Origin of the sequence: Clostridium sp. CF012, assembly GCF_018861755.1 — a bacterium.
Classification (GTDB): Bacteria; Bacillota; Clostridia; order Clostridiales; family Clostridiaceae; genus Clostridium_AD.
In genome coordinates this window covers 1-57,671 of the sequence record NZ_JAHLEF010000025.1, presented here as the reverse complement: position 1 = coordinate 57,671, position 57,671 = coordinate 1, and the positions used below count along the sequence as shown (strand labels likewise).

The following is a 57,671-nucleotide window of genomic DNA, read 5'->3' as shown; positions in this document are numbered from 1 at the left end:
TTATATTTGAAACCATTTCAGCGGATATATCAACATCATATAGATTTTTTACTTGTTCTGATATATCTCTTGTAGTCATTCCAGCCGCATATAGAGCCATTATTTTATCTTCAATTCCAGTTATATTTCTCTGATGCTTAGGCAAAATTTTAGGCTCAAATTCTCCATTTCTATCACGTGGTATATTAAGCTCTACTGTTCCGAGCTCTGATTTAACAGTTTTTTTAGAGTAACCATTTCTACTATTTAGAGTTTGTTTTTCTGAAATATCATATTTGTCATACCCAAGTTCTAAATCCATCTCAGCTTCTAATGCTTCCTGAAGAACATCTCTGAACATGCTCTTCATAGCAGTTAAAACCTCATTTGGGTTTGCAAACTTTTGCTCATTAATATAATCTCTTAAAATCTCCTTAGAAATATCTGACATAAAAATACTCCTCCTTACAATATTGGATAATTAGCTTATCTCAATTATTGCCAAGAAAGAGTACTTTTTAATCTGTTTACACAAAATTATTTACAGGCTCCTCATTTATGATTTTAAACTATCTGATATTCCTTTGAAAAAATTTCCAATAGAATCACACACGCTTGCGAACCAACCTTTAGCCTTATCACTATCTAATGTATTTTTCATTGTACTAGCTACACCCTCAAGCTGTCCTTTTACTTTGCTGTAATCCAAGTTTAATTTATTTACATTTGTCATTAATCCAACAATACCACTTACATCATCTTTAGACAGATTGTAATTGTAATTATTTGTTACATTATTTACTATTTTCGTTATACCTTCCTCATTCTTAGGTTTATCTTTTATAACTTCACTCTTTACTTCATTGATTAATCCCGCAGCTTTATCTTGTCCAATTTTTTCACCTAGTTTGCCTGTAACTGCGACCTCTTCATTAGCTGTTTTCTTTGTACTTTCATCTAATTTTTTACCGTCTTTACTATTTTCGAATCCCTTTAATATGCCAGTCATAGCTGCCGTACCTGATACAGTGAATGGTGCAGAAACTTTAACATTAGCATTCTCAATTCCTGCTGTAATTAGGGCATTCTTTATCATACTATCATTTACCCATGTTACATTACTTGTATTCACTACTAAACCACCAGTAGTTGTTGGCTCAATATAGGAACATGATATCGACTTATTACCTAATTGATCTCTAGATACTGTACCTCCTAGATATTTCTTCTCCTCACTAGCTGTAACTTCAACAACACTCGCACTATTCCTATCTACACCAAAATACTTTAGCATGTCCTCTTTCTGTTGATTCGTCAAATCATACCCTATAGTAACACTCTTATATGAATCAGCGTATACATTGTTTATAGGTGTTGCAAACAAACTTGCTGTTAACATTACACCTAAGACTAATTTCTTATTCATTTAACAAGACCTCCTTATTATATTGATTTTTAGATTATATTACTTTTATACCAACATAGCTATTTTACGATATTAATCTTTTTATATGAAAAAGTAAGTATGGGATTTATTAGTCATTTATTATACGGATTTTTACATTTCTTCGTCCCCAATTAAGTACTTCAGCTTCTGTATTAAAAAATACATCGATGATGTTACCTTTAATAGCTGAACCAGTATCTGATGCAATAGCATATCCGTAGCCTTCTATATGAACTTTAGAGCCCATTGGTATAACCCTAGGGTCCACAGCTATAGTGCTGTATCCATTTGGATCTCTGTTTGTTCTAGCACCTGATGATGTAAAACCATCCATTGAATATGCGGTTGATTCCATAATGAAGTAGTTAGTTGAGTTTGATACATCAATAGGGATAGCATCAGATTTAGACGTTGAACTTTTACTAGAAGCTAAGTGTCTAGACATAGTAAATCTCTTGATTGCTGCTTGTTCTTTTTTTATTTTTGCAGCGGCTAATTCTTTTGCATTTTTGTTAGCAATTAATTTAGTTTCTTTTTTAGTTACGTTGCTAAGAAGCACCTTGTGTTCTTTTATATCTTTACTTAATTTTGTTAGAATAATTTCATTATTTGCTTTTAGCGCTGATAATTTATCATTCTCATTATTTAAAGTGTCTTTATGTTTTATTATAGAATTTCTTTGTTTTTCTATTTTAGCAATGAGATTTTTATCATACTCTATTATCCTTCCAAGCGTATCTACTCTCGATATAAGATCACTAAAACTAGTTGAATCTAGAAGTACCTCAAGATAACTATCTAGACTATTTATATACATAGCTCTTGCCCTTTTTTCAAACAAGTCTTCTTGATCGATAGCGTTTTTTTCTACAATTTCTAATTTAGTTTGTGTTTTTCTTACATCTTGAGTGATGTCATTCATTTTAGATTTGTTAATGTCAATTTTATTTAATACTTCATCAATTTCATTGTTGAAATTCTGTACTTTTATCTGTAAAGCTTTTTTGCTGCTTTGAGCTTGTTCTAATTCAGATGTTTCATTAGTATTTGGTGCAGCAAAAGTATTGACATTGATAGTTATTGTTAATGTTAGCATCATAAGAACAGATATTATTTTTTTATTCATTTATGAACCTCCTTAAAATGGCTATCAATACTAATAATATTTTTTATTATATTATAAATAAAGAATTATGTTAAAAAATATATATTTTCTTAAAAAAGACTAATTATGTTGCTAAACTTCATTATACAATTGTTTCTAACCTGGATGCAAGTAGGAAAATATTGTAAGGCAAAGGTTGGTTGCTTTCAATATTTACTGTTATGTTATATAATGGTGAAAATAATTCAAAATCCTTACAAAATGGGTAATGATAAAAAAACAAAAGGTTTCTTACCTCGTTCATTATAATGAATTGTAATTAATTATAGCCGTTATGCACTAAAATAGACATAGGATAAAGTCAGTATTCATAAAGTCTTAAGATTTTGATAAGGAGAAGGTTACCAAATGTTTTTTGCTTCGAAGTATAATAAATATGGGGATATATGGTTAAAAAAAGGAGGGTGATGATTGTGTTAACGAATATATTAATAGTTGATGATGAACAAGCTATTGCGGATTTAGTAGAAGTTTATCTGAAAAATGAGGATTACAATGTTTTCAAATTTTATAATGGTCAGGATGCTCTAAAATGTATTGAAAATGAAAAATTAGATCTCGCTATTTTGGATGTAATGCTTCCCGATGTAGATGGGTTTTCAATCTGTCAGTGTATCCGGGAAAATCATAATTTTCCAGTAATTATGCTGACTGCCAAGGAGGAAGAAATCGATAAGATAACTGGTCTTACATTAGGTGCGGATGACTATATTACAAAGCCTTTTCGTCCACTAGAACTGATTGCTCGTGTAAAGGCGCAACTTCGCAGATCTACTAAGTACAATTCTATGGAGTCAGCCGAAGAAGAACGGCTGATTGCATTTTCCGGTCTGGTTTTGGACATAGATAATCATGAATGTATGTTGAATGAGGAGAAACTCTCACTTACTCCTATAGAGTTTTCAATTCTGTGTGTGCTGGGTTCCAATCGGGGGCGTGTAGTTAGTTCTGAAGAGTTGTTTCACCAGGTATGGGGAGACAAATATTTCAAGAACAGCAATAATACGGTAATGGTACACATCCGGCATTTGAGGGAAAAGATGCACGATTCCGCAGAGCATCCCAAATACATCAAAACGGTATGGGGAGTTGGTTACAAAATTGAAAAATAAAAAAAAGAGCATTTTAAAAGCTAGTCTTATTATCTTTGTAATTATCCTGTTATGTTTAGGTATGATATGGCTGGTGAACAAAGTATTTAACGGAGCATTTAAAGAATGGTTTTATAATGAATTTTATGTTCATAGCGATTACCCAACTCGCGTAAAAGTAGGAGCCATATATAGAAGCTGGATCGAAATAAAATATTTTTTTATTAATATAATTATTGCTTTTGTATTAATTTTAGCATTATGGACAAGTATTATTGCACATTTTTATGCGCGTTATAGAAGTAAAAAAGACATCACCTTTATTACAGAAAGGATGAGTTCCTACATAAAGTCAAACAATGATGACTTAACACTACCCCGAAAATATTCTGAAATTGAAATACAGCTTATCAAGACAAAAGCAATTACACAAAAGCATCAGCAGCTTGTGCAAACAGAAATGCAGCGAAAAAATGATCTAATTACTTATTTGGCACATGACCTAAAAACACCACTTGCTTCAGTAATCGGATACCTGAGTATTTTGGATGAAGCACCAGACATGCCGGCAGAGCAAAAGGCGAAGTACGTTGGGATAGCTTTAAATAAGGCTTACAGATTGGAAGAATTGATTAATGAGTTTTTTGAAATTACAAGATTTAATCTGCAGTCCATTGTTTTGAATAAAGGGAAAATAAAACTCGCTTTTATGCTTTCGCAGATGGTTGATGAGGCTTACCCTATGCTTACACCGCAGGGGAAACAGGCCATAGCCCGCGTTCCAGAGGATCTCATTCTGGTGGGTGACGCGGACAAGATTGCCCGTGTCTTCAACAATATTCTGAAAAACGCCATTGCCTATAGTTATGAAAATAGCGTTATTGACATTTCAGCGGATAAGCAAGGGGAAAATATCTGTATTGCTTTCACCAATCAGGGTGATCCAATTCCTTCCCAAAAACTGGACATCATTTTTGAAAAATTTTACAGGCTTGATACCGCCCGCTCCACAAACACCGGCGGAGCGGGGGTGGGTCTGGCAATCGCCAAGGAAATCGTCACGGCCCATGGCGGAATTATAATAGCGGAAAGCAACTTGGAACATACCATATTTACGGTAAAGTTTCCATCATAAGAAAATCTTAAGATGTTCATAAGATTAAATTCAAATATGGTTCCTTATTCTGTGGTTAAATAGAGACATCACAGAATAAGGAGTTGTTTTTTTATGCGTCAAAAAAAAGAAAAGAAGAAATCAAAGTTTCGGGTTCTTCTGTTAATAATTATAGTTATTGGTATTGTTTTCTCTTATAAATCTAACATTGATCTTAAAGGTCAATTTATTAAAGGCCAATCTCTTAAAGGCCAATCATCGTCTAAAAAAGTTGTAGGCGATAAAGCTAGCCCTGTTTTATCATTAACGGTAGCATCTGATGCTGACCTTTCCAAATCCTTAGACAAGCTGAATAGTCCCAATGCTATTCTGGTTAGGCTAGATAATCACAGCATTTTGATGGAAAAAAACGGAAGTCAAAAGATTTACCCCGCATCTTTGACTAAAATTATGACAGCAATCGTTGCAATTGAGAAGTTACCTGATTTACAGGAAAATATAAAGCTTCCGAGTTCCATGTTTCGTAAATTGCACAAAGCGGATGCATCAATGGCAGGATTTCAGCCAGATGAGAAAGTCCGAGCAATTGATTTGCTTTACGGTGTAATGCTACCCAGTGGAGCAGAGTGCAGTATTGGGCTTGCAAACAGTATTGCGGGATCAGAGCAAAAATTCGTTGATATAATGAATGAAAAAGCAGAGGTACTCGGCATGAAGGGTACGCACTTTACCAATACCACCGGACTTCAAGACGATAATCACTACACCACCGTAAAGGATTTGGCGGTGCTTTTAAGCTATGCGTTGCAAAATAAGACGTTTCGGGATATTTTTACTTCTTCGCGCTACTCCACGTCACCGACAAATAAAAATCCGGACGGGATTACTTTTTATAGCACAATGTTTAAAAACATAGTGAATCAAGTGATTGACGGCGGCAAAATGTTGGGTGGCAAGACCGGATATACCAATGAAGCTGGGCTATGTCTTGCAAGCCTTGCTCAAAAGGATGGCAAGGAGTATATATTTGTGACGGTAGGAGCCAATGGCAATCACGGAACACCGCAATACAATATTGATGACGCTTACGCCGTGTATAACAAGTTAGGGAAATATTAAGTTATGAAAGGGTGAAACTGATTTTATAGATATAAAAATCCTAATATTGAGAAAATAGCATATGGAAATTTTGAAAGAGTAATAAAAACTATATTAAAATAATTATTATATATATACATTTTTAAATAAAAATATAAGGCGTTGGTGAGCAGATTGAAAAGAAAAAAGCCACTATGTAAAAGGATTTTTATTGTAGGAGTAGTATTTTCTTTAGTATTTAGTATTCTTGTGGGTAGATTATTTTATTTAATGGCCATTAAGGGTTATAAGTACAAAACATTGGCAGTGCAGCAGCAAACAAAGGGTATAACAATAGCTGCTTCTAGGGGGAGAATTTTAGACAGCAATGGTGTTGTCTTGGCATTAAGCATGAATGTTTATAGGGTAGATGCTGATTTAATTGTATTAAAAAAATATTTAGTGGATAATAAAATACCTGAGGGCGAAGCCTCTGAAAAATTATCAAAGATTTTTAATGTTAAAAGCAGCAATATTGAAAAAACATTAAATACAGAAAACATCAAAGGTAAAGGGCTTCAGTTTGTATCATTGAAAAGAAAGGTTGATCAGAAAGCGGTAAATTCTATTAAAAACCTGAAATATAAAGGAATAATAATTTCAAGTGATGTTAAGAGGATATATCCAAATGATAGTTTTTTATCACATGTTTTAGGGCATACTAATTTAGATGGTTCTGGAGTTAACGGAGTAGAGATGAGTTATAATGACGAACTAGCAGGTATTCCTGGTGTTAAAGTAGTAGAGCTAGATAGGGATAGTAATGAATTGCCTTATAAACGAGCTGTGAGAGTTCAACCTATAGATGGTAAGGACTTAACATTAACTATAGATGGACGAATCCAACATATAGCGGAAACAGTAGCTAAGGAAACGTTAGTAGAAAATGGTGCAAAGTCTGTAAGTATAACAATTATGAATCCAAATAATGGTGAGGTTTTAGGAATGGCAAATTCACCAGATTATAATTTAAACAACCCTTATATGGAGGGTATTATAACTGAGAAAGCACAGGAAACATGGAAGAATAAAGCTGTCAGCGATATGTTTGAACCAGGATCAATATTTAAGGTTATAACAGCCGCAGCTGCACTTCAAAACAATGCTGTAACTAATAAGGATCGTTTTGTGAGTAATGGTAGTATTAAAGTTGGAAGTAATACATTGTATAACAATGATAAAAAGAACTATGGTGTTGAAACTTTTCCGGATATAATTAAAAACTCTGATAATGTAGGGTTTGTAAGGTTAGGACAGATGATTGGAAAGGGTAATTTTTATAAGTTTGCACAACAGGTTGGTATTGGAGAAAAAACTGATATAGACTTGCCTGGTGAAAGCACTGGGTTAATAAAAAGTTTAAAAAATATTACACCGCTTGATCTTGCTACGATGTCATATGGACAAGGTGTTGCAGTTACTCAAATACAGTTTATGGCTGCGTTTAATGCAATTGCTAATGGTGGGGAATGGATTACACCACATGTTATGAAGGAAATATCCCATAATGTTAATGGTAAAAAAGTTGTGGACAAGCAATATAATAATCTAAACAAAAGAACCATAATGAGTAGCGAAAAGTCGGCACAATTAAGAACATACTTGGAAACGGTTGTTAAAGAAGGAACTGCGACTGGAACCTATATGGATGGTTATCATATAGGCGGGAAGACTGGAACTGCTAATAAAGTTAATAGCGCCAGCGGAGGCTATATTCCCGGAAAATATATATCATCATTTGTAGGTATGGCCCCTTCAAGTAATCCAAAGGTAAGCTTAATAGTTACTATAGAGGAACCAAACTCAATGAAATATTATGCAGGACAGACAGCAGTACCGGCAGCGCGTAAGCTATTTTCAGATTTGTTTCCAGTAATGGATATATATCCATATGATGAAAATGATAGAATTAACAAAAATGCTGCAAAAAAGAATTAAAACTATTGTTTAATTATATTGCTTAATAAATTGTAATCTTAATAAATGTTAAGAATTAATTACATTTTTCTTAAACTAATTTTTGTAATATTAGAGAGTAAGGAAAAGATATTATAAATAAATAGATGGAAGGATAGATTATATGGCACGAAAGAGAATTACACAATTATTTCCATTTTTATTACCGCTTAGAAAAATGCAAAGAAAAAATTTCTTCTACATACATATGTATTTTGATAAAAACAGCTATGCGAAAACGAAAGAAGATAATTCATTACCCTACAAGGTATTCGAAGCAGGATCTTTGTTGATAAACGACAACAGTGGATTTAATTTACAATATCAAATTAATAAAGTACATAATCTAAAACTTGCTGCGAAAGCAGTTAACAATATCTTAATACAACCTGGAGAAACCTTTTCCTTTTGGCAACTTGTCAAATCAGCCGATCGTTATGAAAATTATAAAGATGGATTAGTCTTACAGGATGGAAAAATAGTAGGGGAGTATGGTGGTGGACTTTGTCAATTAAGTAATTTAATTTTTTTGTTGCTGATTCACACCCCACTTACAATTGTAGAGCGACATACCCACGATATTAAAACATTTTCATCAGAGGCAACTGGTATTCCCGAAGCTACGGATGCTACTGTCAGCGAGGGATGGTTGGATTTAAAGGTTAAAAATGAGACGAATTACATATTCCAAATAAAGATTACATTCGATGATAGCTATATGCAGGGTTGTATTTTGACAAATAAAGAGCTAGCTTTCACGTACGAAATATTTAATCGAGATATATCCTATTATAGAAAAGGGTGCAATGTATTTCAGCAGGTATCTATTTATCAAAGAAAGTCAGATGAAAGATTACAACAGTTTTACGATAGTCTTCTTTATAACAATATATGTGAAATAGGATATCAGTTACATGATGATATAGAAATTATAGAAAGAGGAGAATAATATAATGAAAAAGAAAACAATTGCAATCATATTTGGGGGATGTTCTAGTGAATATGAGATTTCCTTACAATCTGCTTATTCTGTTATTATAAGCCTTAATCCGCAATATTACGATGTAACCTTAATCGGTATCACGCGGTCGGGAGTTTGGATGAGATATAATGGTTCACCGGAGCAAATTCTTGATAATACATGGATGGATATGGGAGCCTGCGTTCCCGCTATTATTTCACCTGATCGGCATATTCATGGGATGCTTGAGTTTTATGATGATAAGATAATTGCGACCAGAATTGATGTAGCTTTTCCCGTCCTTCATGGGAAAAACGGTGAGGACGGAACATTACAAGGTTTACTTACGATGGCTGGTATCCCTTTTGTAGGATGCGACACGTTGAGCTCGGCAATGTGCATGGACAAAGACATTGCACATAAAATTGTGCATTTGGCTGGAGTAAAAACGCCTCCATCAATTTTGCTGAGAGCTAAGGTTTCCGATGCAGAACTGATGGAGCGGGTTGTTTCCTTAAAATTTCCAATGTTTGTTAAACCCGTAAATGGAGGTTCATCCCTTGGCATCACAAAGGTTTCGCAAGGGAGCGAACTTCAAGGTGCGATCGCTGTCGCCTTTCAATATGACAATAAGGTTCTCATAGAGGAAGCAATCAATGGATTCGAGGTTGGTTGCGCTGTCCTTGGAAATGATTCGCTTACTATTGGCGAGGTGGATGAGATAGAACTGTCGAATGGTTTTAATGATTACACGGAAAAATATACCCATAAAACCTCCCAAATTCATATGCCTGCCCGCATCGACGCAGATATGGCTGTACGAATCAAGCGGACCTCTGTCATAATTTATCAGGCGCTGCGATGTTCCGGATTTGCACGGGTAGACCTGTTTTTAACACCGGATGGAGATATTATTTTTAATGAAGTCAATACCATCCCCGGTTTTACTTCTCATAGCCGCTATCCCAACATGCTTAAAGGAATTGGTATGACTTTTGATAAAATTGTAGATTCCCTTATAATGCTGGAGATGGGACGATGAGAACACTGACATTAGCCCCTAAAGATACTGCGATCCTTAGCAGTATCTTTTTAAAAAAAACAAACAAAAAGGAATTTAATTCAAAACAAACACATATGGACAGAGCGTGGATTGAAATAAATTCAACCAACTTAAGACATAATGTGAAAGCCTTAAGTGAGGTGCTTTCAGATGGATGCGAATTGATGGCTGTTGTGAAAGCCAATGCCTATGGACACGGTGATGTGGAGGTAGCAACCAATCTAAACCAATTGGGTGTTAAATCTTTCGCTGTTGCCACAATAGACGAGGCTATCCATTTGCGGACGCACGGAATTAAAGGCAATATACTGATTTTAGGTTATACCTCACCGAAGAGGGCTAGAGAAATGCTTTGTTACAATTTGATGCAGACGATAACCGATTATGACCACGCAAAACAGCTTAATGCGTTCGGAAAACTTATACAGGTTCACATCAAAATTGATACTGGTATGCATCGTTTGGGTGAACGCTGCAACAACACGATAGAGATTGATAAAATCCTGCGATGCGAGAATTTGAAGGTCTGTGGAATTTTTACTCATCTATGCGCCGCAGATAGCACAAAAGCAGATGATACTGAATTTACCATAAATCAATTTCATAGTTTTTATGCATTACTGCATCGGCTTGAGAAACTTGGGCATACATTACCTAAAATTCATATACAAAGCAGTTATGGGGTCTTAAACTATCCTGAACTCCAATGCGATTATGTCAGAATCGGAGATGCACTATACGGTGCATTAAGTTCGCCTGATAATAAAACAAGACTGCAGATAGATTTGCAACCTGTTCTGGCTTTAAAAGCCAGAATTGTACTCGTAAGAACAATTTGTGTAGGAGAAAGTGTCAGCTATGGCCGTCAATTTATTGCACAAAGGGAGACACGAGTTGCCATTCTCCCTATAGGCTTTGCAGATGGACTTCCGAGAAGCCTTTCCTGTGGGGTGGGTTATGTCTTGATTCACGGCTGCTTTGCACCAACCATTGGTCGAATTTGTATGGATCACCTCATGGTTGATGTCACCGATATTCCTGGTGCTCGGAAAAATGATATTGTTACATTGATTGGTTGTGATGGCTCAGAGAAAATTACAGCACAACACTTAGCTAAAAATGCTGGAACAATTGCCAGTGAACTCCTAAGTCGGTTAGGAAATCGGTTGGAAAGGGTAATTTTATGAATTGCCAAATGTTTTATTGCTACGTTCAAAACGGCAAAACCGATTGAATGGTTTTCTGTAGACCTATATTTCAAATTGACTGATAAGTTAATGGTCTATGAAGGTAAGTTGGTTGTCAGTCTGCTTGACGGGACTGAAGTAGAATGTGGAATTGAATAGAGACTAAAATTTATGCCGTCTGGGGTGAAGCAAAGTATTCACCTTAGTCGGCTATTTTTGTGTGTTAATTAATGAATATTTCTCTTCATCGCCTAAAATATAGTTGACAATTAGTCTAATTAGACTATAATATAAGTGTTATTAGTCTAATTAGACTATGTCTGTAATGGCTAAAAAATTAAATAAGTAACTACTTAACATTTATTGAGAGCTGGAAACATTTCTTCATAAATATTAAATAGAAAGAAAGGATGAAAGAAATGATTAAATCGTTTTTAATGTTAGGACAGTCAAATATGGCTGGACGAGGGTTTATTCATGAAGTAACCCCGATTTATAATGAAAGAATACAAATGTTGCGTAATGGTAGATGGCAAATGATGACTGAGCCCATCAATTATGACCGTCCTGTTTCAGGAATAAGTCTGGCTGGTTCATTTGCAGATGCATGGTGTCATCAAAATCAAGAAGATACTATTGGCTTAATTCCTTGTGCTGAAGGTGGAAGCTCGCTGGATGAATGGGCTGTAGACGAAGCACTTTTTAGACATGCAATAACTGAATCTAAATTTGCTATGCAGAATAGTGAGTTAACAGGAATTCTATGGCATCAAGGAGAAAGTGATAGTATCAATGGTAATTACAAAGTCTATTACAAAAAATTACTTTTAATTATTGAGGCTCTTAGAAAGGAGTTGAATGCTCCAGATATTCCCCTTATTATTGGCGGTTTAGGAGATTATTTAGGCAAAGAAGGATTTGGAAAAAGCTGTACTGAATATAACTTTATTAATCAAGAGTTACAAAAATTTGCTTTTGAACAAGATAATTGTTACTTTGTCACAGCCTCAGGTTTAACTTCTAATCCTGATGGTATTCATATTGATGCAATTTCTCAAAGAAAATTTGGTTTACGATATTTTGAAGTCTTTTCTAATAAGCAACATGTAATGAAGCCATTAATTAATGAAAATGAGTTGATAAATCTTAATCATGCTAGAACGCATACAAAGGCAGAAAAGATATATATAAAAATTATGGATTTGGCATTAGGAAAAATATCATATGATGAATTCGAGTCTCAACTCATACAAATCAACAATGGGTAAACTTTATATTTATGGAATAACTATTAGCATAGTTTTGATGAAGAATATAAAGGAGGTGTTTTCTTGATACCATTACTAATCTTAGGTTTATTAAAACAAAACCCAGGTTCTTACGGATACGAATTATTAGCCTTAATGGAAGAGAGACACTATAAATATATAGTAAATTTCACTAAGGGGTCATTCTATTATAATCTTCAACAATTAGAAGAAAAGCAATATATTGAAAAAATTGAAAAATTGGATAAACTAGACAATACTAGAGAGACGCATAATTATATCATCACTGAGCTAGGAGATAAAGAATTTGAAAAATTGATGTATAAGTATGGCTCTAAGACAGAGTATATAAATTTATCTTTTTATGCAGCAATGCTATTTGCTAATGAATATAAAAGCGAGGAGCTAACAAAACTAATAGAAATACAAATCGAACAAACTAAAAAGAAAATTTTTTTATTAGAACAATCTCTTGGGCATTATGAAACTACCCTTACTTATTTTAGAAAAATGTTGGAAAATTCACTTTCTCATCATTTAGTAAATGTTCAATGGTTTGAAGGACTGTTAAAAGATATAAGAAATGAAAATTAATAAAACTTTCTATTTATTTATTAACGGTAGTTTTAGTCAGAGCTACCGTTTTTTATAGTTTTGATTTTAACATATAGCATGAATGGTAGATTTTGAGGTGCCACTATCCTATTGTTCTGCCATAAGAGTAAGTTGATTAAATTCATAGATGTTGAATTAAATAAGGAATATTTGAAGGCATATAATGAGGTTTCAGGAGCCTTAGAAAGGTCAATTGCAGACAAGTACTTTTTAAATGAGGTTTTAGATGATTTTATTGAAATGTTTTATACAAGTCAAGAGGAAGGCAGAAATATAGAAGATGTTCTTCCAAAGGGGGCAAAGGGTTTTATTAATGATATTGAAAAAACCTACTATAAGGAAATTCCTAAGAAAGATGTTTATCTTGGATTACTAGGAAGGGCATTTATGTACATTGCACTATTCTGTTTAACTTTCTATTTACAAAACAGTGGTTCAATGATTGTATTAATAGGAATACCAGCAGGTTTATTTTATGCGATTCTAATGCATTTTATATTTGGAAATTTAAAAAATAGCAAATTAAGAACAATAATTGATTTTATAGTTTATGCAATGTTAATTATAGGAAGTGAAATTTTTAGTGGTGTATCAAAGGTAGACTTATCAGATGCGATTATCCTTCTGCTAATAGTAGGATTTGGAATCGTAGGATATGTTGTTTCTTCAAAGAGAAATATACTTAGTAGAAACAAAAGTAGAAGGTGAGAAGATGGCAAAAACAACACAATTATTGAAGGGGTAATTTTAAAGGTAATTTCGAAAGAAGAAACTTATGGCTATGAAATTTACAAGAAACTACAGGAATATGGTTTTGAAGATTTTGCAGAAGGGTCACTTTATCCATTACTTCTAAGGCTAGAGAAAAATAACTTAATAAAGGCAGAGAAAAAACAATCTCTCTTTGGGCCAGATAGAAAGTATTATAGCTTAACTGAGGAGGGGCAAAGGGAAATGGAGGAGTTTATAGAAACTTGGGACAGTATTAACGGAAATGTACAAAAGGTATGGAGAAAATAAGCTGGCTAATCTATTAATAAGCGTATATACAAAGTTAAATAAGCTATCATTAATGGTAGCTTATTTATTAAGTAATCTAAAGCTAAAGGAGGGGATTTTATAATGAACTATGAGGTTATAATATTTGATGCAGATGAGACTTTATTTGATTTTAAAAAATCTGAAAGAGATGCTTTTAAAAATACTATGCTTGAATTTAATATAGAATATGATGAAAATCATCATTTGAAAGTATATAAAGATATAAATACAATTATTTGGAAAGAACTTGAGGATGGACTTATTACTCAGAAAAAATTAAAAGTTGAAAGGTTTAAAAGATTATCAGATAGTTTGAATGCTGGATTTAATGAGGAGCAATTTGCGAAATCGTATATGAAGCATTTGTCTTTTGCGTCATTTTTATATGATAATAGTATAGATATTGTAGAAAGTCTGCATAAAGATTATAGACTTACTATAATTACTAATGGTCTTAAGGATGTTCAGGATAATAGAATAAGAAAGTCTATTATAGCAAAATACTTTGAGGATATAGTAGTATCTGAGGAAGTTGAAGTATCAAAACCAGATCCTAAAATATTTGAACACGCTTTAAAAAATATAAATCAAACTGACAAGAGCAAGGTATTGATAGTAGGGGATAGCTTAACCTCTGATATACAAGGTGGGATAAACTTTGGTATAGATACATGTTGGTTTAATCCTAATAAAATTGTAAATAAAACGTCAATAAAACCTACTTATGAGGTTTCTAATTTGATGGAACTCAAGGATATACTTGGGAAATAACCACAAGTTTTGTATAAATTAAGTGCATTATTGTTTTCACATTCCACATCCAATTAATAATATTTAAATCTAAATAAACATGATATAATAAAATGAAAAAATTGTATGAACAAAGGAGACATTAGATATATGAATTTTTATTTCGCACCTATGGAAGGGCTGACTGGGCACATTTATAGAAATGCGCATAATGCTTTTTTCAATAATATAGATAAATACTTTTCACCTTTTATTGCCGCAAATCAAAGTGAAAGTTTTAAAACACGGGAATTAAATGATATTTTGCCTGAAAACAACAAAGGACTAGTTTTGATTCCACAATTACTAACCAATAATGCAAAAGATTTTATTCATACTTCAAAGAAAATAAAGATGCTGGGATACAATGAGATCAATTTAAATTTAGGATGTCCTTCTAGAACTGTAGTTTCAAAAAATAGAGGATCTGGATTTCTTTCAAAAAGAGAAGAACTTGATGTGTTTTTAGAGGAAATTTTTTCTCAATCGATAACAAAGATCTCATTAAAAACCAGGATAGGAAAAGATAAGCCAGAAGAATTCTATGATTTAATCGAAATATTTAACAAATACCCTATAGAAGAGCTTATTATTCATCCAAGGACTCAAAAGGATTTTTATAAAAATAAGCCTAATCTGAAAATCTTTAAGGAAGCCTTGATTTTAAGTAAAAATCCTGTTTGTTATAATGGTGACATTTTTACAATCAAAGATTACAAGGAGTTTTCGGCTGATTTCCCTAGTGTAGATACTTTAATGCTTGGCAGAGGATTATTAGGAAGTCCTGGACTGATCAGTGACATTACAAATAGTATTAAACTTGAAAAAAAATTACTAAAAGACTTTCATGATAAAATTTATGAAGATTATAAAAGAATACTCTTTGGAGATAGGAATGTCTTGTTTAAAATGAAAGAATTATGGTTTTATATGATTCCGGTGTTCTCTGATAATGCAAAATATGCAAAAAAGATTAAGAAATCAGAAAGATTATGCGATTACGATGAAGCCGTTTCAAGCTTATTTAGGGAACAGGATGTTTTAGAGAATTGAGCTGAAATAGATGAAATTATAGGTTGGAATGGAATAAATGCGCACCCATATTTCATCTTTTTTAGTCCAATCATCAATTAAAAAAAGACTTGTTTAAGTCTTTTTTTAATTGATGATTTATTTGAGTTCAGTATTAACCCATTTATCTATTTTTGAATTGCGTCTTTACCATTTTCAGCAATTAAAACCGTCAACTGCTTTTTCTTAAGAATTATTTCAGTTATTCTTTGATTTATTTTATCATCTTCAACTAAGAGTACAGTTTTATTGAAAGTATTTCCACTTATTGATCTACCTGTGGTTTTTCTTATGCACAGCATTAAAGTAAAATATTGAGAATATTATGATATAATGATATTGAGCTTAATTACTATTTTTAATATTCAAATAAGCACATTTAGATTACATGTTTGGGGGGGAGTGGGTTGACATTGGTGAATAAAAAAAATAATAAAAATCTATGGATTAAGAGATGTTTATTAATTCTTGTAATCATTTTTATAATTACAATGAGCTTTTTAATTTTAACAAACAAAAGAATTTTTGATACAGAGTTTGATAAGGGTACCAATATCAAACTTGAAAATTTAAATAATAACCAAGTTGGAAATTTGAACAAGCTATGCAAGGTTTGGGGTATTGTTAAATATTATCACCCTAAGGTTGTAACAGGTTCATTAAATTGGGATTATGAGTTATTTAGGGTAATGCCCAAAGTAGTTGAAGCTAAGGATTCAAGCGATGTTGATGAAGTTTTATATAATTGGATTAATGAATTAGGTGAGGTGAAAGAAGGAGTCTATGACAAAAGTAATGATATTATGGTAGATACTGACGTTAGTTGGATAAAGGAGGATAATCTTGTAAATAAAAAGTTAGGTGATTTATTGGTTAAGATTTCAAAGACGAATATTTCTAAAAGAAATAATGCCTATGTAAACTTTGATAAAGAGTCTATATATACTGAATTTAAAAATGAAGAATCCTATTTAAATATGAAATATGATGATGATGGATTTAAAATTCTTAGTTTATTTAGATATTGGAACATAATTCAATATTATTATCCATACCGAAGTGTAATTGGAGAGGATTGGGATGCTGTTTTAACTGAGTTTATACAAAAGTTTGCTAAATGTGACAATGAACTGTCTTATAAGCTTACAGTAGCAGAATTAACAACCAAAATACATGACTCTCATGTAGTGGTTAATGATGTAAAACAGGTTTTAAATAGATATTGGGGATCTAATATAGCTCCTATAAAGTTTGATTTGGTTGAGGATAAAATTGTTGTTACACATAAGATAGAAAAGTATGCAAATGATTCTAATGTACAAAAGGGTGATGTCATATTAAAGATTAATGATAAAGATATATTTGAGGTAATAAAAGAAAAATCTAAATATATATCATTTTCAAATGATAAAGCAATAGTAAATAATTTAACACCATATTTATTTGTAACTCCAGATGATAGTTTAAAACTTACTTTAGAGAGAAACGGTAAAGAATTAAAAGAAAATATTAAATGCTACAGTGGAAATATATTTGGAGTAACTGAAGAGTCCCATAAGCTTTTAGAAGGAAATATAGGATATATAAATCCTGGTGCATTAAAGAAGGGAGAAATAGATAAAATCATGAGTGAGTTTAAGGAAACTGATGGGATAATAGTAGATTTAAGATATTATCCGTCAGATATTATAACTTATAGCTTGGGAAACTATCTTATGCCAAAGAAGGTTACTTTTGCAAAAGCAACAATAGCTAATAGAGCTGTACCAGGAGAATTTATATTTAGTGATGAATTAGAGGTTGGAAATGATAATCCTAATTATTATAAGGGAGAGGTTATCATAATAATTAATGGAGCTACTCAAAGTAATGGTGAGTTTACGGCCATGTCACTTAGAAATTCACCTAATTCAAAGGTTATAGGAAATAATTCTATTGGTGCAGATGGTAATGTAGTTACATTTAACTTACCAGGAGGGATACAAACTAGAATCACAGGGGTTGGAATTTATAATCCAGATAAATCAGAAACCCAAAGAGTTGGAGTAAAACCTGATATTTATGTAAAGCCTACTATAAAAGGAATAAGAGCGGGTAGAGATGAACTTGTAGAAAAGGCTGTAGAACTTATAAAAAATTAGTGTAAAAATATTAGAGAAGTTGCTAGTGATGTAGTAAAAAAAATTATATTTGGTAGAATAATGTAGCCTCCACCATTGAAAGCCCACAACTAATTAATTAGCTGTGGGCTTTCAATGGTGGAAAAAGTTGGAATTAAGCTTGTAATGTATACCTATTAGGTATACAATGCACGTATACGGTTTTAGTATACATTTAAGGAAGGTGTTTACAAGTATGGTTGATGAAGCAAAACATATTGATTAGATGGATTCCAAAGGTAAAAAAGAATTGGAGGAGTCACCTAAGTTTGATGAGTTTTGCTTGAGGCAGTTCAATGTTGTAGTTTTACAGATTTCACAAAGCGACATTCATGAAACCGTATTAATTAAAAGGAGGTGTATTTATGTTTTTCAAGACTAGGCAGCAACATGAAAATTTGAGGACAAAAATCAGAGAGTTTGCGCAGGAGGAAGTTAAACCTATTGCATTTATGTTAGACCAGGAAAATAAATTTCCTACGGAAGCAATTAATAAGTTAGCTGATATGGGTATGATGGGGATTCCATATCCAAAAGAGTACGGCGGAGCAGGGCTGGACATAATCAGCTATGCAATCGCTGTTGAGGAATTATCAAGAGTGGATGGTGGTACAGGCGTAATTCTTTCCGCTCATACATCTTTGGGTGCATATCCAATTTATGCCTACGGAACAGAGGAGCAGAAACAAAAATACTTGGTTCCATTGGCAAAGGGAGAGAAAATTGGTGCATTCGGTCTCACAGAGGAAAATGCTGGTAGTGATGCTGGTGGTACGGAAACCACTGCAGTACTCGATGGTGATAATTACATTTTGAATGGTGAAAAAATATTCATCACAAATGCTGGTAAGGCCGACATTTACGTTGTTTTTGCAATTACTACGCCGGATATAGGTATTCGTGGTATAAGTGCATTTATTGTGGAAAAAGACACAGAAGGTTTTAGCTTCGGACAACATTACGACAAGATGGGGATTAGATCATCTGCAACTGCAGAGCTAATATTCAATGATGTGAAAGTCCCTAAGGAAAATCTACTAGGTAATGAGAGCGACGGTTTCAAAATTGCTATGGCAACTTTGGATGGTGGTCGTATTGGTATTGCAGCTCAGGCTCTAGGAATAGCTCAAGGCGCTTATGAAAATGCTTTAGAGTACTCAAAAGAAAGAGTTCAATTTGGCAAACCTATATGTCAGCAACAGATTATCTCTTTTAAATTGGCTGATATGGCGACAAAACTTAGAGCAGCTAGATTACTTATTTATAGTGCAGCAGAGCTTAAAGAAAATCACGAGAGTTACAGTATGGAAGCTGCTATGGCGAAACAATATGCTTCAGATGTTTGCCTTGAGATTGTGAACGACGCTCTTCAAATATTTGGTGGAAACGGTTATTTAAAAGGTATGGAAGTTGAGCGTGCCTACAGAGATGCTAAAATTTGTACAATATATGAAGGAACTAATGAGATTCAACGTGTCGTTATCGCTGCTCACATCATAGGTAAGATGCCGAAAAACGAGAACACAGGTAAAGCCACTAAACGTGGACCTGCAACAGGTTATCGTAAGAAAGTGATTTTCAAGGAAGGAACTGCAAGTGAAAAAGTAAATGCACTTGTGGAAGCTCTTAAGGCAGATAAATATGATTTTACAGTTGGAATTCCAATGGACACTCCTATAACTAAGGCTGAAAGAGTTGTCAGCGTAGGACAAGGTATAGGCGAAAAGGAAAATATGAAGCTTATAGAAGACTTGGCAGTTCAAGCTGGTGCAGCCATAGGATCTTCACGTCCAGTAGCTGAAACACTTAAATATTTACCACTGAATCGTTATGTTGGTATGTCAGGTCAAAAATTCAAAGGAAATCTTTATATTGCATGCGGTATATCAGGTGCAGGTCAGCATTTAAAAGGCATAAAGGATGCTGCTACAATAGTTGCTATAAATATTGATTCCAAAGCGAAAATTTTTAAGAATTCAGATTACGGTATCGTTGGCGATCTAATGGAGATATTACCATTACTTACTGCTGCTTTAGATAATGGTCAGGCAAAGAAAGATGCTCCACCAATGGTGAAGATGAAGTCAACTGCTCCTAAGAAAGCTATTCAAACCTGGAAACATTATGTATGTAATGGATGCGGTTATGAATACGATCCTGGTATGGGTGATTCAGAAGGAGAAGTATCTCCCGGAACTCTATTTGAAGACATACCGCAGGAGTGGACTTGCCCTGCTTGTTGTGAAGAAAAAGATATGTTTATAGAAGTCTAATTTTTATAATAATCAAATATAATAAAGTGTTTTTAGTATAAAGGAGGATTAAATATATGTATTGTGTTAGAAATATAACTGAGGATCTTTATTGGGTTGGTGGCAACGATCGTCGCCTTACCCTTTTCGAAAACATTCATCCAATTCCACGAGGCGTTTCTTATAACTCATATTTGTTAATGGACGAGAAGACAGTACTCTTTGATACAGTAGACTGGTCAATTTGCCGTCAGTTCATAGAGAATATTCAATCGATCCTAAAAGGCAAACCTTTAGATTATATGGTAATTAACCATATGGAACCTGATCATGCAGCGTGCATTGAAGAGATTATTCTTCGTTATCCGGATGTGAAAATTGTATGCACCCAAAAAGCTTCCTTATTTATGCATCAGTTCGGTTTCGCTATTGATGGCAAAATAGTAGAAGTTAGTGAAGGCGATACAATGTCCTTTGGAAAACATCTCGTTGCATTTGTAGCTGCTCCAATGGTACATTGGCCAGAAGCTATGGTGACATTTGATACTTACAATGGCGTATTATTTGCTGCTGACGCTTTCGGTTCTTTCGGATCATTAGATGGAAAGCTCTTTAATGATGAGATGAACTTTGACCGCGATTGGATTGACGATGCCAGAAGATATTATACAAACATCGTAGGCAAGTATGGTCCTCATGTTCAAGATCTATTGAAGAAGGCAGGAACTATTGACATTAAGATTATCTGCCCTCTACATGGACCAGTATGGCGTAATGATTTAGGGTACTTGCTTGAGAAGTACGACAAATGGAGTCGTTATGAACCAGAGGAAAATGGAGTAATGATCGTTTATGGAACAATGTACGGCAATACGGAGGCCGCTGCAAGCGATCTAGCATCAAGGCTTGTAGAAAAAGGAATGACCAATGTTGTTATGTATGATGTTTCAAAAACTCATGTTTCCTATTTGATTTCTGAGACATTCAAATATAGTCATGTTGTTCTTGCCTCTGTAACCTACAACTTGAAGATTTACCCACCGATGATGAATTATATAATGGATATGAAGGCATTAAATCTTCAAAAACGAACTTTCACCCTTATAGAAAATGGCTCATGGGCTCCTCAATCCGGCAAATTGATGCGTGAACTTTTGGATGAGATGAAAGAAATGACTATTTTAGACAATGAGATGTCATTGAACTCCAGCATGAAAGAAGATGATGCGGATGCAATGGATGCCATTGCTGATAGCATTATTGAATCTATGAAGTAATTTTAGAAAAACATAAATTTGGGACCTCCTCATAATAAAATTTGTGAACAGGTCCCTTTTGGTGTACATACTAATATTAAATTTATATTTATATATTTCATTTATCTATTGAAAATGGGCTCAACTAATTTTGCGCGGGTTTCAGGAAATTTAAATGTGAAAATTTTGAAAAACCTTATTGACAAAACATTATAAAAGTCTTAAACTGTAAAATATACCAAATGAGTATACTTTAAGGAGAAAAATAACATGAAAATAACACAAGAAGCAGATTACGGACTTAGAGTAGTACTTCACTTATGTAAATTAGGCTATGGCGAAAAGATAGAAGCAAAAGCAATTTCAGAAAAAGAGGGTATACCGCTAAGATTTCTTTTAAAACTTTTAAGAAAGCTTATACAAGTAGATATTCTAAAATCTTATAGGGGTGTCAAGGGCGGATATGCTATAAATAAATTGCCAGAGCAAATAACACTGAAAGATGTAATAGAAGCAATAGATGGTCCAGTATGTGTTAATAGATGTGTAATTGAACCAAACTTTTGTAAGTTGAATAGAACTGGTGTATGTATTGTGCATAGAGCTATGACAAAAGTACAAAAGATTTTAAATGCAGAACTAGAAAGTATAGATTTTCGACAACTAGTGGATGGAGAAGTTTAGTTTTTTTCATAGCATTAATGGGACTTGTGGGCGTTCTTATTCAATAATTTGATAGTTATAATTAATTTCATAAGGGGGATTTAGAGGCATGGATGTTTATGTAGCACGACAGCCAATCTTTGATTGTAATAATATAACTATTGCCTACGAACTTTTATTTAGAAATAGTCTAGAAAACAAGTATAGCGGTGAAGATGGTTATAAGGCGACTTTGGAGGTAATAAACAATACTTTTTTTACCATTGGGCTTAATAATGTTATAGCCGGAAAAAAAGCGTTTATCAATTTAAATGAAAGTCTATTAAAAACTGATTTTATCACTGCATTACCTCCAGAATATGTTGTTATAGAAGTTCTTGAAACTGTGGAGCCTACTGATGAAATAATTGAACGGTGCAAAGAACTTAAAAATAAAGGATATACCTTAGCACTAGACGATTTCGTATTTTATCCCAAATACAGGAAATTATTAGATGTGGTGGATATAATTAAAGTGGATTTTACCATAACTACTGGTTCAGCAAGAAAATTAGTTATGGAATTGGTGAAAAATAAAAATATTAAATTTTTAGCTGAGAAAGTTGAGACAAAAGAAGAATACCTTGAAGCAATTTCCTATGGGTATGCTTATTTTCAAGGATATTTTTTTAGCAAACCAGAGATATTAATAGGAAAAGATATTCCTCTGAACAAGATGATTTATTTAAGGTTAATTAAAGAACTAAATAGTAAAGAGTTTCATGTGGATAAACTAGAAGAATTAATAGTAAGGGATGTTTCAATTGCTTACAAATTATTAAAAATGATAAATTCTTCATCCTTTGGCATTAGAAATAAAATTACATCAATGAAATTAGCAATAAATATGATGGGCGAAAAAGAGATGATAAAGTGGCTTTATATGTTAGTAATTAGAGGTATTAGTTTGGACAAGCCTGGAGAAATAATAACTCTATCACTTCAAAGGGCAAAATTCTGTGAACAAATTGCTATTTTATCAAATAATAAAGCTATTGCTTTTGATGCATATCTTACCGGGATGCTTTCAACTATGGATGCCATTTTAAATTTACCAATGGAAAAAATATTAGATGAATTATCAATTGGAGAAGATGTTAAGGTAGCACTTACCAAAGGATCAAATACATTAGGCGTTATATATATGATAGTTAAGGAATATGAAAAAGGTAACTTTGATAGGGTGATAATTTTAAGTCACGAGTTAAATATAAATGCAGGTGATCTGGGAAGGACTTATTTTAATGTACTTAGTTGGATAAAAGATGTATAAAAAACAATTATAATTAATATCAGAAGAGGTTATTATACATAATAGACCCAATAATAAATATACAATTATAAATTGTGAAACAAGAATAATTGTAAGTATACCAAAATGAAGGGCTGTAGCAAAATTGCTAGGGCTTTTTTTGAGTTAAAATAATACTAACACAAAAGGATTTAAGTCATATGATTACTGGTAACTTGTAAAAAATAGTATTGGAGGATCAAGAATTATATACAGGGGACTCATCTGATCTTGTAATAATAAATAGCTCTAATGACCTGGCATATATAATCTATACCTCAGGTTCAACAGGTATGCCTAAAGGGGTAATGATAGAGCACTATTCTGTAATTAATAGATTGAATTGGATGCAAAAAAAATATCCAATAAACCAGAGTGATATTATTCTTCAAAAGACACCGTATACTTTTGATGTATCTGTATGGGAGCTTTTTTGGTGGTCCTTCTATGGTGCAAAACTTGCTATACTTTGCCCTGGAGGAGAGAAGGATCCCGACCAAGTAATTAGTGCGATCCAAAAGTACAAAATCACTACTATTCACATTATACCTTCTATGATAAGTGTATTTCTACATTTTCTTCAAATAGAAATTAATACTGATAAAATTAATAGCCTAAGAAAAGTATTTGCTAGTGGAGAGGCTCTAACGCTAAGGCATGTTGAAAGATTTTATAAGGTTTTTGAAAATCTTGATGTAAGTTTAACTAATTTGTACGGACCAACCGAAGCAACCGTTGATGTATCTTATTTTGATTGCATAAAAGGAGAAAATTTAAAAGTATTACCAATAGGAAAGCCAATTGACAATATTAGACTTTATATTTTAAATAATAATTTGGAAGTTCAACCAATTGGAGCTCCCGGAGAACTGTTTATAGCAGGAGATGGCCTAGCGAGGGGGTATCTCAATTCACCGGACATTACTTCCCAGAAATTTATAAATAACAAATCTTTAAATGAAGATAGGATTTACAAAACTGGTGATTTAGCAAGACTACTTCCAAACGGTGATATAGAATATTTAGGGAGAATGGATAATCAAGTTAAAATAAGAGGTTTAAGAATAGAACTTGGCGAGATTGAGTATCAATTATTGAAATTTAAATCAATTAAGGAAACTTTAGTAATTGACAGAAAGGATGAATCTAGGAATAGCTATCTATGTGCTTATTATGTTTCGGATTCCGAGGTAACTGGTTCCGAAATAAGGGAGCACCTTTCTAAGAATTTACCAATATATATGATACCCTCATATTTTGTGAGAATGGAGAAATTGACACTCTCAAATAATGGGAAAATTGATAGAAAAAAATTGCCTGATCCCTTCCTTAGGATTTCACTTGAGGAAGAATATGTAGAGCCAAGAAATGACATAGAGAAAAGAATTGCTACCATATGGGAGAAAGAACTAAATATAGATGAAATCGGGGTTACCAGTAATTTTTTCAACATAGGAGGAGATTCACTATTAGCTATTAATGTATCTCTTAGTATTGGTGGTGGCGTTACAATTTCTGATATATATAGTTATCCTACTATTGAAGAACTGGCAAAAAAATACAAGATAAAAAAGAGAGCGATAATATTTTCTATTCTGTAATGGAGTCTAAGGATGCTAAAGGAACATCTATAGTCTGCATTCCTTACGGTGGAGGGGCTCCCATTGTATATAACGAACTTGGAACCCATTTATCTAAAATATCGGACAAGTATTCAGTATACTCAGTTGTTTTGCCAGGCCATAATTTTGGGGGGGGAATCAGATACTTTAAAACCTATTGAGGAAATAGCAAAGTTATGTGTTGAAGAGATAAAAAAAGCCATTAAAACGGAGGTTGTTTTGTATGGACATTGTGTTGGAAGTGCCCTTGCAATTGAAATCGCTAGATCATTAGAAAAGGAAAAAATATACATTAAGGCTATTTTTATAGGGGGAATAATTCCACCAAGGCTTGTAAAGTATTATGGAAATATCTTAGATCCCTGGAAATGGAAAAATGAAGAAGAAATAGCAAAATACCTTAATAAACTTGGCGGGGTGACTTATGCATTTGGAGATAATGAAAGTCACTAATTATGAAAGCTTTTAGACATGATGTAAGATGCTACATGAAATATTTTCATAATTTCTCTCAAAATAAATATAAAAGAAGGTGTGTTCTTTCCGCTCATTAATGATAAATCTGAATGTATGGGAGTTATTTATGTGGAACTTAGCGATGATAAAAACATAAACCTATTGGATATATTTGCAAAGCAGGCAGCAAGCTCTATAAATAACGCGTTCTTGCATTCCTTGATTAATATAAAGAATGAAGAACTCAATAAAACTTACGAAATAATTAAGATTAGATATGAAGAGACTATAGATACACTAAGGCTAATTTCTAATTTGTTCTCTAAATCAATCTTATAGGTGCAACCTCTATTAATCATCTTTAACTTTCCTTATATCCTTATTTTTGTTACAATTAGTAGCGATTGAATTATAAATGTATCAAATTTGTTATCCTTAAGAAAGTGCAGAAACAACATTAATATTAATGCAACTATATCATACGAGCTATCAAGAGAGAATTAAAGAACATAGAAGAAGGAGCTTATTATGCATAAAATTGAATTACTCACTAATAAAAGAGATGTTTCTTTCGAAATCATGAGAACATTAGGTTGTTTTTTTGTTGTTGCAATTCATGTTTTCGCCTCATATTTTAGTATGTACGGAAATATAAACACCCGAAGTTGGTTATTTGCAGAGTCAATAATGACTATTTCACGATTTTCAATTGTTTTATTTATTATGGTTTCAGGGGCTCTTTTGCTTGAAAAAGATATAACCATAAAAAACGCTTTAAAAAAGGCAACTTATTTCACACTAATACTAATAGCTTGGTCTATTGCCTATATCTTAATATCTGATATGTTTTTAGATAACAGAACTTATTCTATCCAAAAAATAATAGTTATGTTTTTAAATAACCAAATATCCACACATTTATGGTATTTGTATATGTTAATAGGGGTATATATAACGCTTCCATTTATTAGGAATATTATAAAAAATTTCGAACTAAAGCTGCTAAAATATTATTTAATAGTTTTTTTATCTTTTTCGATGATAACAATGATGCCTTTATTGCTATCAACCCTACTTAATTTAAATATAAAAATATATCTAATTGTTCCCTTTATGAATTATCAATTAGGTTGTTTGATAATAGGATATTTTATTAATAAACATCTACAAATAAATAAATTGGTGTTTATACTGAGTATAGTATCGTTTTTTCTAATAAACATAGCTACAGCTTCATTGACTTATCTTGAATCTTACAAAAGGAAAAGTGCGATTGATGGTTACTACAATAATAATTTTGCAAATATAATCTTATCAGCTGTATGTGTCTTTATTATTGTTAAGTACATCAGTAAATATATTTCAGAAAAATCTCTATGGACAAAATTCTTCTCCTTCATCGGATCAATATCCTTTGAAATATATCTAGTGCATCTAATGGTAAAATCATTTTATGAGAAAAAGATGCAGAAGTATTTTGATAGTTTCATACCAAGATTAAGTTTAAAATTCCTATTTGAATTATTATTCGTATTTATTCTATCCGTTTTAATAGCTTATTTAATAAAACTCATTACGAAGCAAGTTAAAAAAATCATATTAAAGGGTAAGGGTAGCAAGTAACTCCTCTAATTTAGAAAGGTATGCTAAGGTTATGATTTAATGAAAAGATGTTTAAAAGTAAAAAAAATGATACAATAGTATAAGATTAGGTAATACTGTATACTAATATAATAGTTTCATAATTTAAGCTAAAGGAAGTTGGTTGGTACTATGAAAAGATTTATAATAAAAATACTAGCAACTATAAATAGTATGCTTAAAAAGAATAAAAATAAGGTGTGTTTTGTAAGTCATCCGGATTTTTCAGATAATAGTATGAGTGTGTTTGATTATATGGTATCAAAAAAACCAATGCAATATGAAATTGTATGGTTAGTTAACGATCTATATATTCCTAGTGAAATAGAGGAACTAAAAAAACAATTTAAATTAAAGGTTGTGAAGTTAAAATCACTGCTTGGGATACTAAATTATATGACTTCAAAATATATATTTTACACACATGGAGCATTAAACGGAGTGGAATGTTTGGACAAGCAAATCGTAGTAAATTTATGGCATGGTATGCCACTCAAAAATATAGGTTACTTGGATAATAAAACTAAGGAAGAGGTTGCTCATTTTACATATACCATAGCTACCTCAGAAGAATTTCAAAATGTCCTATCAAAAGTTTTCGGGGTAGATAAAAATAAAGTATTAATTACAGGTTTACCTAGAAACGATAGAATGAATAAATTTAAAGACGTATTAAATAAGTTAGGTATTAATGGACAACAATATAATAAAAAAATATTGTGGATGCCAACATTTAGAAAATCCAGTGTAGGAGATAAAAGGAAAGATGGTATATCGAAAGATGGTCAGTTGCCTTTATTGACGACTGAAGAACTAGTTAATTTAAATAAGTATCTTAAGGACAATAAGGATTTACTTATAGTTAAGTTACATCCTATGGACACTCTTACGAAGAAGGATTTTAGTGAATTAAGTAATATAAAAGTAATTATTAATGATGATTTTAAAATTATTGGAGAGCAATTATATTCAATATTTAAAGAAATCGATGCTTTAATTACGGATTATTCATCTGTTTATTTTGATTATATGATATTAGATAAGCCCATTGGGTTTGTAATGGATGATTTAGGTGAATATAGTAGTAGTAGGGGTTTTGTTTTTGAAGATATATATGATTGGATTCCAGGGCCAATAATTAAAGATGTGGCACAACTACATAACTTTATTGAACAAATAAATAACAACGTAGATGATTATAAGAATATCAGAGAAAAAGTAAATAATAAAACTAACAAATATTCAGATTTTAATAATACTGAAAGATTATTCGATAAATTAGGTTTATAGAGAAAAAGAAAATATGTTGCATAGGATGGTTCAAAATGAAAAAATTAATAAAAAATAAGGTGGTAATTAATTATATTTATAATAGTATGTATCAACTTCTTACTATTATAATACCTATAATTACCATACCTTATGTATCAAGAATTTTTGGCGCAAAGGGAATGGGGATATATGGGTATACTTTTTCTGTGGCACAATTCTTCTATATAGTAGGTATGTTTGGAATAAGTTCCTATGGAATTAGAGAAATTGCATATGTTAGAAATTACAGAAAAACAACTACAAAGAAATTTTGGGATATTTGGTCATTACAAGTAATTACTAGTCTATGTGGACTAGCAATTTATATGGTTTGTATTATATATTTTAATTTACTGGACTATAAGATTGCATTTTTATTTCAGATTCCTTTTTTATTAAATGCTATATTTGATATTTCATGGTTTTTTATAGCTATGGAAGATTTTAAAAAAACAGTAACAAGAAATATAATTGTTAAAATAATTGGGCTTATTTTAATATTTACCTTTGTAAAAAAACCAAGTGATATATACATATATATTTTAATAAATTCAAGTATAGTCTTTTTAGGAAGTTTAACATTATGGTTTTTTATAAAGGAGTATATAGGAAAATTTCATATTAAAAATGTCAATATAAAGCAGCATATAAATGGTGCAGCTTTAATTTTAATACCACAATTTTCAATTCAAATTTATACAAGCTTAGACAAAATTTTAATTGGTAAACTATCAACTATAGAGCAAGTTGGCTTTTATGATCAATCACAAAGAATTGCTAGAATAGCATTGGCGATAGTAACTTCATTAAGTGTTGTTTTGATGCCAAGAATAGCTAACATGTTTGCAAGAAATGAAATTAAGAAAGTGGAAGAATACATTGTTAAATCAGTAAACTTTACCTTGGTATCTTCAGTATTTATAATGTCAGTAATTATAGGAATATCTAAGAATTTTGTTCCTTGGTTTTTTGGTAGCCAATTTAACGTTATAATTTTATACATGATGTTAACTAGTTTAATAATTTTATTTATTGCAGTAGGTGGTGTTTTTGCAAATCAATACACCTTGCCTACTAATAAAAACAAAGAATATATTATTCCATTAGTAGCTGCTTCAGTAATAAATATAACATTGAATATAATTTTAGTACCCAAATTTCAAGCCTTAGGTGGAGTTATATCTATAGTTATAACAGAATTTATAGTTTGCCTATTAAGAATAATATTAGTAAAAAAATACTTAAATATTAAAAAAATATTTAAAGGTACTTATGGATATTATTTTGCAGGTGCACTAGTAGCAATAAGCGTATATGTTTCAGGTGACTTTGTTATAGGTGGATTTTTAGGACTTGTAATACAAGGGTTTGTAGGATTAATAGTATATGTTATGATTCTATATATAGTTGATAACCCTATAAAAAAAGAAATAGTTAATAAAATTAAAGAAAAAAAATCATTGAAAACAAGTAATAAGTGAAAGTGTAGAAAAATTGAGGAGGAAGATCAATGAAAAAAATTATAACATATGGTACATTTGATATGTTACATTATGGTCATATTAACTTATTAAGTAAAGCTAAAGAATTAGGTGATTATTTGATAGTTGCACTTTCAACAAATGAGTTTAATGCGATTAAAGGTAAAGAATGTTATTTTTCTTTTGAAGAAAGAAAGAAAATATTGGAAGCTATTCGTTATGTAGACTTGGTTATACCAGAGGATAATTGGGAACAAAAAATAAAAGACATTGCAGAATTTAAAATTGATACATTTGTTATAGGAAATGATTGGGAAGGAAAGTTCGATTTTTTAAAGGAGTATTGTGAAGTGGTATATCTACCAAGGACGCCGGAAATATCAACTACTAAAATAAAGCAAGATTTAGAGTTAAGAGAATCAGCAGTATCAGAAGAATAGTGAAACCCACGACTAATTAATTGGTCGTGGGTTTTGTGCTACTTAACAATTACAAGCGCATAAAAGATCTTTTATTATAAAAAGAACTCATTATGAAAGTCCAGAGTATTGTATAAACTATTGAAAAATATACTGAATCCAATGTGCTACCCGCCCAAGGGGTTATATAATGGGTAGTAAGCCAAACATTTAGAGTTAATGGTTTCTTTGTAATGGAGTCTACTATAGGGATAACCCACAGGGTCTTACGAATGACTTCTGATACTAGGTAAACAAATATTGCACTACTCCCAAGAGCTACGAATGGTTTAAATAGAGAATCATATTTTATTATATCCATGATAAAATAAAGTAATGACACCGATAAAAAACAGATTCCAGCTGTAAGTAAAACGAAAGAGCTAGACCATAAATTTTTATTGAAAGGAAACCAGTTGTTTGCAAGGTAAGCCAGTGCTAGTGTTATTATTCCAAAGGTAAAAACAGATAAAAACTTATATATTTTTTTATTTGTAGGGTATGTAAGTATTTGACCAGTTACTGCACCTAGTAATGCTGACGCCATTGCAGGTAAGGTGCTTAAAATACCCTCTGGGTCCCAACTTTTTTTATATAAGTGACCTTTTAGCCATTGTAAATCTATATACTGAACTAAATTTCCATCTGGTTCTAAAATTCCAGAACCAAACCCAGGAACATTAACATATTTCATTAACAAATAATAGACTATAACAATTGTAAATGCCAGCCCAAGTTGTATGGAGGCTTGAATTACCTTATTTTTAACTGCATATAGTATTAGTAATGTTACACCGCTTACTATAAGATAAGTAATAGCAATTCGCTGTAGTACACCGGGTATTCTTATACTTGAAAAATTATAAAGTGGAAAACCATTTAAAAATAATCCAAGAAGGAAAATTCCTATGCTTCGTACCAGTATGTGGGCAAATATATTCAAGGGTGAAACACCTTTTGCTATTCTTCTATTTAGGGCATAAGGTATAACCATTCCCATTATTATAATAAAAAAGGGGAATCCTAAATCTGCAACGGTCCATCCATTCCAGGTTGCGTGTCTTAATGGGGGGTATAATCTAGCGGTATTACCTTGATTATCTCCTATGAGCATTAATGCTACCGCCATTCCTCTAAATGCGTCAATACACTTTAATCGCCCTGTTTCAATATTTTTATTCCCTATGTTTTTATGTTCCATATCAATTGTCTCCTTATTTCGACCTTTGGGATTTATAAATTTAGCCGTAAGTATGTATATTCTATTAATAATTAATATTTCCTTCCAAAAACTAATAAGTAGCTTATTCTTTTAATATCAAAACATAATCCATTACTATCAATAAGGCTTACAAACGTGGTAAAATGTATTATGATTTGAGATATTCAATAATAAAAAAATGAAACACAGTGAGGTGTATGTATGTTAAAAGTTATTGTTGTTGGAGGAGGTCCTGCTGGTATTATGGCGGCCATTACTGCAGCAAAAAATAGTGAAGTTATATTAATAGAAAGAAATAAAGAAGTTGGTGCCAAGCTAAAGCTTACAGGTGGAGGCAGATGCAATATTACAAATAATAGAGATATAGAGGAATTTTTTGATAAGATAGTGAGTAATAAAAAGTTCTTATACAGCGCTCTTTATACATTTTCAAACCATGAACTTTTAGAATACTTTAAAGGAAATGGATTAGAATATAAAGAGGAGCTTGACCAAAAGGTATATACCAAAAGTAATAAAGCAGATGAAGTTATAGAATTATTAAAGGTTGATTTAGCAAGAAATAACGTTAAGATTATGTATAACACTAAAGTCCAAGAATTAATAGTTGAACATGGAGAAATAAAAGGGGTAGTAACTGACGGCGGCAAGCGGATTTTAGGAGAAAAGGTGATTGTTACAACAGGAGGGAAGAGCTACCCAGATTCTGGATCAGATGGTTCTATGTTTGAAGTGTTAAGAAAATTTCACACTATAACTCCTTTATATGCAGCCTTAATTCCATTAGTTATAAAGGAAGAATTTGTTAAAAAGTTGCAAGGTGTTTCAATGAGGGATGTTGTTATTTCAGCTAAGGTTAAAAAAAGTAGCATAGAAAAGTTTGGTGATATGATATTTACTCACTTTGGAATATCGGGACCTGCGGTATTAAAGCTTTCATCTTATATAAACAAAGCTTTAGTAGAGGGAGAAGTGGAGGTTTCTTTAGACTTTTTAAGAGATAAATCTAAGGATGAAATATTAGAAATTATGAGAAGCAATCCAAATAAGACTGTGCTTAATAATTTAAAAGGGACTCTTCCACAAAATTTCTTAAAGGAAATCTTTGACCTGTTAGGACTAACAGAGGTTAAGATTAGTGATTTAAAGAAGGCAGATGAGAATAAGATAATTGAGTATATGAAGGAAATGAAACTAACGGCTAGAGAAACACTATCAATTAAAGCAGCTCAAGTAACTTCAGGTGGCGTTAAAGTCAAAGAAATAAATGCTTCAACTATGGAATCAAAGCTTATAAAAAATCTTTATTTTGCAGGAGAAGTTATAGATATTGATGCTGAAACAGGTGGATATAATCTTCAAATGGCGTTTTCTACAGGATACTTAGCGGGAAGTAATTAATGTACAAAAAACTATAGCATAATGGTAATTTATAATAAAGCCATAAGAATTTAATTTCTTATGGCTTTATTATAGAATAGGAAGGATTATTTAATAGGGACATATATATCAAATTCTCCATTGTTCATAAATCTCTCATCGTATACTTCTAGTTGTGGTCTATATTCAATTTCATATCCTGAGGCTGGAAGTAACTTGGTAAATATATCGTTGTAAAACGCACCTAAATCTTTTATAACTCCTCTATAGGTATACACCAGGTACCTGCCCTCTGGGACAACCTTTGTTACCATGACTTCCGGTACATCGGAAAAGCTATCTACTTCGACGCATGCAGTATAGCGAAATCTACCTTCTGAATCCATTCCACAATCACATATACCATAATACAGCATGGACTTACTTTTGTGCTTTATGTCTCTGCAGTTTTTGTTAAATGCTTCCCAAAGGGTAGCAATTTCACCATTACTATTGTTTCCAAAGTAAGGTATACCTACAGCCTTAAATCCTTCCATGCTTACTATTTTTTCTTCCATAATTACGACCTCCATCCATTTATTTGATATCACAATTATATCAAATAATCCTTGCCAACAGTATGTCAGGAATTTATTTAACTTTATATAAATTAAAAGATTTATTTATTTTTCTAATTACATACTCTCTAAGTTCTATAGGTTCTAAAACCTCAATCCTATCACTTAAAGGAAAGATTACATTGCAGGCAGTTTGAAAACTTATCATATCTATATCATAAACCCAATTGTCCGCAACTTTAATGGAAGAAAGTACATAAAAGCCTTCAAGAGTTCGTTTCTTTTCCTCATAGAATTTAATTTTAACAGGATATGAATCATGGTTTACCTTAAGGGATGCTTGCCTCACAAATTGATGCTTACTATTTTCCCAAAACTCTTCCAGATAAAAGTTTAGAGGCATGCTGAAACTTTCAGCTAGCACTTCAATGTTTTCAATCCTGCTGCACTTAAAAATCCTAACCTCATTTTTAAGTTCACATAAGGCTATCACATACCAATCTGAATTTTTTACTACCGCACCATAAGGCCGTATAATCCTTTCAGATATTTTCCCATCATACTTTTTATAATGAAGTTTTAATTTTTTTAAATTAAGTACGGATTTTTTAATTATATCTACATTCTGATTTTGTATTCTTTTGCCCCACCAAGGGTCCGAATCAATAAAGAACCTTTCCTTAGCCTTGATAATTTCTTCCTTATGTTCTTTTGATACAGTATTTTCAAGCTTAATAATGGAATTTTTAAGTTGTTGTGCCATTTCAGTATTCTTTTCTGAGTGGATCCCCATACTGGAAAGCAATAGGTTAACCACATCTCCGCTTCCTAAGACATTTGAATTGATTTTATAGTCCTCCATAAAAGAAAAACCTCCATTAGGACCTGGAATTGAAAGTATAGGAATGCCTGTTTCGCATAATATGTCCATATCTCTGTATATAGTTCTTTCCGAGGTTTCAAGTATTTTAGCTAAGTTTCCAGCTTTCATTATTCCACGGGAATTAAGCAACATAACAATTCCGAGTAGCCTGTGAAGTCTCATGAGATCACACTCCTATTTTGGTTTTTTTTATTAATTTGTTAAAAGATTAAAATGTCATATGTGAAAATATAAGTTTATTAAAGCCCAACAAAAAATATTTCTTATAGCTATTATAAAGAATTAAACAATTTAGTTAAAGGATTTTCTCTGAGACGATTGCTTAGTAAAATTAAATCTTAAGAAATCTTAAGGTTTAATTACAATTTCCCTAAGCTTATTTTTGTAATATAAGAGAGTAGGGATATGCATTTTACTACGAGCATATATAAGAAGTTTTAAAAGATTTTGTTTGAAATTCTAGGGGGGGGGGATAAAAATGACTCCTCCACGATTGAGATATAGAGGGACGAGGGTCTCAGAGCTTACTAAAGGTAAATAAGGAGGAGTTTAAATTGAAAAAGAAAATTATAATAAGTTTGATTTTAGGTATTATAGGACTAATGTATATAAATAGCAGGTATGGTAGCCTAAAAGTTATAGGGGATGTAATTGAAAGAAACATTTATATTGAAGCTGTGAATGATATGCCTAATGAAAATAGCAATGTAGACGATGGTATTTTAATATTAGTGAATAGGAAAAATGAACTAGATAAAGATTATGTTCCCGATCATTTGAAAGTTCCAAATATCAGATTTTATTCTACCGTGTCAAATGAAGAAATGCAGATGAATGAGGTTGCAGGCGATGCACTTAAAAAATTATTTAAAAAAAGTGAACAGGAGGGCATTATACTTTACGCATTATCTGGTTATAGATCTTATGCAACTCAAGAGGAGTTATATAAAAATAGTATTAAAACAAACGGAAAAGGATATACATATAATTATGTGGCAAAGGCAGGTAAAAGTGAACATCAATCAGGACTTGCGATGGATATAACTAATTCTAAAAAAAGTACAGGCTTTGAATATACCAAAGAAGGTATATGGCTTAAAGATAATGCTTATAAATTTGGATTTATAATAAGATATGGAAAAGGTAAAAAAGAGGTTACAGGTTATAATTATGAACCTTGGCATGTAAGGTATGTGGGGACTAAGAATTCAGAGGAAATTTACTCGAAGGATATTACCTTAGAGGAATTTTTAAAACCTTAAACAATCAAAGCATATAATTATAGCATAAAAAAATAAAATATTTACAGACCATTTTACTTATTCAATAAAGTGAGTTTTTACAAATATGATGTGGGTAAAAAAAAGGGTGCGAATTGTAGTGATTGTGTTTCTATATTCATGTTAGACAAATCTATTTTTAAGATATATACTTATAAAAGAATGTATAAATAGACTTAAAACTCTATAAGAGTAAACAAATGGAGTGATTATATGAGTAAAAATATATTAATTGTAGATGATGATAAAGAAATAGTTAATTTAATTGAGATATATTTAACTAATGAAGGTTACAATAGTTATAAGGCATATGATGGGGAAGAAGCTTTGCAGGTTATTGATAATTGTGATATAAGTCTTATAATACTAGATATAATGATGCCCAAAATTGATGGATTAGAAGTATGTAACAAAGTTAGAAAGAAGCTCAATATACCTATAATTATGCTAAGTGCTAAAAATCAAGATTCAGATAAAATAAAGGGATTATTGATAGGAGCAGATGATTATATGGTAAAACCATTTAATCCTTTAGAGCTTATGGTTAGGGTTAAGGCTATATTTAGAAGAGTTTACGAATTTGATAAAAATAGTGAGGAATTAAAAGATAGCGATATTATAGTTATAGGACCACTTAAAATAAAAAAGTCCACTCATCAGGTAGAAGTATATAATAAGATTATTGCTTTAACCCATACAGAATTTGAAATATTACACCTCTTAGCTAATAATACAGGAAGAGTTTTTAGTGCAGAAGAAATATTTCAAAGAGTTTGGAAAGAAAAATATTATCAATCAAATAATACAGTTATGGCTCACATGAGTAAACTAAGAGACAAGCTTGATGCGGTTTTAGATGGTGAGAAACTTATTCATACTATATGGGGAGTAGGGTATAAACTTGAGTAAAAATAGTACATATAAATTAGAGTTAAAAATAGTGTTTGGTATAGTACTTAACTTTGTATTTTCAGCGTTAACTATGATGGCTATATACGTCATGTGGAGATTTTTGACGGATGTTATTTTAAAGAACTCACAAGACTTGTTAAACCTGATTTATATTTTAAGGCAGCATATTAATTTTAACACAGTAGCAATTATAATATGGATAATAATTTTTATAATCTATTTTCATTTATCAATTTATAAGAAGATTAAGTATTTTGTGGAAATTGATGAACATATGAAAGCTATAGTTAAGGGTGAAATAGAAAAAAAGATACCAGAAAAACCGAAATCAGAGCTTGGAAAAATGGCTAAAAATATGAATGAAATAATAGAAAAATTAAATAAATCAATAGAAGAAGAGCGAAGAGCAGAACAAACAAAATATGAATTGATAACAAATGTATCTCATGATTTACGCACTCCATTAACATCAATATTAGGGTATCTTGAACTTATAGATAAGGATAAATATGAAGATGAAGTTAAGCTTAGATACTATGTAAGTATTGCCTATGAAAAATCAAAGAGATTGAACACGTTAATTGATGACTTATTTCAGTATACCATAATGAGAAATAGCACTTTAAAACTAAATAAAGAATTAGTAAATGTAATTGAACTTTTGAATCAAGTGGTATTGGAATTTAGTCCACAGTTAAGAAAAAAAAATATAGAATGTAGGACATATTTTTCGGAGGATAAACTTTTAATAATGGCTGATGCAGTTAAAGTAGCTAGAGCATTTGAAAATCTAATTTCTAATGGTATAAACTATGGAAGTGGAACGGAGTATATTGACATATGTACTAGGAAAGAAAATAATAGTGCGGTTATAGAGGTGATTAATTATGGTGGACCAATACCAAGTATAGATATACCTTTTATTTTTGAAAGGTTTTATAGAGTTGAAAAATCACGTTCAGAATTTGCTGGAGGTTCAGGATTAGGTCTTGCTATAACTAAAAGTATAATAGAGCTTCATGAAGGTGAGATTTTTGTTGAAAGCAATTATGAGAGAACTATTTTTACAATTAAATTGCCTTTGGGTAGTTAATAAGGTTTTAGAAATTAATTATGAAATACATTGTGGATAATAAAAAATATCATTACAACTAGATTGCAATAAAAAAACAAGAGGGATATAGAATATAATGGTACCTATAGCATGGACACTTTGAAAAAAGGTGTTTGGACTATAGGTGATTTTTTTGTATACATGTCATATTACTGGAAGCTTTACAGATAGTAACCTATGCATTATTATTATAAAATATGTACATATATTTATAATTATTTTCAAAGGAGTGGTAAATCATCGATATAATATTTTTATTAAAAGCAATTATAATAGCAATAGTAGAGGGACTAACAGAATTTATCCCAGTATCTTCTACAGGTCACATGATATTAGCTGGATGGGCAATCGGATTTCAAGGGAAATTTGCAGAGATGTTTGAAGTTGTAATTCAACTTGGAGCAATAATGGCTGTGGTTGTTTTATATTGGAAGAAGATTAAAGAAAGTATAATAGAATTTTTTAAGTTTATATTTACCAAAGGAAAAGAGGGCAAAAAAGGATTTAAGTTTGGGGTAAATGTTATTACAGCATCTATTCCCATGGGAATTGCAGGAGTATTATTATACGATAAAATAAAATCGAAATTTATACCAGAAGCTGTCATAGTAGGATTTATAGTTGGTGGATTATTGTTATTAATAATCGAAAAGAGATTTGGAGGTAGGGATCATAAAGTAGAAAGTATAGATAGCATAACACCTGTGCAATCATTTAAAATTGGGTTATTACAACTTCTTTCTATGTGGCCAGGAATGTCAAGAAGTGCGTCTACAATCATGGGTGGATGGATTGCAGGATTATCAACACCAATAGCAGCAGAATTTTCATTTTTCATAGCCATTCCCGCTATGATAGGGGCAACAGGTAAGGATTTATTCGAATTTGATTATTCTATAATGACGAAATCATTATGGATTGCATTGATAGTTGGAGTTTTTGTAGCTTTCCTAGTAGCTTTAATTGTTATGAAAAAATTTGTTGATTACTTGAAAAAGAAGCCAATGAAAGTCTTTGCAGTATATAGAATAGTAGTAGGATGTTTACTTGGGATATTAGTATTAACTAAGATTATTACTTTAACATAATTAATGATTTGAGAGAAAATCATAGAGAGGATGGTTAAATTAAAATGATTTATTATTTAGCAAGTTCTATAAATTTAGGATGGGATCAATTTTTTATTGCTCTTTCAAAGTCTTCGGACAAAATCCCCCAGATTTTATTAACCGCAATAGTTTTTATTCTATTATATCTTTTCAATAAGAAAGTAGAAGCTATTTGTTGTGCATTTAGTATCGGATTTACTGGTTTTACCAACTTGATACTTAAAAATATAGTAAAAAGAGATAGACCCATGGGGATATGGCTAACGAAGGCCGATGGCTATAGTTTTCCTAGCGGTCATTCTTCTATTTCTGCGGCTATAGGAATTGTACTTATTTACATTATATTTAAACGAATAAAGAATAAAAAAGTCGCTTATTTAATGAGTGGGTTTGTATTTATATATTTAATTCTTGTGGGAGTTAGTAGGGTTTATGTTGGAGTGCACTATCCGGGGGATGTTGTTGGTGGATGGATTATAGCTGGAATATGGGCTTATATTACTATTTTAGTTTATAAGTTTTCAATGAAGAAAGGTCTAAATAAATATTTAGATAAACATTTTACTATTAAATTCAATATTTTTAAAAGTAAATAAGAATCTAGTTACTTTTAATTAAAACTAAATTATTTAAAATAGTAGACCCTACTAGAATTATTTATTCTAGTAGGGTCTTTAATTATAAAGTTAGTGGAGTAAAATGCACAGGATATTAAATTTGAAATTATTTTTGAAAGTTTTCTTGTGGGTTTAAACCGTACAGGCTCACAGTGATTTTATAGCGTTTTTTAGACAATTTTAATTGTTAACGTATAGCAGTATTAAAATACCGAATTACATACGTTAAAAATCAAAATAGGCTTATCAGTGTCTATTTTAAATTAAATTATCCGAACAAATAAGACGTATAGATTTGTCATACATTTAAATTTATAGTATAATTAAATAGGAAAATATATTAAATATAGGGAGGAATTAGAAATGGAGGATAAACTTAATTCAGAGATTATTAAAACAGAAAATGACGTACTTATTATGTTAGACAATCTATTAGAAAAACGAGATAATGAATGGTGGAATAAATTTTATAATGATAGGAAGAAGCCAATTCCATTTTTTGAAAATGTACCAGATGAAAACCTTATTTCATACTTTAATAGAGAGTTATTAAAACCTGGAAAGGCGCTTGATATTGGCTGCGGAAATGGCAGGAATTCCTTTTATCTTGCACAAAGGGGCTTTGAAGTTTGTGGGGTAGACTTCTCAAAAACTTCTATAGAATGGGCAAAACAAATAGCGAAAGAGCAGTCTATAACAGTGAATTTTTTGTGCCAATCAATATTTGATTTTCAAGATAAGCCAGAGAGTTTTGATTTTATTTATGATAGTGGGTGTCTTCATCATATAAAGCCACATAGAAGAAATCAATACTTAAAAACCATCTTAAAATATTTAAAGCCAGAGGGATACTTTGCAATGGTATGCTTCAATTTAAAAGGTGGTGCAAATATATCTGATTATGATGTTTATAGAGATAATTCAATGAATGGAGGACTTGGATTCTCTGAATGTAAACTAAAAACAATTTTAGAACCTTATTTCGAAATAATTGAATTTAGAGAAATGACAGAGTCAGCTGATGAAAAAAAATTTGGTAAGGACATTCTTTGGACAGTCATTATGAAGAAAAAATAAAATGAGAAAAATTGTATATGTCATAGCAACTACAAGTAAGATAGAGTTGTTCAAAAGCAAGGTTTGTAAATATTAGAGGACTATGATAATATATAAGTATATAAGGAATTCCCTATATTTTTTTTTGTAAATTTTAAGTTCGTAATTGATATTCTTGCGAGGTTGTAAAAAGGAAATTTAAATAAGTCTTATATATTAGTAATAACAATAACGAATGGAGGAAATGAAATTATGTCTAATTTGCCCAATTGTCCAAAATGTAATTCAGAATACACTTACGAAGATAGAAGCCTTTTTGTTTGCCCAGAATGTGCTCATGAGTGGAATTTAGAATTAGAGACAGAAAATAGTGAAGAAAAAAATATCGTCAAAGATGCAAATGGAAATGTGTTAAAAAATGGTGATTCTGTAACAGTAATCAAAGACCTTAAAGTAAAAGGGAGTTCATCAGCCATTAAAATAGGTACAAAAGTAAAAAATATACGTTTGGTTGATGGAGATCATAATATTGATTGTAAAATTGATGGCTTTGGAGCTATGGAATTAAAATCTGAATTTGTTAAAAAGATATAGATACTGTTTTAATGAAACGAATCCGAAATAGTTTCTATTATCAATAAAAGAAATAAAATAATTTAATAGTAAGACCCTACTAGAATCATTGATTCTAGTAGGGTCTTTAATTATAAAGTAATAGTTATTTTGTAAGCCTAACTATTATATCCTTAAATTGAGGGTACTTGTTTAAAAGAGTATCTCTTTCAAACATTTCAAAATCTTTAAAGTCAAAACCAGGGGATACCATACATCCAACAAGAGAGAAACCTGAGGTATTCATAGCAGAACCAAAAATATAATTCTTAGGTACTAGGAACTGTGGAGTTTCTCCATTTTCTATATTAAGACCTAGTTGCTTTGTAGTAAGTTCTCCCTTTGGACTTATCATATATATTGTAAGAGGAGAACCTGCATGATAGTACCACATTTCATCTGATTTTAATCTATGAAAACTTGAAACTTCTCCATCTCTTAATAAAAAGTAAATACTAGTCCAAAGTATTCGCTCACCTTCAAAACTATTTTTCAAGCCATTGGAGCTAATATTTTCACTAGAGCAGAAGCTGCCTTTGTAAAAACCACCTTCAGGATGAGGTTCCATATTTAATGTGTCAATAAAGTATTGGGATGAGTACATAATTTATCTCCTTTGTTAAAAAATTTAATTACACTTAATTATAAGCAAATAGGTAAGTAGTTACAACACTAGTTCTTTTAGAAGTATAACTGTAGTATGAATTATTTAAGGTGCCATCCTTTCTTTTGGAATATCTAATGAATTTCTTTCTTCAACAACAAGTTTAAGATTTTCGCCATATTTTGTTGTTAAATCTTTGATTTTAGCTTCGGCCCCAGCTTTAGTATTAAAGACACCAGCATCTATGCAGAAAGTTCCCTTATTGTCTTTTAGAGTTCTAACATTAAGTTCCTCAAATAATTGCTCTTCTATCATTCCTAAGTTTTCCCCATATTCATAGGAAGGAGTTCTAACAGAATATATGGTTTTAGCTATTTCATTTTTATCTTCTGATAAGGTTACTGCAATATGACCAGGATTTTTATATTCCTTCACCTCGTATTTCACGGGTTTGTTAAACACAATTGTAAATTTTACTGCTGAATCATCCAGTATCATATTTTTATATACATCTGAAACATAACTGCTTTTCTTCATATTTTCAAAATCTTTTTCAGCTGATAGAGCTCTTGCACCGTTAATTGTAAAGGTCATAGTAGATGGATTGTTTTTATAATCTACTTTAAAGTGAGCAACATTATCTGTAACTTTATTATCACTATTATTAGTAAAATTAATTACTAAAGTCTCATTAATGGCATTTTGTTTAAGAATTATAGAATTTGCATCTGCGCCATCAGTAATTTTACCACCTACTGCAGTTCCCTTGTTAAATTGTAGAACTTTAACTAAAGTTCCTACAATAGGGACACCTTTTAACGAGTTTGCAAATGCAGGCATAGTATTTACACTAATAGTAAATACAGTAAAAACAGCCGCTGTTGCAGCAAAACCTTTTATCCAATTATTTTTCCTTTTATCACTTTTCATTCTTGATCTTCCTTTATCTAATGAAATATTAACGAATTCACTTAAGTTATCTGGCATTTCTATGTCATCATAAACCTTCTTTAAATCATCCAAGTTATTACTCATATTAGTGAGCCTCCTTAAGGTCAATTTTAAGTTTTTCCAGACCGCGATAAAGCTGTGTTTTAACTGTACTTAATGGTAATTTTAAGATATCTGAAATATCTTTAAGTGTTAGATCTTCAAAGTATTTTAATATTATGATGGTTTTATATTTGGTATTCAAATTCTTTAAAGATTCATGTAAATCCATAATTTCTTCCTTATTGTTAGGAAGTGAAGTCATGTCTTTTAAATGTTTTTCATCAATTGATATAACTTTTTTAGATTTATTTAAATAATTTATTGAACAATTTATAGTTATCCTTGTGAGCCATGTATTAAAATATTCTGGCTCATTTAAGCTTTTTATGGAAACAAGAGCTTTATAAATTACTTCTTGCATTATATCAAGAGCATCTTCAGTGTTATTTACATAACTGTAAGCCACTTTATATATATTTTCTTTTCTACTTTGTATTAAAGAATCAAAGCTCTTATTATCACCTTTAATAGCTTTTTCAACTAATTCTATCAGTTTAATCACTCCCTATAGAGAATTTTTATAGATCTATATTTTTTGTATTCGTCCATTAGACAAAGAAGTTTAACAAATAGTTTCACTGATACCTAAAAAAATATTTGTAAGGTTTATTTAAGGTTAATGTTATAAAGAGGTAAGGTTAACATTATATAATGTACTTATAGCAAGATAAGATTTTAACAGATGACATTCACTTAAACTTGCCACTTACCACGTGGATTCACCTTATTCTAAGGTGGCATTTTTTAAAAGGAGGAAACAAATGATATATTGGGAACTTAAAAAAATATTTAAATCAAAAACTGGAGTAATTGTAGCAATAATATTTATCTTACTTTGCTTAGCAATGGCTTTTATGAAACCAGAGATGGAAACACAGAAATCACATAGAAATGAGCAATATGATTTAATTAAGGATACAAGACCAGCCACGGTAATTGCACAAGAAAAGTTAGATGCAAAAATAGGAACAATAAGGGAAGCGGCAAATAGTCAGGAGAAAGATGATTTTAGTAAAGCTATGAAGGAAATATCCCATAAAAAACTGAAAAGTATGGAAGATACTAAGTATAGTGATGTTAGCTTCTGGAAGGTATTCGATTATAGGGCAACCAATATACTTATGGCATTCTTTATGGTGGTAATTCTAATCATAGTTTGTTGTAATATATACACTGATGAAATTGTGTCTACAGTAGAAAATTTGATTCTTACATCAAAAAATAAGAATAGAGCTTTATATTCAAAATTAGGATTTGGAATATTAATACCAACAGCTTTATATGGGTTTTATCTAGTAATCCAATTTATAATAACAGCAGTGCAATATGGAATGCCAATAAATGGAGGACTACAAGCCATAAGAATAATAGACAACCCTATTTTAGTAAGAGATGCATATACTATAATTCAATTTATAACATTAAAGATAGGAATAATGATATTAATATTAGCTACACTGGGTGTAATTGCATGTTTATGTTCATTTATAACAACAAGCTCAATAGCAGCTACAAGTGTATTTTTGATTCTTGTTATTACTCCAAAATTGTTAACTGTGGTAAAAGTAATTCCAGGTAATGTTCGAATGGTATTAAATAGTATTAATTTGGTGAATTTGCTATTCTATTTTAATCAGTTTGCTGGAGTATATTATGGAAATGTAAGGTTTTTCGGGATTAATTTTGACTTAATAAATTTTTGCCTTGGGATATTGGGAATGACTTTAGTGGCAGGAATTACACTGAGCATAGAGTCATTTAAAAAAGTATTAGTAAGATAATTAAAATTAGAGGAGGAACAATTATGAATAAACTTGAGATAAAGAAGTTAACAAAAAGCTTTGGAAAAAAGAATGCTAACAATAATATAACACTTACTTTAGAAAATGGTGTATATGGACTACTCGGACCAAACGGAGCGGGTAAAACTACACTAATGAAACAAATAGTAACATTAACAAAGCCCACAACTGGAGAAATTCTTTATAATGGGAAAAGTATTTATGAAAAAGAAGATGAGTATAGAAATATTATTGGATATTTACCACAAGAATTTGGTGGATATAAGAATTTTACAGCAAAACAATTTTTGAAATATGTGGCGGCCTTAAAGGGAATAGACAAAAATGTTGCTTCCGAAAAAATTGACGAACTACTAAACCTTGTTGGCTTATATGAGGTTAGAAATAAAGCAGTTGGTAAATTTTCCGGTGGTATGAAAAGAAGAGTTGGAATTGCACAAGTATTATTAAATGACCCTCAAATAGTTGTACTTGATGAACCAACAGCAGGCCTAGATCCTCAAGAAAGAGCAAGATTTAGAAATCTTATAGCTGAAATATCAAAGGATAAAATAATAATACTCTCAACTCATATTATTTCAGATATAGAAGCTGTAGCAAGAGAAACCATAATGATTAAAAATGGCAGCGTTATAATAAAAGGAAATCATAAAGATATATTAAATGGCATGAATGGAAAAGTATATAAGATTACAACAAACAAAGAAAATGAGGTTATGGACATACAAAGAGATTATAAGGTAGTTAACCTTCAAAGGGGCGCGGATATTACAGAACTTAGAGTAGTAAGCGATAAAATGCCGCTATATGCATCAGCTGAAACCATAGAACCAAGATTCGAAGACGTATATATGTTTTACTTTGATTTAGAAAATACTAAGGAGGTGTAACTTATGGGAATTCTTGTGAAAGCAGAAATGAGAAAAATGTTATTTAGAAAGAGCATTATAATAACTTGGATTGCTTTACTTTTGATAAGTAGGATGTTAATTCATCCGGCTACGAGTGCAGAGGTTTGGGCGGATGTCTTTAGTAAAAGTTATGGATTTGCACCAATGATAGGGCTAATAACCTTCATGATAATTTCAGCCACATATACTCTAGAATATAACTCTAACATGAATGAACTTATAAATACAACTCAAAATGGAAAGAAAAATGTTGTAATGGCAAAGTGGATTGGTGCTGGCATATCAACAACAATAGTTAATGTATCAATAGTGCTTACAATATGCATAGACGGATTAATAAAAGCGGGTTTTAAAGGGCTAGACTTACCATTAAAAGAACTTTGGTATTTTGGAAACAGTGGTTCAAATATAACTGTATTGCAAATGATTATTATACTTATAATAACCGTTACAATAGGTTCATTCTTTTTCTCACAACTCGGATTATATCTATCAGCAATAAGTAAATCAGCTTCTATACCTTTTATTTTTGGGGGTCTACTTATGGGATTGCCATATGTACTGCCAGTTATATTATTTGGAGTTGTGAGTGTAAAATATCTTGGGATAACTCCACTTTGGGGGATGATGTCTGGACAATTAATAAGATATCGGGTTCCGATGGAATTAATTATGGTTCAAATAGTAATAGTTATTGCTGGTTTTGTATTTTTATCAAAGCTTACCTACAAAGCATTTATAAAAGAATAAAAAAATATAATAAGCTAGGTTATATGGTATTATGTAATTAGAAACTTAGAGACACGTCAGAAGACTAAGCAATTAATAATTGTTTAGTCTTCTGAAGTATTTAATAGAAAAGGGTTTAATTTTTAAGAGGTGATAAATATGGAAAATTCAATTAATAAAAGTAAAATACTAATAGTTGATGATGAAGAGGATATATTAAGACTTTTATCTACTGTGCTTAGAAAAGAAGGTTTTGAAAATATATATACGGCAGCAGCGGCGAAAGAAGCAATAGATTTAGTATCGCGTTTAGACCCAGATATTATTCTTTTGGATATAATGATGCCTGATAGAGACGGGTACGACGTATGCAAAGAAATAAGAAAGACTTCTAGAACACCAATATTGTTTATGTCGGCTAAGTCGGAAGAGCTAGATAGGATTTTAGGGTTTGCTTTAGGGGCTGATGACTATATTACAAAGCCCTTCAGTCCAAAAGAGGTTGCCTATAGGGTAAAGGCTCATTTAAGAAGAAATAATTACCTTGGTGAAGATAAGGTTGAAAGCGGCAAACCCATAGTTTTTGGACCTTTTGAATTAAATGAGGAAAAGATAGAGCTTAAAAAAAATGGTGAGTTAATAGAGTTAAAAGCAAAAGAATTTAAGATGCTAGTCTACTTTGCAAAAAATCCAAACCAGATCCTCAGCAAGGAAAAAATTTGTGATGGAGTTTGGGGAGAAGATTATATAGGTTTTGACAATACAATTATGGTCCATATAAGAAGACTTAGAGAAAAAATAGAGGATAATCCTTCAATGCCAAAATATATAGTGAATATTAAAGGGCTCGGATATAAATTTGTTGTAAAGGATGAATAGATATGAAATTTAAATTAATGGGCAAATTCATGATAACTGTGGTTTCTGTAGTTATTATTGTAATGATTATAAATATTATTGCAGCCTTTTCTTTTATAATTTATAACAACGATACAAAAGGAAGCTTAATAGAGAAAAATTTAAAAGGTGTAGGGGCAGAGGATTATACTAGAAATTTCAGTAAATGTATTGTGAGTAATAAAGGAACTGTTTATATAGACAATAATGGGAAATTAAGCCTGGATAATAACAATATATGGATACAGATATTAGATGAGAATAGTAAAGAAATATATAGTTACAGAAAGCCAAAGGATATAAAAAAAAGTTATACCCCTTTTGAATTGATTCATCAATATAAATATGTGGATGAAAAAACATTAACAACTATTTTTATAGGTGAAAAACAAATAGAAGGGCGTGAATACAGCTATATAATAGGATTTCCATGGGACAAGGTTGAGCGACAAGTAATTACTATTAATAATAGTAATTTTGTAGAAACCATGGGTAAACTTATTTATATAATTTTGATATTAGATGCATTAATTGCATTATTTTTCGCATATTTATTCTCAAGAAGACTTACTAGACCTTTAAGCAACATAATAAATGGGGTTCTAGTATTATCGGATGGAAAATATGATTTGAAATTATCAGAAAAGGGATTATACACGGGGGTCTATCGCAACCTAAACAACCTTTCAGCAACGCTTAAGAGTAATGAAATAGAAGGAAAAAAGCTTGATAAGATGAGAGAAGAATGGATTTCAAATATGTCACATGATATTAAGACGCCGCTGGTATCTATAAAAGGATATGCGGAACTTTTAAGCAGCGATGATTATGATTTATCAAAAGAAGAGGTAAAACAGTATTCAAAAATAATAGACAGTAAGGCCAACTATATAAAAGAGCTTGTAGATGATTTGAATTTAACAACAAGATTAAAAAACAAAGTATTGAAGTTAAACAAGAAAAAAATAAATATGGTCAGCTTGGTACGAAATGCTGTAATTGACATACTAAACGACCCGAGTAACGCTGAGGTAGATATTGATTTCATTTGTGAAAGTGAAGATATAGAAGCTTTTGTGGATGCTAGTCTTATAATGAGGACTATGAAAAATTTAATATATAATGCAATAGTTCATAATGAAGAGGGCGTAAATATAAAGGTGTCCGTTGAAAAGAAGGATAACTTGAAAATTATTATAAGTGATAACGGAAAAGGAATAAGACCGGAAGAGCTAAACCATATATTCGAAAGATATTATAGGGGTACAAATACCGGGAAGGGACATGAAGGTTCAGGGCTTGGAATGGCTATTGCAAGTGATATAGTAAAAGCACATGATGGGGAAATTAAGATTGCAAGTGAGCTTGGACGAGGTACAGAAATAGAAATCTATTTATAAAATTAAATATACCCCATAAAGGACTAGGCTCTAGCTTATAAATTATATATAGGCTAGAGCTTTTTCATTTAAAAAGTAAGTACCATTTAGATTGTTTATATATTCACAACTATTTCTAGAATAAACTTTGAAGGTCAGATATGTAGGTTGACAGTAATTTGAGTATGCATTACTATGTTACAAAGTAATAAAAAATTAAACTAAATGTACAAAAAAAATTTCCCGAAGTATAAGAAGAGACGTTATTTAGTAATGAATAATTTAAGTGTAAATAAAAAATATACCATATTAATGGTAGTAGGAGAAAAATTGAGAAATGATGAAATATTTACAATCAAAAACAATTAAGATAACATTGTCTGCCACAATAGCAATTATCATATCAAATTATTTTGGATTAGAGTTCGGTGTAACTTCCGGTATAATTGCAATATTAAGTATTCAAGATACAAAGAAAGAAGCACTATTAGTTGGGGGTAGGAGAATAATCTCATCTGCAGTGGCTATACTTTTATCTTTTATGCTATACCTGTTACTTGGAAATAATCCGATTGTATTTGGACTATTTTTACTTATATTTATACCCATAACAAATATATTAAAAATAAGCGAGGGAATGGTTGTTGGAGCAGTATTATCAACACATCTTTTAATAAGTACAAACATTAATATCTCTTGGATTATAAATGAAGCAGGGTTAACTATAATAGGCATTGGAGTTGCAATGATATTTAATTTATATTCAGTACCACTCGAGGAGAGTTTTAAAAAGAATAAAGAGAAGATAGAAGAGCAATATAGATTAATATTGTCAGACATGGCAATAAGTTTACTTACCCAAGCAGTACCAATTTATGAACAAGAAGTGATTTTGAGTATAGAACAACTAATTAAAGATACTAAGGTGATGACACAAATAATAAATAATAATAATTTATTTAAGAACAATGATTATTATGGAAGTTATATAGATATGAGAATGACACAATTAGATGCTATAAAAAGGATGAAAAGACACTTTTCAAGATTTTATATGACCTATGAGCAGACCAGAATTTTATCGGATTTTACCGATAATGTTGCAATTAATATTCATGAGGATAATGATTGTATTGAACTTATAAGCGAACTCACCCTACTTAAGAAAGATTATAAGATGATGGAACTACCAAAGAATAGGAATGAATTTGAAAATAGGGCATTGTTATTTCAATTTTTAAATGATTTAGAAGATTTTTTAATTATTAAGAAAGAGTTCAAAGAAGCTTTTCGTCGGTTATTATAAGCATTATATCTGACCTTAAGATATCAATGTGAATATTAGAAAATATTAGAAAATATTAGAAAATATTGAGTGCTTTGGAGGAATGCTCATTATTATGTAGAACATAGAAGGTATATTAAGTTTTATTTATTAAATGGAGGCGATTATAAATGAAAAAACTAATTAACGACCCAGAATTTGTTGTTGAGGAGATGCTTTGCGGTATAGTAATGGCACATCCAGATTATGTTAGAAAACTTGAAAATGTAGATGTACTTGTTAGAAAGAATTCTCCTATATCCGGAAAAGTTGCATTAGTTAGTGGGGGCGGAAGTGGACACGAGCCAGCGCATGCAGGATATGTAGGAAAGGGGATGTTAGATGCAGCAGTGTGCGGTTCAGTATTTACTTCACCAACTCCAGATCCAATATATGAAGCTGTAAAAGCAGTCAATGGGGGACTTGGCGTTCTGCTAGTGGTTAAAAACTATACAGGAGATATAATGAATTTTGAAATGGCCGGTGAAATGGCTGAGATGGATGGAATAAAAATTGAAAGCGTTGTTGTTAATGATGATGTAGCAGTTGAAAATAGTCTTTTTACTGCTGGAAGACGTGGGATAGCTGGAACTGTATTTGTGCATAAAATAGCTGGGGCAAAAGCAGAGACAGGAGCAAGTCTCGAGGAAGTTAAGGCAGTAGCTGAAAAGGTAATAGCGAATGTACGAAGTATGGGAATGGCATTAACACCCTGCATAGTTCCTGCAGCAGGAAAGCCTAATTTTAGTTTAGCAGAAGATGAAGTTGAAATTGGCATGGGTATACATGGAGAACCGGGTACTCATAGAGAAACTCTAAGTCCTGTTGATGAAATAGTAGAACACTTGGTTTTGAAAATATTAACTGATATGCCACTGGGGGCAGGAGCAGAAGTTGCAGTTATGATTAATGGACTTGCATCTACACCATTAATGGAGCTTTATATTGTTAATAGAAAAGTTCATAAGATTTTAGAAGAAAAGGGAGTAAAAGTTTATAGAACTTTTGTTGGAGAATTTATGACCTCCCTTGAAATGTCAGGGTTTTCTGTTACATTATTAAAACTTGATGATGAATTAAAGATTCTATTAGATGCACCGGCAGATACACCAGCATTAAAAGTGTTATAGTATAATAAGGCCTCTGATGATTTAAAATAAAAATACAGTATATATAGGAAGGTAATAAAAATGAGTATTTCAGGATTACAAGTAATTTCAATATTAAATAAAATAGCAAATGTAATTGAAGAAAACAAGAGCTACTTATGTGAGCTTGATGCAGCTATAGGTGATGGAGATCATGGAATTAACATGAATAAGGGATTTAATGCTGTTAAAGAAAAACTAAAGGATGATAATGGAACTGACATTGGAGAAATTCTTAAGAAGACCGGAATGACATTAGTTTCAAACGTAGGAGGTGCGTCAGGACCATTATATGGCACGGCATTTATGAAAGCTTCTGTAGAAGTTAAGGGAAAAGCAAATATAGATATTGAAGATTTTATTAAAATATTGGAAGCAGCCTTAGGCGGAGTATTGATGCGAGGAAAAGCGAGTAGAGGAGAAAAGACAATGATTGATGCCATAGCACCTGCTATTGATGCTATGAAAGAAGCTCTAAGAGCTGGTGCAATGCCAATAGATGTTCTAAAAGCCTCTAAAGATGCAGCGATAAAGGGAGTAGAATATACAAAAACAATAATTGCTACTAAAGGAAGAGCTAGTTATCTTGGACAAAGAAGTATTGGTCATCAAGATGCAGGCGCAACTTCAAGCTACTTAATATTAAATGCTATTTACGAAGAAGTAAAAGGCATAAAAGAAGGGCTGGTATAATTTATGGTAGGAATCGTAATAATTTCACATAGTAGTAAGGTGGCAGAAGGAGTAAAAGAGCTAGCACTTCAAATGGCTGATAATGTACCTATTGTAGCAGCGGGTGGGACTAGTGATAATGGACTAGGAACGGATATAGAAAAAATTATTTTAGCTATAAATGAAGTATATTCAGAAGATGGTGTGGCAATATTATTTGATCTTGGCAGTGCATATATGAATGCACAAATGGCTGTTGAAACTCTTCCAGAAGAAATGCAGAAAAATGTATTGATTATTGATGCAGCTTTAGTTGAAGGAGCAATTGTAGTAGCAGTAGAGTGTAGCATTGGTAAAAATTTAATAGAGATTCAAGGAGCGGTTAAGGGATTATGTCTTCATAAAATGCCATAAAAATTAAAAATAAAAACTGTATTGGGAAAATCCCAATACAGTTTTTATTTTTGATTATTTAGGAGGCATAACAGTTGCAATACCTTTAAGAATAACAACTCCATCTTGATTAGTACATGTTGTACTCAATTTCATAATGTTTTTTTCGACGAACTTTTCTATAACTTCAACTTCAGCCTTTATTGTATCTCCAAATCTAACTGGTGCTGTAAATCTAAGCTCTTGGCCTAGATAAATAGTTCCTGCTCCTGGCATTTTCATACCTAGTACTGCAGATACCAAGCCTGCTGTGAGCATCCCATGTGCGATTCTACCTTTGAACATTGTTGTTTCAGCTTCTCTTTGATTTATATGAGCAGGGTTTAAATCACCCGTTATGCCTGCGTAAAGATATACATCTGATTCACTTATAGTTTTTTCAAAAGAGTCTTTATCACCTATATTTAATTCTTCCATAGTTAAACCTTTCATTTATAATTCCTCCTTAATATTTTATTTTTACGTGCTATACAACTCCAAATGAAGCAAATATAATACATACTGCTGTAGCTATAAGTGGGATAACAACTGTACACATTCCTATATCTACGTATGATTGTTTATGAGTCATACCTGTTATACCTAGCAAAGTTATTACGGCACCATTGTGTGGAAGTGTATCAAGTCCACCACATGCAATGGCGGCTATTCTATGAAATACTTCTGGATTAATTCCTAGAGCTTGAGCCTTTGCCATATAAGTTTTACCTAATATTCCGAGAGCAATACTCATACCACCTGATGCTGAACCTGTAATACCTGCAAGAATACTAGTGGATGCTGCTAGTGAAATAAGTGGTGTTCCTGGTATAGCAAGTATTCCAGCTTGAAGTATAGCGAATCCTGCTAATGTTTTAATAACATTACCATAACCAACTTCTGAAGAGGTATTTGCAATTGCTAGAAGTGAACCTATAGCGCCCTTATTAACTGTATTCGTAACGCTTTCAAGGTTTTTCCAAAATAAAATTAAACTAATAACTATAGCAATAACTAAGGCTGAAATTAAACTCCATATACCTTGTACACTGGCTATCTTAATTCCACCGAAATCTTTTAAGAATGTTCCGTCCATTGTAGCAAAAAGATATTTACCTAATAAATAATTAACAACTAGTACTAAAATTATTGGAGTTATAGCCAGGGCAAGTTTAGGTAATTTGGATAAATCAACTTCTTTCAATACATCTTCTTTATGGTCACCATAGCCTTCACCTTTGGTCATAGCATTTTTTGCTCTTCTTGTAAGCCAAAGCATACCACCACCAAACATTACTGCTGTGCCTATAAGACCTATAATCGGCGCTGCATAAGCATTTGTTCCAAAGAAAGGCATTGGAATAGCATTTTGTATTTGTGGCGTTCCTGGGAGTGCAGTCATTGTAAATGTAAATGCACCAAGTGCTATAGTACCAGGTAAAAATCGTTTTGGAATATCTGCTTGTCTAAACAATGCTGCAGCAATAGGATATACTGCAAATGCAACTACAAATAATGAAACACCGCCATAGGTTAATATAGCACAAGATAAAACTACCGCAAGAATTGCTTTATCTTTACCTAGCTTACTACTAATGGCATAAGCTATAGATTTAGCAGCTCCTGAGTCATCCATTATTTTACCGAATATTGCTCCTAATAAGAATACTGGGAAATATGTCTTACAATATGATGCAAAATTAACCATGAAAACTTCGGTATAGTTAGCCAAAACATGGCTCTGACCACTTTGGAACAAAACTGCAAGTATTGCTAAAACTGGTGCCAAAATAAGAACTGTAATTCCTCTGTAGGCTAAATACATTAAAAGTCCTAAAGAAATAATAATACCAATAAGTCCTAACATGATAGTTCCTCCCTTTAATTTAAATTAGTTTATATTAATTTACAAAACGTAACAACTTTTGTGGTTAGAATCTAAAATTTCAATCCCATAGCTTTTTCCTCGAAAATTCTTGCATCCATAAAAGTTAAATTCTTTGAAATCATTGGCTTGAAATCCATATGAGCTAGAATATCCTTTTCAAGGTCAACTCCAGGAGCAATTTCAGTAAGTACTAAGCCTTTATTAGTAAGTTCGAAAACAGCTCTTTCAGTAATATATAATACTGGTTGAGCTACATCCACAGCATACTCACCACTAAAGGTAATTTGTTCAACAGTTTTAATGAATTTATTAATTTTACCTTCTTGTAGAATATTCAGTTTTCCTTGTTTTATCTCAAGTTCTAACCCACCGGCTGTAAAAGTGCCGCAGAACACAACTTTTTTAGAGTTTTGCGTTATATTGATAAATCCACCACAGCCTGCAATTTTAGGTCCGAATTTACTTACATTAATGTTTCCACTTTCATCACATTGAGCAAGTCCTAGGAAGGCTATATCAAGACCACCTCCATCATAGAAATCAAATTGATTACTTTGATCTAGTATGCTTTCAGGATTTACTGCAGCTCCAAAGCTTAAACCACCAGCCGGAATTCCACCTATTGGACCTGATTCCAAAGTGAGTTTCATTTGATTACCAATGCCCTCTTCATTTGCTACCATGGATATTCCTTCAGGCATCCCTATTCCAAGGTTAGTAATGGCATTTGGAATAAGCTCCATTGCTGCTCTTCTAGATACTATTTTTCTTTCATCTAGTTTTAAACCTTTAAGACTTGCTACTGACATTTTTACTTCCCCAGTATAAGAGGGATTATATTGTTCAGCAAAGGTTTGCATATGATTTTCGGGTTTTGAAATTACAATAGCATCTACGAGTATTCCTGGAATTTTAACCTTTCTTGGATCAAGTGAACCATTTTCTACAACACCCTCAACTTGAAGTATTACAATTCCTCCAGAATTTTTAACTGCTTGTGCCATAGACAGGCCATCCAATGTTACAGCTTCTTTTTCCAAAGTGGCATTCCCGTTCTCATCTGCATAAGTAGCTCTGATAAGTGCCACATTTATAGGGAAAGCTTTATAAAATAAGTATTCCTTATTTTCAATTTCAATAAGCTTTACTATATCTTCTTTTGTGATATCGTTTAACTTACCTCCGTCGATTCTCGGGTCAACAAAGGTTTTTAATCCTACATGAGTAATAGTTCCTGGTTTACCAGCCGCAATGTCTCTGTAAAGGTGAGAGATTACTCCTTGAGGAAGATTATAAGCCTGAATTTTATTTTCATTAGCTAGTTTGGCAAGTTTAGGTGCAAGTCCCCAGTGACCACCTATTACCTTTGAAATTAAACCCTCTACGCCAAAATGATTCAAACCTTTTTCCTTTGAATCTCCTTGTCCAGCGGCATATATTAAAGTTAAACTGTTTGGAATTCCACTCTTACTAAAAGACTCATTAATTTTTATACTTAATTCTTCAGGGTGACCGCAACCGACAAATCCGCCCACGGCAACGGAGTCACCATTTTTAATTAAAGCAATTGCATCGTCACTAGACATAATTTTCGTCATTTATTTACCTCCTATTATTATATTAGTGAAGCTTGTTAAATATATAATTAGCAAATATCATGCCAACAAAAAAACACAAAAAAACAGATTATCTGTGTGATTTCACTGTTTTTATATGGAGTTCTCTATATTGAATATATGTATATGTACGTTTTTAGGAACATGATTTATGTAACCCTTATCATTATGTACGAAAAAACGAACTGTATTCTTGTGTTTTATGAATACAGTTCGTTAAAAGGGACAGTTATAATTATAGATTATGCTTCTGAATTTTTTCATATAAGCTTGTTCTTCCAATTTTTAGATTTTTTGCTGTTTTAGTTTTATTTCCATCCGCAGCGTTAAGTGCATCTATAATAGCCTGTTTTTCAGTTGCTACCATGGTGGCCTCGAGACTTTTAATAACTTTAATTTCTTTCATTCCAGTAATCTCTTCAGGTAAATCTATAGGAGAAATAAAATTACTATCTTCTATTATATTAATGGCTCTTTCTAATATATTTTCAAGTTCGCGAATATTTCCTTCCCAGGCATAATTTTTTAGAAAATATTCTGATTCCTTAGAAATACCTAGTACTTTTTTATTTAAATCCATAGATATTTTTTTTATAAGGTGATTTGCAATAAGCATAATATCATCGGTACGCTCACGAAGAGCAGGAACATGAATAGTAACAACATTCAATCTGTAATAAAGATCTTGTCTAAAATTACCTTCATGCATTGATTTTTCTAGGTTTATGTTTGTTGCAGCTATTATACGTACGTCAATTTTTTTACTTCCTGTGGAACCAATTTTTTCAACTTCTTTTTCTTGGAGAACTCTTAATAGTTTAACCTGCATATGAAGAGGCATATCCCCAATCTCATCTAAAAATATGGTTCCACCATCCGCTTGTTCAAATTTTCCTACTTTACCTTCTTTTTTAGCACCTGTAAAGGCGCCGCCTTCGTAACCAAAAAGCTCAGATTCTAATAGTCCAGTAGGAATAGCTGCACAGTTTACTTTTACAAAAGGCGCATACTGGCGGTCACTAGCTAAGTGTATTGAATGTGCAAAGAGCTCTTTTCCAGTGCCACTTTCACCAAGTATAAGCACATTGGAATGTGTTTTAGCAGCTTTTCGTGAGATAGATATAGCGGTGGTTATTGCATCACTTATACCTATGATGTCATCAAAGCAATAACTTGCGGTGTTCAGCTGATTTAAACGACTTTTATAGGTTTCAAGTTCTTTTTCCATGGTTTTAATTTTACTATAAAGATTATTTAGTGCTTTTACATTTCTAAATAAGACTTTACCAATTGCACCAATTAATTTTCCATTCTTAATTATAGGAGTTCTACTTGCAATCATATAGCTCCCTTTTATCTTTTGTAGTTGAGCAGTTTCTGAATTTCTTGTTTCTAAAACTTTGTGCATTCTTGTATTTTCTATGACATCTGTAACAAGTTTTCCAATAGCATTTTCCTGTGACATTCCTACAAAGTCACAATATGATTTGCTAATCATAGTTATGATGGCATTTTCATCTACGATGACAAGGCCATCACTATCATTATCAATAATAGTTTTTAATATTTCCATAGCATCTTTTTCAAAATCCATTATAAAATCAGCTCCCTCATATATATTGTGATTAAAGGTTTACTATAATACTATTATTCTAGTTTACTTTGAGCAATTTGAAAAGTACAGTATTTTTATATTTAATAGAAAACTTATGATGCTATTTATAAATTAACGTTGAATTAAGACGTGTATTAAAAAACAAAGTGGTTTTGATGTAATAATACATCAAAACCACTTTAATTAAAACTATTTAAAATTGAATTATTTATCTTCATTTAATGCATTGATTTGAGCTATCATTTCTGGAAGAACTTTTGTGTAATCTCCAGCTATTGCAATATCTGCAACCTTCATGATAGGTGCTGTTGCATCTTTATTTATAGCTATTATAAAATCAGATTCT

Annotated in this window: 57 protein-coding genes and 1 pseudogene (1 of these 58 running past the window's edge); 43 read left to right on the top strand and 15 right to left on the bottom strand. The window is 31.6% G+C overall.

Annotated features, from left to right (window positions below; all coding sequences use genetic code 11):
- The 3 genes from KPL50_RS18555 to KPL50_RS18545 all read right to left on the bottom strand — a co-directional run.
- Window positions 1–430: the 5' portion of an IS256 family transposase gene (locus KPL50_RS18555; RefSeq protein ID WP_216300034.1), read on the bottom strand. 788 nt of this gene lie to the left of the window's left edge; 430 of the gene's 1,218 nt are visible here — the first part of the coding sequence; it begins with the start codon at window positions 428–430; its stop codon lies off the left edge, out of view.
- Window positions 431–535: 105 nt separating this feature from the next.
- Window positions 536–1,405 (bottom strand): DUF1002 domain-containing protein, encoded by an 870-nt coding sequence (locus tag KPL50_RS18550; protein WP_216300033.1) that lies wholly within the window; start codon window positions 1,403–1,405, stop codon window positions 536–538.
- Window positions 1,406–1,514: 109 nt separating this feature from the next.
- Complete coding sequence (locus KPL50_RS18545) at window positions 1,515–2,552, bottom strand: 3D domain-containing protein (protein WP_216300032.1); 1,038 nt, start codon at window positions 2,550–2,552, stop codon at window positions 1,515–1,517.
- Window positions 2,553–2,998: 446 nt separating this feature from the next.
- Between KPL50_RS18545 and vanR the strand changes: the two genes are divergently transcribed.
- The 14 genes from vanR (at window position 2,999) to KPL50_RS18480 (ending at window position 15,866) form a co-directional block, all read left to right on the top strand.
- Entirely contained in the window at window positions 2,999–3,703 is a 705-nt protein-coding gene (vanR, locus tag KPL50_RS18540) for a VanR-ABDEGLN family response regulator transcription factor (protein ID WP_253200700.1), read from the top strand.
- Window positions 3,693–4,817, top strand: a complete 1,125-nt coding sequence (locus KPL50_RS18535) for a cell wall metabolism sensor histidine kinase WalK (RefSeq protein WP_253200698.1) — start codon at window positions 3,693–3,695, stop codon at window positions 4,815–4,817. The genes vanR and KPL50_RS18535 overlap by 11 nt, the downstream gene beginning before the upstream one ends.
- Window positions 4,818–4,910: 93 nt before the next feature.
- Complete coding sequence (locus KPL50_RS18530; RefSeq protein WP_216300030.1) at window positions 4,911–5,915, top strand: D-alanyl-D-alanine carboxypeptidase family protein; 1,005 nt, start codon at window positions 4,911–4,913, stop codon at window positions 5,913–5,915.
- A 153-nt stretch (window positions 5,916–6,068) separates the two neighbouring features.
- Entirely contained in the window at window positions 6,069–7,871 is a 1,803-nt protein-coding gene (locus KPL50_RS18525; protein WP_216300029.1) for a penicillin-binding protein 2, read from the top strand.
- A 142-nt stretch (window positions 7,872–8,013) separates the two neighbouring features.
- Window positions 8,014–8,838, top strand: a complete 825-nt coding sequence (gene vanW, locus KPL50_RS18520) for a glycopeptide resistance accessory protein VanW (protein ID WP_216300028.1) — start codon at window positions 8,014–8,016, stop codon at window positions 8,836–8,838.
- A 4-nt stretch (window positions 8,839–8,842) separates the two neighbouring features.
- Window positions 8,843–9,892: a D-alanine--D-serine ligase VanG gene (vanG, locus tag KPL50_RS18515; protein ID WP_216300027.1), complete on the top strand. Its 1,050-nt coding sequence runs from the start codon at window positions 8,843–8,845 to the stop codon at window positions 9,890–9,892.
- Window positions 9,889–11,100, top strand: coding sequence for a serine racemase VanT catalytic subunit (gene vanT / locus KPL50_RS18510; RefSeq protein ID WP_216300026.1), 1,212 nt, complete (start codon window positions 9,889–9,891; stop codon window positions 11,098–11,100). The genes vanG and vanT overlap by 4 nt, the downstream gene beginning before the upstream one ends.
- A gap of 419 nt (window positions 11,101–11,519) precedes the next feature.
- Entirely contained in the window at window positions 11,520–12,368 is an 849-nt protein-coding gene (locus KPL50_RS18505) for a sialate O-acetylesterase (protein WP_216300025.1), read from the top strand.
- A 63-nt stretch (window positions 12,369–12,431) separates the two neighbouring features.
- Complete coding sequence (locus KPL50_RS18500; RefSeq protein ID WP_216300024.1) at window positions 12,432–12,962, top strand: PadR family transcriptional regulator; 531 nt, start codon at window positions 12,432–12,434, stop codon at window positions 12,960–12,962.
- 132 nt (window positions 12,963–13,094) lie between these two features.
- Window positions 13,095–13,691: a hypothetical protein gene (locus KPL50_RS18495; protein ID WP_216300023.1), complete on the top strand. Its 597-nt coding sequence runs from the start codon at window positions 13,095–13,097 to the stop codon at window positions 13,689–13,691.
- A gap of 21 nt (window positions 13,692–13,712) precedes the next feature.
- The gene (locus KPL50_RS18490) at window positions 13,713–14,003 is read left to right on the top strand and encodes a PadR family transcriptional regulator (protein ID WP_216300044.1); all 291 of its coding nucleotides are present in this window, start codon (window positions 13,713–13,715) and stop codon (window positions 14,001–14,003) included.
- Window positions 13,978–14,106, top strand: a complete 129-nt coding sequence (locus KPL50_RS27535) for a hypothetical protein (protein ID WP_290443252.1) — start codon at window positions 13,978–13,980, stop codon at window positions 14,104–14,106. The genes KPL50_RS18490 and KPL50_RS27535 overlap by 26 nt, the downstream gene beginning before the upstream one ends.
- Window positions 14,106–14,795 (top strand): YjjG family noncanonical pyrimidine nucleotidase, encoded by a 690-nt coding sequence (locus KPL50_RS18485; RefSeq protein WP_216300022.1) that lies wholly within the window; start codon window positions 14,106–14,108, stop codon window positions 14,793–14,795. The genes KPL50_RS27535 and KPL50_RS18485 overlap by 1 nt, the downstream gene beginning before the upstream one ends.
- A gap of 129 nt (window positions 14,796–14,924) precedes the next feature.
- Entirely contained in the window at window positions 14,925–15,866 is a 942-nt protein-coding gene (locus tag KPL50_RS18480; protein ID WP_216300021.1) for a tRNA-dihydrouridine synthase, read from the top strand.
- 146 nt (window positions 15,867–16,012) lie between these two features.
- On the opposite strand, the gene KPL50_RS18475 is transcribed toward KPL50_RS18480, so the two are convergent.
- Entirely contained in the window at window positions 16,013–16,186 is a 174-nt protein-coding gene (locus KPL50_RS18475; protein ID WP_216300020.1) for a hypothetical protein, read from the bottom strand.
- A gap of 114 nt (window positions 16,187–16,300) precedes the next feature.
- Between KPL50_RS18475 and KPL50_RS18470 the strand changes: the two genes are divergently transcribed.
- The 12 genes from KPL50_RS18470 to tagD all read left to right on the top strand — a co-directional run bounded on the left by KPL50_RS18470 (window position 16,301) and on the right by tagD (window position 30,495).
- Window positions 16,301–18,025 (top strand): S41 family peptidase, encoded by a 1,725-nt coding sequence (locus KPL50_RS18470; protein ID WP_309245195.1) that lies wholly within the window; start codon window positions 16,301–16,303, stop codon window positions 18,023–18,025.
- A 383-nt stretch (window positions 18,026–18,408) separates the two neighbouring features.
- Window positions 18,409–20,316, top strand: coding sequence for an acyl-CoA dehydrogenase family protein (locus KPL50_RS18465; protein WP_216300018.1), 1,908 nt, complete (start codon window positions 18,409–18,411; stop codon window positions 20,314–20,316).
- Window positions 20,317–20,372: 56 nt separating this feature from the next.
- On the top strand, window positions 20,373–21,572 hold the full coding sequence (locus KPL50_RS18460; protein ID WP_216300017.1) for an FprA family A-type flavoprotein: 1,200 nt from the start codon (window positions 20,373–20,375) through the stop codon (window positions 21,570–21,572).
- A gap of 249 nt (window positions 21,573–21,821) precedes the next feature.
- On the top strand, window positions 21,822–22,235 hold the full coding sequence (locus tag KPL50_RS18455; protein WP_216300016.1) for an Rrf2 family transcriptional regulator: 414 nt from the start codon (window positions 21,822–21,824) through the stop codon (window positions 22,233–22,235).
- A gap of 88 nt (window positions 22,236–22,323) precedes the next feature.
- Window positions 22,324–23,526, top strand: coding sequence for an EAL and HDOD domain-containing protein (locus KPL50_RS18450; protein ID WP_216300015.1), 1,203 nt, complete (start codon window positions 22,324–22,326; stop codon window positions 23,524–23,526).
- Window positions 23,527–23,735: 209 nt separating this feature from the next.
- Entirely contained in the window at window positions 23,736–25,145 is a 1,410-nt protein-coding gene (locus tag KPL50_RS18445) for a non-ribosomal peptide synthetase (protein ID WP_216300014.1), read from the top strand.
- A 63-nt stretch (window positions 25,146–25,208) separates the two neighbouring features.
- Window positions 25,209–25,619 carry a thioesterase domain-containing protein gene (locus KPL50_RS18440; protein ID WP_216300013.1) on the top strand — a complete coding sequence of 137 codons (411 nt, stop codon included), beginning with the start codon at window positions 25,209–25,211 and terminating at the stop codon, window positions 25,617–25,619.
- A 132-nt stretch (window positions 25,620–25,751) separates the two neighbouring features.
- On the top strand, window positions 25,752–25,961 hold the full coding sequence (locus KPL50_RS18435; RefSeq protein ID WP_216300012.1) for a hypothetical protein: 210 nt from the start codon (window positions 25,752–25,754) through the stop codon (window positions 25,959–25,961).
- Between the two features lie 189 nt (window positions 25,962–26,150).
- On the top strand, window positions 26,151–27,245 hold the full coding sequence (locus KPL50_RS18430) for an acyltransferase (protein WP_216300011.1): 1,095 nt from the start codon (window positions 26,151–26,153) through the stop codon (window positions 27,243–27,245).
- 150 nt (window positions 27,246–27,395) lie between these two features.
- On the top strand, window positions 27,396–28,553 hold the full coding sequence (locus KPL50_RS18425; RefSeq protein ID WP_216300010.1) for a CDP-glycerol glycerophosphotransferase family protein: 1,158 nt from the start codon (window positions 27,396–27,398) through the stop codon (window positions 28,551–28,553).
- Window positions 28,554–28,588: 35 nt separating this feature from the next.
- Window positions 28,589–30,055 carry an oligosaccharide flippase family protein gene (locus KPL50_RS18420; protein WP_216300009.1) on the top strand — a complete coding sequence of 489 codons (1,467 nt, stop codon included), beginning with the start codon at window positions 28,589–28,591 and terminating at the stop codon, window positions 30,053–30,055.
- A 29-nt stretch (window positions 30,056–30,084) separates the two neighbouring features.
- Window positions 30,085–30,495 (top strand): glycerol-3-phosphate cytidylyltransferase, encoded by a 411-nt coding sequence (gene tagD / locus KPL50_RS18415; RefSeq protein WP_216300008.1) that lies wholly within the window; start codon window positions 30,085–30,087, stop codon window positions 30,493–30,495.
- Between the two features lie 49 nt (window positions 30,496–30,544).
- Here tagD and KPL50_RS18410 read toward each other — a convergent pair whose 3' ends face one another.
- Window positions 30,545–31,714, bottom strand: coding sequence for an acyltransferase family protein (locus KPL50_RS18410; RefSeq protein WP_216300007.1), 1,170 nt, complete (start codon window positions 31,712–31,714; stop codon window positions 30,545–30,547).
- 222 nt (window positions 31,715–31,936) lie between these two features.
- Here KPL50_RS18410 and KPL50_RS18405 point away from each other — a divergent pair, with 222 nt between their 5' ends.
- Window positions 31,937–33,136 (top strand): NAD(P)/FAD-dependent oxidoreductase, encoded by a 1,200-nt coding sequence (locus KPL50_RS18405; RefSeq protein ID WP_216300006.1) that lies wholly within the window; start codon window positions 31,937–31,939, stop codon window positions 33,134–33,136.
- Window positions 33,137–33,222: 86 nt separating this feature from the next.
- On the opposite strand, the gene KPL50_RS18400 is transcribed toward KPL50_RS18405, so the two are convergent.
- Together KPL50_RS18400 and KPL50_RS18395 are read right to left on the bottom strand one after the other, a co-directional pair.
- Window positions 33,223–33,672, bottom strand: coding sequence for a GyrI-like domain-containing protein (locus KPL50_RS18400; RefSeq protein ID WP_216300005.1), 450 nt, complete (start codon window positions 33,670–33,672; stop codon window positions 33,223–33,225).
- 73 nt (window positions 33,673–33,745) lie between these two features.
- Entirely contained in the window at window positions 33,746–34,717 is a 972-nt protein-coding gene (locus tag KPL50_RS18395) for a YafY family protein (protein ID WP_216300004.1), read from the bottom strand.
- 392 nt (window positions 34,718–35,109) lie between these two features.
- Here KPL50_RS18395 and KPL50_RS18390 point away from each other — a divergent pair, with 392 nt between their 5' ends.
- From KPL50_RS18390 to KPL50_RS18360, 7 genes are all read left to right on the top strand, one after another.
- On the top strand, window positions 35,110–35,817 hold the full coding sequence (locus KPL50_RS18390; protein ID WP_216300003.1) for a D-alanyl-D-alanine carboxypeptidase family protein: 708 nt from the start codon (window positions 35,110–35,112) through the stop codon (window positions 35,815–35,817).
- A 231-nt stretch (window positions 35,818–36,048) separates the two neighbouring features.
- Entirely contained in the window at window positions 36,049–36,744 is a 696-nt protein-coding gene (locus KPL50_RS18385; protein ID WP_216300002.1) for a response regulator transcription factor, read from the top strand.
- Complete coding sequence (locus KPL50_RS18380; RefSeq protein ID WP_216300001.1) at window positions 36,737–37,840, top strand: cell wall metabolism sensor histidine kinase WalK; 1,104 nt, start codon at window positions 36,737–36,739, stop codon at window positions 37,838–37,840. Before KPL50_RS18385 ends, KPL50_RS18380 begins: the two co-directional genes overlap by 8 nt.
- A 260-nt stretch (window positions 37,841–38,100) precedes the next feature.
- A complete protein-coding gene (locus KPL50_RS18375) occupies window positions 38,101–38,949 on the top strand; it encodes an undecaprenyl-diphosphate phosphatase (RefSeq protein WP_216300043.1) in 849 nt (282 codons plus the stop codon).
- A gap of 44 nt (window positions 38,950–38,993) precedes the next feature.
- Window positions 38,994–39,566: a phosphatase PAP2 family protein gene (locus KPL50_RS18370; protein WP_216300000.1), complete on the top strand. Its 573-nt coding sequence runs from the start codon at window positions 38,994–38,996 to the stop codon at window positions 39,564–39,566.
- Between the two features lie 384 nt (window positions 39,567–39,950).
- Complete coding sequence (locus KPL50_RS18365; protein ID WP_216299999.1) at window positions 39,951–40,664, top strand: class I SAM-dependent methyltransferase; 714 nt, start codon at window positions 39,951–39,953, stop codon at window positions 40,662–40,664.
- A gap of 231 nt (window positions 40,665–40,895) precedes the next feature.
- Window positions 40,896–41,237 carry a zinc ribbon domain-containing protein YjdM gene (locus KPL50_RS18360; protein ID WP_216299998.1) on the top strand — a complete coding sequence of 114 codons (342 nt, stop codon included), beginning with the start codon at window positions 40,896–40,898 and terminating at the stop codon, window positions 41,235–41,237.
- A gap of 124 nt (window positions 41,238–41,361) precedes the next feature.
- On the opposite strand, the gene KPL50_RS18355 is transcribed toward KPL50_RS18360, so the two are convergent.
- The 3 genes from KPL50_RS18355 to KPL50_RS18345 form a co-directional block, all read right to left on the bottom strand.
- On the bottom strand, window positions 41,362–41,859 hold the full coding sequence (locus tag KPL50_RS18355) for a cupin domain-containing protein (protein ID WP_216299997.1): 498 nt from the start codon (window positions 41,857–41,859) through the stop codon (window positions 41,362–41,364).
- Between the two features lie 105 nt (window positions 41,860–41,964).
- Window positions 41,965–42,894 (bottom strand): DUF4179 domain-containing protein, encoded by a 930-nt coding sequence (locus KPL50_RS18350; RefSeq protein WP_216299996.1) that lies wholly within the window; start codon window positions 42,892–42,894, stop codon window positions 41,965–41,967.
- A gap of 1 nt (window position 42,895) precedes the next feature.
- On the bottom strand, window positions 42,896–43,414 hold the full coding sequence (locus KPL50_RS18345; protein ID WP_216299995.1) for a sigma-70 family RNA polymerase sigma factor: 519 nt from the start codon (window positions 43,412–43,414) through the stop codon (window positions 42,896–42,898).
- A gap of 259 nt (window positions 43,415–43,673) precedes the next feature.
- On the opposite strand from KPL50_RS18345, the gene KPL50_RS18340 reads away from it, so the two are divergent.
- The 9 genes from KPL50_RS18340 (at window position 43,674) to dhaM (ending at window position 52,188) form a co-directional block, all read left to right on the top strand.
- Entirely contained in the window at window positions 43,674–44,693 is a 1,020-nt protein-coding gene (locus KPL50_RS18340; RefSeq protein WP_216299994.1) for a hypothetical protein, read from the top strand.
- Window positions 44,694–44,716: 23 nt separating this feature from the next.
- Window positions 44,717–45,604 (top strand): ABC transporter ATP-binding protein, encoded by an 888-nt coding sequence (locus KPL50_RS18335; protein ID WP_216299993.1) that lies wholly within the window; start codon window positions 44,717–44,719, stop codon window positions 45,602–45,604.
- A gap of 3 nt (window positions 45,605–45,607) precedes the next feature.
- On the top strand, window positions 45,608–46,375 hold the full coding sequence (locus tag KPL50_RS18330; protein WP_216299992.1) for a hypothetical protein: 768 nt from the start codon (window positions 45,608–45,610) through the stop codon (window positions 46,373–46,375).
- A gap of 138 nt (window positions 46,376–46,513) precedes the next feature.
- The gene (locus KPL50_RS18325; RefSeq protein ID WP_216299991.1) at window positions 46,514–47,233 is read left to right on the top strand and encodes a response regulator transcription factor; all 720 of its coding nucleotides are present in this window, start codon (window positions 46,514–46,516) and stop codon (window positions 47,231–47,233) included.
- A gap of 2 nt (window positions 47,234–47,235) precedes the next feature.
- Complete coding sequence (locus tag KPL50_RS18320) at window positions 47,236–48,651, top strand: sensor histidine kinase KdpD (protein ID WP_216299990.1); 1,416 nt, start codon at window positions 47,236–47,238, stop codon at window positions 48,649–48,651.
- A 316-nt stretch (window positions 48,652–48,967) separates the two neighbouring features.
- Window positions 48,968–49,936, top strand: a complete 969-nt coding sequence (locus KPL50_RS18315; RefSeq protein WP_216299989.1) for an aromatic acid exporter family protein — start codon at window positions 48,968–48,970, stop codon at window positions 49,934–49,936.
- Window positions 49,937–50,085: 149 nt separating this feature from the next.
- Entirely contained in the window at window positions 50,086–51,084 is a 999-nt protein-coding gene (dhaK, locus tag KPL50_RS18310; protein ID WP_216299988.1) for a dihydroxyacetone kinase subunit DhaK, read from the top strand.
- A 60-nt stretch (window positions 51,085–51,144) separates the two neighbouring features.
- A complete protein-coding gene (dhaL, locus tag KPL50_RS18305; RefSeq protein WP_216299987.1) occupies window positions 51,145–51,795 on the top strand; it encodes a dihydroxyacetone kinase subunit DhaL in 651 nt (216 codons plus the stop codon).
- A gap of 3 nt (window positions 51,796–51,798) precedes the next feature.
- The gene (gene dhaM, locus KPL50_RS18300; protein ID WP_216299986.1) at window positions 51,799–52,188 is read left to right on the top strand and encodes a dihydroxyacetone kinase phosphoryl donor subunit DhaM; all 390 of its coding nucleotides are present in this window, start codon (window positions 51,799–51,801) and stop codon (window positions 52,186–52,188) included.
- Window positions 52,189–52,242: 54 nt separating this feature from the next.
- Here dhaM and KPL50_RS18295 read toward each other — a convergent pair whose 3' ends face one another.
- The 5 genes and pseudogenes from KPL50_RS18295 to KPL50_RS27140 all read right to left on the bottom strand — a co-directional run.
- The gene (locus tag KPL50_RS18295) at window positions 52,243–52,659 is read right to left on the bottom strand and encodes a MaoC family dehydratase (RefSeq protein WP_216299985.1); all 417 of its coding nucleotides are present in this window, start codon (window positions 52,657–52,659) and stop codon (window positions 52,243–52,245) included.
- 34 nt (window positions 52,660–52,693) lie between these two features.
- Complete coding sequence (locus tag KPL50_RS18290) at window positions 52,694–54,073, bottom strand: GntP family permease (RefSeq protein WP_216299984.1); 1,380 nt, start codon at window positions 54,071–54,073, stop codon at window positions 52,694–52,696.
- Between the two features lie 71 nt (window positions 54,074–54,144).
- Window positions 54,145–55,692, bottom strand: coding sequence for an acyl CoA:acetate/3-ketoacid CoA transferase (locus KPL50_RS18285; RefSeq protein WP_216299983.1), 1,548 nt, complete (start codon window positions 55,690–55,692; stop codon window positions 54,145–54,147).
- A 253-nt stretch (window positions 55,693–55,945) separates the two neighbouring features.
- Window positions 55,946–57,304 (bottom strand): sigma-54-dependent Fis family transcriptional regulator, encoded by a 1,359-nt coding sequence (locus KPL50_RS18280; RefSeq protein ID WP_216299982.1) that lies wholly within the window; start codon window positions 57,302–57,304, stop codon window positions 55,946–55,948.
- Between the two features lie 225 nt (window positions 57,305–57,529).
- Window positions 57,530–57,671 (bottom strand): annotated as a pseudogene (locus KPL50_RS27140) (electron transfer flavoprotein subunit alpha); the annotation flags it as partial.

Excerpts from the sequence above, each read along its gene's own strand:
- KPL50_RS18450 (WP_216300015.1), top strand. The coding sequence starts at position 22,324 with ATGGATGTTTATGTAGCACGACAGCCAATCTTTGATTGTAATAATATA.
- KPL50_RS18395 (WP_216300004.1), bottom strand. The coding sequence starts at position 34,717 with ATGAGACTTCACAGGCTACTCGGAATTGTTATGTTGCTTAATTCCCGT.
- KPL50_RS18550 (WP_216300033.1), bottom strand. The coding sequence starts at position 1,405 with ATGAATAAGAAATTAGTCTTAGGTGTAATGTTAACAGCAAGTTTGTTT.
- KPL50_RS18295 (WP_216299985.1), bottom strand. The coding sequence starts at position 52,659 with ATGAAAGGTTTAACTATGGAAGAATTAAATATAGGTGATAAAGACTCT.
- KPL50_RS18460 (WP_216300017.1), top strand. The coding sequence starts at position 20,373 with ATGTATTGTGTTAGAAATATAACTGAGGATCTTTATTGGGTTGGTGGC.
- KPL50_RS18430 (WP_216300011.1), top strand. The coding sequence starts at position 26,151 with ATGCATAAAATTGAATTACTCACTAATAAAAGAGATGTTTCTTTCGAA.
- dhaM (WP_216299986.1), top strand. The coding sequence starts at position 51,799 with ATGGTAGGAATCGTAATAATTTCACATAGTAGTAAGGTGGCAGAAGGA.
- KPL50_RS18425 (WP_216300010.1), top strand. The coding sequence starts at position 27,396 with ATGAAAAGATTTATAATAAAAATACTAGCAACTATAAATAGTATGCTT.
- KPL50_RS18385 (WP_216300002.1), top strand. The coding sequence starts at position 36,049 with ATGAGTAAAAATATATTAATTGTAGATGATGATAAAGAAATAGTTAAT.
- dhaL (WP_216299987.1), top strand. The coding sequence starts at position 51,145 with ATGAGTATTTCAGGATTACAAGTAATTTCAATATTAAATAAAATAGCA.
- KPL50_RS18330 (WP_216299992.1), top strand. The coding sequence starts at position 45,608 with ATGGGAATTCTTGTGAAAGCAGAAATGAGAAAAATGTTATTTAGAAAG.
- vanT (WP_216300026.1), top strand. The coding sequence starts at position 9,889 with ATGAGAACACTGACATTAGCCCCTAAAGATACTGCGATCCTTAGCAGT.
- KPL50_RS18280 (WP_216299982.1), bottom strand. The coding sequence starts at position 57,304 with ATGGATTTTGAAAAAGATGCTATGGAAATATTAAAAACTATTATTGAT.
- KPL50_RS18475 (WP_216300020.1), bottom strand. The coding sequence starts at position 16,186 with ATGCTGTGCATAAGAAAAACCACAGGTAGATCAATAAGTGGAAATACT.
- KPL50_RS18485 (WP_216300022.1), top strand. The coding sequence starts at position 14,106 with ATGAACTATGAGGTTATAATATTTGATGCAGATGAGACTTTATTTGAT.
- KPL50_RS18315 (WP_216299989.1), top strand. The coding sequence starts at position 48,968 with ATGATGAAATATTTACAATCAAAAACAATTAAGATAACATTGTCTGCC.
- KPL50_RS18340 (WP_216299994.1), top strand. The coding sequence starts at position 43,674 with ATGATATATTGGGAACTTAAAAAAATATTTAAATCAAAAACTGGAGTA.
- KPL50_RS18420 (WP_216300009.1), top strand. The coding sequence starts at position 28,589 with ATGAAAAAATTAATAAAAAATAAGGTGGTAATTAATTATATTTATAAT.
- KPL50_RS18505 (WP_216300025.1), top strand. The coding sequence starts at position 11,520 with ATGATTAAATCGTTTTTAATGTTAGGACAGTCAAATATGGCTGGACGA.
- KPL50_RS18405 (WP_216300006.1), top strand. The coding sequence starts at position 31,937 with ATGTTAAAAGTTATTGTTGTTGGAGGAGGTCCTGCTGGTATTATGGCG.
- tagD (WP_216300008.1), top strand. The coding sequence starts at position 30,085 with ATGAAAAAAATTATAACATATGGTACATTTGATATGTTACATTATGGT.
- KPL50_RS18480 (WP_216300021.1), top strand. The coding sequence starts at position 14,925 with ATGAATTTTTATTTCGCACCTATGGAAGGGCTGACTGGGCACATTTAT.
- vanW (WP_216300028.1), top strand. The coding sequence starts at position 8,014 with ATGGCACGAAAGAGAATTACACAATTATTTCCATTTTTATTACCGCTT.
- KPL50_RS18320 (WP_216299990.1), top strand. The coding sequence starts at position 47,236 with ATGAAATTTAAATTAATGGGCAAATTCATGATAACTGTGGTTTCTGTA.
- KPL50_RS18355 (WP_216299997.1), bottom strand. The coding sequence starts at position 41,859 with ATGTACTCATCCCAATACTTTATTGACACATTAAATATGGAACCTCAT.
- KPL50_RS18530 (WP_216300030.1), top strand. The coding sequence starts at position 4,911 with ATGCGTCAAAAAAAAGAAAAGAAGAAATCAAAGTTTCGGGTTCTTCTG.
- KPL50_RS18410 (WP_216300007.1), bottom strand. The coding sequence starts at position 31,714 with ATGGAACATAAAAACATAGGGAATAAAAATATTGAAACAGGGCGATTA.
- KPL50_RS18285 (WP_216299983.1), bottom strand. The coding sequence starts at position 55,692 with ATGACGAAAATTATGTCTAGTGACGATGCAATTGCTTTAATTAAAAAT.
- KPL50_RS18350 (WP_216299996.1), bottom strand. The coding sequence starts at position 42,894 with ATGAGTAATAACTTGGATGATTTAAAGAAGGTTTATGATGACATAGAA.
- KPL50_RS18365 (WP_216299999.1), top strand. The coding sequence starts at position 39,951 with ATGGAGGATAAACTTAATTCAGAGATTATTAAAACAGAAAATGACGTA.
- KPL50_RS18455 (WP_216300016.1), top strand. The coding sequence starts at position 21,822 with ATGAAAATAACACAAGAAGCAGATTACGGACTTAGAGTAGTACTTCAC.
- KPL50_RS18545 (WP_216300032.1), bottom strand. The coding sequence starts at position 2,552 with ATGAATAAAAAAATAATATCTGTTCTTATGATGCTAACATTAACAATA.
- vanR (WP_253200700.1), top strand. The coding sequence starts at position 2,999 with ATGATTGTGTTAACGAATATATTAATAGTTGATGATGAACAAGCTATT.
- KPL50_RS18400 (WP_216300005.1), bottom strand. The coding sequence starts at position 33,672 with ATGGAAGAAAAAATAGTAAGCATGGAAGGATTTAAGGCTGTAGGTATA.
- vanG (WP_216300027.1), top strand. The coding sequence starts at position 8,843 with ATGAAAAAGAAAACAATTGCAATCATATTTGGGGGATGTTCTAGTGAA.
- KPL50_RS18335 (WP_216299993.1), top strand. The coding sequence starts at position 44,717 with ATGAATAAACTTGAGATAAAGAAGTTAACAAAAAGCTTTGGAAAAAAG.
- KPL50_RS18360 (WP_216299998.1), top strand. The coding sequence starts at position 40,896 with ATGTCTAATTTGCCCAATTGTCCAAAATGTAATTCAGAATACACTTAC.
- KPL50_RS18465 (WP_216300018.1), top strand. The coding sequence starts at position 18,409 with ATGTTTTTCAAGACTAGGCAGCAACATGAAAATTTGAGGACAAAAATC.
- KPL50_RS18325 (WP_216299991.1), top strand. The coding sequence starts at position 46,514 with ATGGAAAATTCAATTAATAAAAGTAAAATACTAATAGTTGATGATGAA.
- KPL50_RS27535 (WP_290443252.1), top strand. The coding sequence starts at position 13,978 with ATGTACAAAAGGTATGGAGAAAATAAGCTGGCTAATCTATTAATAAGC.
- KPL50_RS18370 (WP_216300000.1), top strand. The coding sequence starts at position 38,994 with ATGATTTATTATTTAGCAAGTTCTATAAATTTAGGATGGGATCAATTT.
- dhaK (WP_216299988.1), top strand. The coding sequence starts at position 50,086 with ATGAAAAAACTAATTAACGACCCAGAATTTGTTGTTGAGGAGATGCTT.
- KPL50_RS18290 (WP_216299984.1), bottom strand. The coding sequence starts at position 54,073 with ATGTTAGGACTTATTGGTATTATTATTTCTTTAGGACTTTTAATGTAT.